The sequence below is a fragment of the Bacillus sp. OK048 genome, assembly GCF_900103525.1.
Lineage (GTDB): Bacteria > Bacillota > Bacilli > Bacillales > Cytobacillaceae > Neobacillus.
Window position 1 is genome coordinate 601,313 of sequence record NZ_FNHN01000001.1, and the last position, 57,466, is coordinate 658,778.

Here is a 57,466-nt window from a genome sequence, read left to right on the forward strand (position 1 = left end):
TTGAATCACCCCAAGGCAACAAAGGTAATTATAGCCTTCGATTAAATTTTTGTCAATGTTTTTTCTTTACACTTAAAATGTGAATTTGCAATTTACTATTTTCTCAAAAACGACGTCTTCATACTAGTCTATCCAGTTAAATCAGATTACAACCACTGCTGCGCCAATAGTGTAAACGATTATCTTATTATGGTAACTTTTGCTATAATACGATTACTGTTAAATTTACCTGATAAACTTACAAGTAAGGAGATTTTTTGATGAAAGCTGTTGGTGTAATTGTTGAATATAACCCTTTCCATAACGGACACGCCTATCATCTACAAGAAGCAAAAGAATCAGCTCAAGCAAATTTAGTTATTGCCGTTATGAGTGGAAATTTCCTTCAACGTGGAGAACCCGCCCTTGTTTCTAAATGGTATCGGACCAAGATGGCGCTCCTTAATGGTGTGGATATTGTCATTGAACTTCCCTATCAATTTGCCACTCAAAAGGCAGAGACCTTTGCAAATGGTGCAATCTCCATTTTAGAAGCCATTGGCTGTCATTCTCTTTGTTTCGGCAGTGAAAGTGGTGATATTCATTCCTTCTTGCAGACGGTCAACTTTTTAGATAGCCATAAAGAACTTTTTGATGAAAATATTAAAAGGAATATCAAAACAGGTGTTAGCTACCCTAAAGCATTATCGTTGTCTTTTCAATCATTGTCAAGTACTGAAAACCTAGTGAGGTTAGATAAACCAAATAATATTCTAGGCTTTCATTATTTAAAAGCCCTAAAACATCAAAAAAGCTCAATCGTTCCGCTCACAGTAAAAAGAAAAAATGCTGATTATCATGATGAGCACTTTGCGACTGAGACCATTGCTAGTGCGACCAGTATTAGAAAAGCACTCTTTGCTTCGAATGAAAATAATAGCCCCATAGAGCAATACGTACCAGATGCAACAAGTCGGCTTCTCAAAGAGTATCTCAGCGATTACGGACATTTCCATGAGTGGGAAAATTATTGGAGTTATTTACGTTTTCTACTTCTCCATAGCAGTCCAGATGAACTGAGAGAAATTTATGAGGTGGAAGAAGGAATAGAGCACCGATTAATAGCTGCTGCATTAGATGCTGTAACTTTTAATGAATTTATGCAAAAAATAAAAACAAAACGCTATACTTGGACGAGACTGCAAAGGATTTGTTTGCATATTTTAACAAATACAAAAAAAGCAGAAATGAAAAGGTCTGGCGATAAGGCTGCATATCTACGATTGTTAGGAATGACGGGGATCGGAAAAGAATACTTAAATAAATATAAATCCCAATTTACTCTTCCACTCATATCAAAACTATCAGCCTATAAGGAAAGAGATATTTTACTGGATATTAAGGCTTCACGGATATATGCTTTTGGTTTAGGAAATCAGACTAGGGAGAAACTGTTAAATCAAGAATATAAACAACCTCCTATTTATGTAGAGTAAAAAGATGATGCCTATTGGCACCATCTTTTTATTTCATCGGCAGTTTATCCAAATATTTAATCGCATCATCCATTACATCCACTGGAACAATTTTTATTTTTGAATCAATTTCACGGGCTGTCTTCACAGCAAGGTTGTAATTTGAATCTTTGCTACCCTTTTCATTAGGGGCAAAAAAGATTTCAGCTCCCGCCTTGTCGGCAGCGACAATTTTTTGGTCAATCCCGCCAATAGGTCCTACTGTTCCTTCAGAATCAATGGTCCCTGTTCCCGCGATTTTGTACCCTCTGGTAAAATCCTCTTCCATCAACTGGTCATAGATTTCTAATGAAAACATCAAACCTGCAGAAGGTCCACCGATTTCGTCGGTCTTAACAGTTACTTTTGGATCAACAATGATATCCTTATCATCAACCAAAGAAATCCCAATTCCAACCTTTTTTGGATCCCCCTTAAAAGGCTGTACAGATATTTGGACTATCTTAGTTTTATCATTCCTCTTAATGGTTAATTCAAGTGTATTACCAGCATGCTTCTTGGCAACATATTCAATAAAACCTTCTGAGGAGTTGAACCTTTTTCCATCTACTTTAATGATTCGGTCACCAGAAAGTAGTTTTCCCTCTGCCGGCATATCCGGCATCACCTGAACAACATAGACCCCTTTATATTTGTATTCAACCGGATATCCTGCTTTTTTATACGCTACTTCAATCGCATTCAACTTTGAGCCTGCCATCATATGGAGCTGTCTGGCATTATAGTCTTCTTGTGTTTCTGTTTCGTGCAAAATTTCCTCCAAAGGGTAGAGTTCCACATAATCAAATAGCTTAGACTCCATATATGAATAGATATTGGCTCTTCCCATTCTTACAGTTGTCAGCATAAAGCTGCCCTTTCCTTCTTCTCTATTCTCAACTTGAATGATAGGAGCTAATTTTTTTGCTTTACCTGGCTTTGAAACGTAATAAGGTAATGAAAAAAATATGGCTGCGATCATCATTAATGTTAGTACAATGGAAGTTCCTACAAATATTTTTCTTCCCATTACACCTTTACCCCTTCCATTTATTTATAACATTTTTTATTTGCACTATTTGTTTTTTTGCTTCTTCTTCTCCAAGTGCGATGATCTCTTCAATATTGGTGAATGCACGGGAGCTATATACCTCAACATGCGGACGAATCATGATATCCGAAGCGATTTCGCGATTATTGATGATTTCTGTTTGCATAATATCGATACTTTGCATAATGACGTCGTAGATGGAGGTAATTTCCGCATTTCTCTTTACCCTGGATACATCAACCGCAATTACGATATCCGCTCCCATTTCTTTCACCACTGATACTGGCACTCGATCTGATACCCCGCCATCAACTAAAATTCTCCCATTATATTTTTCAGGTACAAAAATTCCCGGAATAGCGATGCTTGCTCTAACAGCCTCTGCAACAGGACCTTGTTTAAAAACAACTTTTTCACCTGTAAGTAAGTCGGTTGCAACTATTCCTAATGGAATCGATAAATCCTCAATATTTTTCCCATGTGTAAAAACCCTAATGAAATCCTTTACCCGTTTCCCAGCAATAAAACCCATTTTTGGAACAGTAAAATCTAAAAAATACTTTCTCCTAAAAGCCGTTGATAATTTATATAAACGCTCCATTTCAATACCAGCTCCATAAAAACTGCCCACAAGCGCTCCCATACTACTGCCTGCGATAAGATCAATAGGAACTCCAGCTTCCCTCAAAACCTTAATAACCCCTAAATGGGCAAATCCCCTTGCCCCACCAGAACCTAGCGCTAATCCGATTTTAGGCTGTACCATAACGTTCCCACCTTTTCATATGCTTTTAGCATGATGATGATAAACAAAATATGTTAGGAGAAATCTCGTTCAATCTTATGGTCTAAATTAGCGTTCTATGAGTATATTTGTGTTATATAGGGACAAGTCGAGACTTTTTTCAGAATGAATAATCCTTATTTTAACATTATTTGTTTATACAGTATAACAAAATCCCCCGAGAGGAGGCTATGCTTTGTTTCGTTCTTCGAAGTTAAAAACGATGTTTTTAGCTATTTCTGCCATTATTTTAGCAGGTTCCTTGATTACGTATCCTAAGGAATCGTTTGAAGCCTCTATCCGTGGTCTAAATATGTGGTGGGAAATTGTTTTCCCTTCCTTGCTACCGTTTTTTATTGTTTCAGAAATGTTAATTGGTTTTGGTGTAGTCAAATTTATTGGAGTATTATTAGAACCCCTCATGAGACCTTTATTTAAAGTTCCTGGTGTAGGAGGGTTTGTTTGGGCAATGGGAATGGCCTCGGGATTTCCAGCTGGTGCCAAACTGACAGCAAGAATGCGGCAGGAAGGTCATTTAACACAAATCGAAGCAGAAAGGCTTGTATCCTTTACTAATTCATCCAATCCATTGTTTATTTTCGGTGCGGTAGCTGTTGGGTTTTTCCACGACCCGCATTTAGGTGTATTATTAGCTTTAGCTCATTATTTGGGGAATATTTGTGTTGGTCTTATCATGCGTTTTTATGGGAAGGAAACTCCCGTTAAGGGGAAGGACAAGCAGGGGAAATTTATTGTAGGGACTGCTTTATCTGCCTTACATCAAACTAGATTAAAAGACAAACGCCCAATTGGAAAACTTCTTGGAGATGCTGTCAATTCTTCGATTCAAACTTTGCTTATGGTGGGCGGATTTATCATTTTATTTTCAGTTATTAATAAACTACTTTTTCATCTACATATTACCGCTATACTCGCAAAAGGTTTTGATATCATCCTTTCAGCACTTTCGTTCCCCGATATGCTTAGCATTCCATTTATCTCTGGTTTATTCGAAATTACACTAGGGAGCGATTTAACAAGCAGAGTTATGGACGCTACACTACTGCAGCAAGCAATTATTACCAGCTTTATTCTAGGTTTTAGTGGTTTTAGTGTTCAGGCTCAGGTTGCTAGTATTATAGCCCAGACAGATATTCGCTTTAAACCTTTCTTTTTTGCCAGAATCGTCCAAGGGATATTCGCTAGTCTTTTTGCCTTCCTTTTATGGAAACCTATATATGTCCGATTTTATGAAACAGAGCAGCCGTCCAATGCAATCCCGGTTAGCTTCTTTGAAGAAGGTACCATTCTCCATTCTTATTTCTATAGATTGATTGACTGGGGCCCACTAATTACAATTTTTTCTCTAAGCATTTATGTACTCTTACTATTCAATCGATTACGGAATAGCAGATAGCCCTGGATGACCAGGGCTATTCGGAAAGATTAGCGATTAAATTTTTTATTTAATGCCGCTTCGACTAATGGTGGTACGAGCTCTGATATTTTACCATTGTACTTTGATACTTCCTTAACGATACTTGAGCTTAAAAATGAATATTGGCTGTTTGTCATGATAAAGAAGGTTTCAATTTCATCATTAAGCACTCTATTCATCGAGGTAATTTGCATTTCATATTCAAAGTCTGAAACGGCACGTAGCCCACGAATGATCGCATTCGCATTAACAGCCTTGGCATAATCTACTAAGAGACCAGAATGTTCATCGACCTTCACATTTGGCAGATCCTTTGTTACTTCCTTTATTAGATTCATACGCTCCTCAACACTAAAGAGCGGATTTTTTGATGAATTGTTCATAACACTTACATATATCATATCAAATACTTTTGCGCCTCTTCTGATGATATCTAAATGACCATAGGTAATTGGATCAAAACTCCCTGGACAAACAGCAATACTTGCCATGAAAAACTCCCCCCTTATTCCTCACTTAATCGAGAATAAATCGTTATCGCAATGATTCCATACTTTTCATGCTTCGTTTGTAAGTACTCTCCGACAGTACCTGGTAACTCAACATCATGACCGTGTTCGCAGATAATGTATCCACTATCTCCTATTAACTTGTTCTCTGATATTTTTTGCATCAAACTGATTAACTGCTGCTTTTTATACGGCGGGTCTAAAAATATGTAATCGAAACAAATCTCCCTTTTGATTAGTGCTTTTAACGCTCTGTCTGCATCATTTCGATATACTTCGGCCTTATCTTCCATCTTACAGGCTTGGATATTCTCATGAATCGTTTGGATTGCCTTTGTGTCTCGATCAACAAATACCACTTTATCTAAGCCTCTACTTAATGCTTCCAGACCTAATCCACCACTGCCAGCGAAAAGGTCCAATCCTACTCCACCTTCAAAATAGGGTCCTATCATATTAAATACTGCTTCTTTCACTTTATCAGTAGTTGGTCTGGTAGTACTTCCTGGAACAGCTTTTAATGCCCTTCCTTTACAAACACCTGAAACGACTCTCACGATTATCACCACAATTTTTCAAAAAATCTTATTTCTACAATATCCTATCACAATTGAATACACTAGCCAACTGCCTGATTATTTCCGAAAAATTATTTTAAAATACGTATAAGCTTTTTCGTTGTGGAGATAATGTAAGTAACAACATCAATTCGAGGATGTTGTTGCCAACCGCGGAGAAGACTTACGTTTCCCCATAAGTTCTTCCTCCGGTTTCTCCTCTCCCTTTGCCTTCTATCCTGAATAAGGATGTAGAAGGACCCTGCAGATTTATGTCTGCAGGGTTTTTTCTTTTGTTTAAAGATTTAAAGTCAAAAATATGATAAAGTATGGGATGAAATCAATGTATAAGGAGAGGTAGCTTTGATACAACGCTTTATAGAATTAGGTGAGGGCTATTCGGATATCTATGAGTTACTTGAATTAGCGAAGGCCAATCAACATAGGCTGCTTCATATGATGGCCTTTCATACGGTAATGAATGAAAAACAAGTGACATCATTAGCAGTCGTATTACAACTCACTGATCCAGGAAAATTCCAAGCACTTTATATCTGCCGTGAAGGGATTCCCAATCCAAACTTCATTCCAAATAAAAGATATGAATTATTTCAACAAATTGCAGACCAACTTGATAAGCAAATTATTCAACTATCTGTTAAACCTTCAACTATCTTTCATGAAAAAGAATTGTACTATCAGCATTTAATCGCCATTTTAAGACTAAATCATTATATTAAACCTCTCCAGTAAAAAAACTTCAGCGCAGATAGCGCTGAAGTTTTTTTATATACCCATTTTATAATCATATTCTTTTGCTTTATCTGGTGCTGCATTTTCAAATTCCATTTTTAAGAAAGGCTTATATGACGGTTCCACTTTCTTAACAAATGAAAAGGAATTTATTTTTTCCATAATTCCTTCAAGTTCATCTTGATTACAATACAGTACAACATATTTTAATTTTTTAGAAACGTAATGAACATTACCGAATCGTCTTAACATTTTTGCTTGCTTTAAGGAGTATAGCCAAATAACTAATCCTTGCCTCTTAACGAACATACTTTTTTCCCCTTCGATAAACCATCATTTTAATAAGTCTAGCATATTAAAACACTCTTTATCAATGCTCTTTTCTGATACTAATAAAAAGGTAAGAAAAAACGGCTTAATGATTTTTTAAGCCGAATCTTTTTTAAGCAGAACAGCTACAGCTTCCACCGCCGCCACAGCCTGTACCATGAGATCCATTATCAAAAAATGGGTTACCGGAAGGAACCTTAATATTTTTAGAAACGGCACCACCGACATACATGCTTATTTCATCAAGTAAATATTGCAGGTCCGTTTCTGCTAATTTAAAATCAGCAACATTTTGATCTAAGTCCATTTCCCGTTTATATTCCCGAATTTGACTCATCACCCTTTTATAATCGGGGTGATATTTACCAAAACGCTGCACCTCTTCATAAATGTCCTTAAGGTTTACAAATCGTTTTATTTTCTCTTGCGTTTCCTTACTATTTTGCATTTTATATAAACAAATTTGATATTGTTCAACAATATCAGATTCTAATACCATTTGCGCCAAGCTTTCAGCGTATTCTACTAGTTCTACTCTTTCTGATGTAGCAATCATCCACGCCCACCTCCATTCACATTTTAACATGAATAGAGGTTGAATGTGAAATAAACGCTCACTTAGGGATATTTACCAAGAACTCCTTCGTTAATCCGTAAGGTACATTTTTTAAGTCAACCACTTCAAGTTTCACCTGATGATTCCCTGGAGACAAGCCTTTAATGATAAAAGCAGCTGTGTTAACTTCTCTTGCTTTTTTCCCATCCAGCCAAATGACAAGTTTACCAACCTTCTGGTTTTGTTGTTCAGATTCCCTAAAGCTAATTCCAGATAATATACATTCTACAAACACATTATTATCCTTAATTTTGGATTGAACAAGCAAAGAAGGGGGCTGGTTTTCATTTTGATTAAAGCCAGACATAATTCCCAACATCAAGATAGATAGGAGAATAAATCCTATAAACTTTTTCAATACAATCACTCCTTTTACTTGTATTATTAACCTTGGTTATTATTTTTACTCTTAACGGCAAAAAGACCACTCAAGGTGGTCCTACGTCAACTTTGGTCTTTCATTGACTGAAGCATATAAAACATCATCGAAGCCATTTGAACATTGTTTGTAAATTTCTCCACCTTATGCGGAATCGTCTTTTTAAAATAGTGAAGCGACTCAATTTCTAACTTCTGTAAATCATGGGGGTTTCTAGACAGTTTTCGATACCAAAGCGGTTGTTCTCGGATAAATTTTTTTAATTCTTTTTGTTGATTTATATATTCTAATACATCTCTTCTCATGTGACTTTTCCCTTCAGTTAGTCTTTACGGAATGAAAACGGATGTTTATGTTCAATTTTTGATTGAACTGGTTTAGATTGGTTTCCTTGAAATTGAGAAATAACTCCCTGGATAGCTCCAAGCGCTTGACTTAAGTTATTTACATAATGCTGGATTTGGTCTGGATCCATTTTTTGCATGCTTCCAAGGATTTTTGACATCCAATCCCCTTTTGTCTCTTCTTCTGGTTCTACATGAGAACTCGTTTTCGCACCCAACTTTTCCCAACGATTATCTTCTTCACCGAGCAGGAACCAATCCTCATACATTTCCTGCCAGGTTGAGTTTCCATTCCGTACTTCCTTAATTAGCGCCGGGTTATTTTTCACAAATTCTTTAAATTTTATCACAGAAGGATGTAAATTTTTCTGCATAATACCTCACCCCTGCCCAAATCAATTGCCTACTATACGATATGTGCCAAATAAAAAATTGTGAAAATCTTACTTGCTGTAAAATTTGTTTTTTTAGTGGTAAAATGACTTCAGAATTAGATATGAGAGAGGGATTGTAATGGAGAATAAATTACGGCAAATTTTAGATCATTGTATTGATACGGGGTCAGAGAAAGATTTAGCTGCCCTTGCTCATGTTTTAGAAGGATTTCAAAATAAAATTGATAACGATTACACTCAATATATTGATGGGTTACTTCATATGGAAAGAAAAATCGATAAGGAAAAGAAAACCTGTGAAATCACAGTTCCATTAAATGCTGTTTGGAATAATTCATTAGACATTGTTCATGGTGGAGTCACTGCCACGCTTCTTGATACAACAATGGGAACAGTAGTAAACGCTATTCTCCCTGAAGGGTATGGGGCTGTGACCAACCAATTAAATATTCATTACATCGCTCCAGGTATTGGTGATACCCTCCATTGCAAGGCAGAAATCATTCATCATGGAAGTAAAACGATGATAGTAGAAGGTGAAATTTATCGTCCAGATGGTAAAAAAATAGCCCATGCAACAGGCACATTTTTCATCATTCAAAAATTAGCATGAGGAGAATGAACAAAAATGGTTACCGCAGTTGTTATACCTATTATTTGCCTTTACTTCTATTGGATAACGAGAAAAGAAATGAAACTAAATGACAGCAAATGGCTGGCGTCTGCTGATGTTCAAAATGAAGCAATTCTAACAGGTGAAATAAAAAGCATTACCCAAGAGAAACAACGTTTTTATTATCATCGCTATATCTTTATCCAGGAACTTAAACTCCAATCAGAAACAAAGTTAATTTCTGCAAAAAAAATAATCCCCATTCAAAACAACACGGAGATAGATAACTTTTCGATCGGAGAGGTAATCCGTGTTTATGGTTCTTGGGAAGGAAACCATTTCCACTTTAATGAATATGAAAAAGTAAAGAATAAAAGGTGACGAAATTCGTCACCTTTTATTCTTGGAGCTATTCTTGAGATTTATTAATAAAGTTTTGGGTGTAATATTTTTGATATACACCAACACCTAAATGAGTATATTCTTCACTTAATAAGGACTCACGATGCCCTTTACTATTTAACCATCCTTCAGCTACTGCCGGACCATCGTTATAATTTACCGCAATATTCTCACCAGCAGATTTATACGCTACATTTGCCGCTTTAAGTCTATCAGAAAGACTGCCAAATTTCTTAGATGTATGGGAAAAGTCATCACTATCGGACATATCCTTACTATGCCCATAGGCAACCACAGAGGTCTTCTCGTCCCACATTAGCATCTTAACATTATGGCGTAGACGCATAACGTTGGTTATATCAAGGATTTCCCTCTCTGTACCTTCTTCAATCATGTTCCACATTTCTTCACTCGGCTCGTCTGGTTCAATTAATTCCCCGCTAAAACTAAGTTCATAAGGTCGTTGCTTTACTAACATTTCATCAGTTAAAAAACGGACGCTTGATAGACTCCCGGTAAACTTATCAATATATAATTGAACAAAAATATCCCCCAATTTAATTAATGGTCGAATATTTAAATCTGTATCATTTAATTCAAACCGATAAGAATTTCCATTAATATCAATATCGATGTTCGTAGCGATTACCTGTGAATTAAAGATTTCCTCAATTGGCTGTCCTAGTTTAAAGGGTGTGACATCCATATTTTCACCTATAGCATATATGGTTACAACTTTGTTGTTCTCTACCCCTACCTGAACATAACGAGCGTAGTCTGTATTATAAATGTACCATTGATAACCATATAAAGATTCATCAATTCTTTGTGGTTCACCCAGCATTTCTTTTAATTGTGCAAGACTTTGACCCATTAATACACCCATACCACTGTTTGGACGTTCAGTTGTAGTTTGCTGCTGTATTTTTTTATCCTGATTTTGATATAATGATTTATTCATTTCTAACGTAGGTTCATCAGTTATTAAAATTTCATTATCGCCATTTTCATTTATACTCACATAAAAACCAATAGTCACGAAAATAGACGCTAGGATGAGAATTCTGAAGAGAGTACGCAGATGTATTCACCCTCTCAATTACTTTTTATTTCAACATATGTCATATTTAATAATAATTATATCACCATTATCATTGTTAATAATAGAGAATATTAAACTAATCAGAAAAATAAAATTCATAAAAAAACAGATACATCATTTGATGAATCTGTTTTCATTGGCTTATATTAATGTTGTACCCCATTGTAATTTTGCTCTGAAATTTCCGAGAGGGCTTCCTTTGCTTGATCATCCGTCATTTTTCTTATCGCGAAATCTCCAAGTGAGACAATACCAATCAATTTATCTCCCTCTACTACTGGAAGTCGGCGGATTTGATGCTCTGCCATTAACGCAGCTGCTTCATTCGACGTAGCATCAGCAGAAATGGTAACAAGTTTACTGCTCATGATGTCTTCCACTTTTGTCGAACCTGGATGTTTTTCTGCAACCCCTCTTACAACAATATCACGGTCAGTAATCATTCCGACCAGTATGTCCTGGTCGATAATTGGGATGGCACCTACATTTAATTCTTTCATTTTTACCGCAACTTCAAAAACATTATCCAACAACGAACAACATTCTACATTGTCTGTCATTATATCGCGAATCTTTTCCACTTCTTCGCCCCCACTTGTATAAAAATAAGTTTAACCATTTACTTATGGTTACCAAAAAGGGAAGATTTATTCGGATATGAATTCATTGCAAGTTTAAGCATTTTCCACTATTATTAAATTGAATTACTATACTTTGTTTGGTTAAGGCATTGTTTCTAGGAGGGACTATATATGAAATTCGAGAATACTGGCTTTGAAAAGATGAAAGCGGATTTAAACCGTTTAGATGATGTTTTTCTTGAACACGGTTTAGTGCGTGAAGGTCAATGGGATTATGATCGTGTTACATATGACCGAAAGTTTGAATTGAAAGAAGGGGTATTTTACTTACGAGTTCAAGGCTATGCTTCTGAAGGAAATGTTGATTCCAATAAGGCCGTTATTGAGTTATTAACGCCTTTGTTAGGGAAACACTATTATCCTCACGGAGTAGAATATGGTGACGGAGAAAACTTTCCAACTTCTTTAGTTAATCAATGTAAAAAAATTCTAGAATCTATTAAAACTGAAGTAGATAAATTTGCATTGTAAGCAAAACGACGCATGAATTCAATCATGCGTCGTTTCTATTTTGACTTGTATTGTGGATTCAATTTAAGTTACTTTAAAATCCTAGAATCGCTTTAATGACAGAGGTAGTTTCTCCACCTCTAAAAAACACATATAGTAATAAGTATACCGCTACACCTGTAATGGCAGTAAAAAACCAAATAATACTGGTAATCGGGCCAAGTTTCTTATGCCTCGTTAAGTTATTTTTATACCCCGTATATAACGTGACAATTCCAAAGACAGCCCCGGTGGTTGCCAGGAATATATGAAAAACTAAAAAAGTCGTGTAATATACTTTAAGATTATCCGGTCCACCAAAAGCAGTGTTGCCCATAAAAATCGTTCTTGACATATAAATGATAAAGAAAACAAGTGCAAATATTGCTGCGATAAACATCGTCTTTTTATGTGCTTCAATTTTCCTTTGTGTAATCAGCCACCAGCCGATTGCAACGGTTACAGCACTTAAAACGATGAAGGTCGTACTTATCGTCGGTAAAATAGGTAGGGAATTCATAATTAGCCTCACTTCTATTATATTCTACAATAATTTTAAAATAGTTCCCGAATATTTTCAATTAAAAAGAAAATCTCCCAGTGTAATGGGAGATTTATTCGATCAATGATGGCTTTAAAGTGGAGGTTATTTCCTTAGCAGCTTCCGCTTGGTCCTTGCGATACCATTCAAAGAAAACATGAGCTAAGATAACTCCATAAACAATTTCTTGGATAATCTTCATTAATACGCCACCAAGCTGCTGATCATGTACCAATGACATCGAACTAAACAATTCAGGTCCACTTAAGCCTAAACCAGCAAATGTTGCTGGACCAACACAGAGAGCCATTGCTTGGGCCCATACTTCTGGATCAGAATAGGTTGCATAGATTGAGGCAGGAGCAAAAATAATTAAAGCACAAGCGGGAGTAATTAATATCCCGTCTGCAAAAATATAGCCAACTTTCTTAAGACCACTTAACCGTTGTTGTTCCGGTACAGGGTTAATCAGCGGCCACCACATAAAAATGGCTACGAAAAACAAAAGAGTCGAATAACCCGCATGTAACCAAAAGCTTTGCATGACTTGATCAAAAATCATGGGAACATGGTAAAAAGAAAACAGTCCGTTAAATATGATTAACGCTACGATTGGTTTTGTGAAAAATCGAAATAGTGAATGAACCCAATTTATCTTGAGAAGTTTTCTCCAGATCCAAACAGGAATTCCAAAGATAAAGATTGGTGGGATCACAAGAACTAATAATGCCATTGAAATCATATGAACATAAAACATTAAGTGAGCCATCAAATCCAGCGGGGAACCTTTAATTGCATAAATTAATGCCATCGAAAGCAAAAATAATCCAGCTTGTTTTTTGGTCAATGGTTCACTATCAGAAAACTTCCTGCGAAATTTTACTGTAATTAAAAAATATCCTGCTGTAATTACTAGTAAACTTAATAGGAAGTACGGGCTCCAAAGTGCTTTAAAGCCAAAAATATCTAATGTAAGCACCGCATATCACCTCTTAATAGTAGTTAGTTCATAGATCTATTATATTCGTTAGCCAGTTCATACCGCAAAAAATATGAATGATTTCCTACAAGAAAAGCGCAAGCGCCCTGGTCAGCGGCGTATGGCCTGGAGCGCTCCAACCGAGATAAAGGAAACACGAAGAGCCGGAGGCGATTCGATGTTGACTTATCGTAGGGCGGAGAGCGAAGGACACTAGCCGTTAGGGCGCTGGAGCTGGACAGTAACCTAAGTTCAAAAAATTATATTTTCTTATCTTTTAAAAAGAAAATCGGCATAAAGCCGATTTCTTAAGATAGTTACCACCAAATAATTGTTGAAAAAGCTAAAACCGTAACTAAGCCTATAAGCAATCCGGAATAGAGAAACAATGATGGTGCTTCATGTCCTTTATGACTCATATGCATGAAATAGTAAAGCTGAAAAATCACTTGAACAACAGCTAAAAGGAGAATAAACGGCACGATAAACCAAGCCGTAAAACCTTTAATAGCCACTGCTGCAAATGCAATTAACGTTAAGAAAATCATCAAGGCAAAGGAAACAACTTGATGTCTCATTTCTTCAGCACTTTTTTTCTTACGATATTCAATGTCAACTCTTGGGTTACCTGAATTTAATTGTGAATTTGCCATCAGTTTATCCCACCATCCCCATTAAATATACTACTGTAAAGATGAATACCCAAACTACGTCAATAAAATGCCAATATAAACTTGCGACGTAGAATTTAGGCGCATTATAAAGGTCTAATCCGCGTTTTGAATTGCGAATGATTAATGTTAGAATCCACATTAAACCGAAAGCAACGTGCGCTCCATGGAACCCAGTCAAAGTATAAAATGCAGAACCAAAAGCACTACTTGTAAAAGTATGATTATACGTATGAACATAATGATTGAACTCATAAATTTCTAAGCAAAGGAACCCAGCACCCAATAATATGGTAATGAATAACCAAAGATTCATCTTTTTGGCATTAAAGTTCTTCATATGATACATCGCATAAACACTCGTTAAGGAGCTTGTTAATAACAACATGGTAGCTACAAAAGTTAGCGGCAAGTCATATAAATCCTTTGCCAAAGTATGTGTTGAATCAGGTACTTTATCCTTTAATGCTAGGTAGGTAGCAAAGAGAGAGGCGAAAAGCACAGTCTCTCCACCTAGGAAGAACCAGAAGCCTAAAAATTTATTTTTTGCTTCAAGGGTTGATTTTTCAGGCTCTGCAGGCCATGTCTCAATCGATAATTTTTCTTCTGCTTGCATTATGCCTTAACCCCCTTATCCTCTTCATCCATTAATTCTTCTTTATGAATATGGAATCCATGGTCATCCTTAACTGAACGTATAAACATAGATCCAAATGTAATCAATAAGCCTAGTATTATCACTGGCACTGACCACGGCTTGTCATCCATATTAAACAGAGCTCCAAACGCTGCAACAAATAATCCAAATGACATCATAAATGGCAAGAATGAAGAATTTGGCATATGGATATCACCAAGTGGCTCAGCAGGTGTCATCCCTTTTTTGCCTTCCATTTTTTCTAACCAATATGCATCTAAACCACGCACTAGTGGAAGCTGCTTAAAGTTATAGAAAGGCGGCGGTGATGGGAGTGACCACTCAAGAGTTCTACCGTCTCCCCATGGATCATTTCCAACTCGCACATTTTTCACTGAAGTCATAATGATGTTGTATAAAAGAACTAATACAGCTAATGACATAAATGCAGCACCAAATGAACTGATTAAGTTAGACATTTCAAATCCTTGACCTGGCAGGAATGTGAATACACGACGCGGCATACCCCAAAGACCTAAGAAATGCTGGATAAAGAACGTCATATGGAAACCGATAAAGAATAACCAGAACGTGATTTTTCCTAATGTTTCATTCAACATTGTTCCAAACATTTTCGGCCAATAAAGATGTGTACCAGCAAGAAGCGCAAATACTACACCACCAACAATTACATAATGGAAATGTGCGACAACGAAATACGTATCATGGTATTGATAGTCAGCTGCTGCAACAGCAAGCATAATTCCTGTTACCCCACCGGCAACGAATGATGGAATAAATGCTACAGCATAATGCATTGGAGTTGTAAATTTAACACTTCCACCCCACATGGTTAATAACCAGTTAAAGATTTTAATACCCGTTGGTACCGCAATCGCCATAGTAGCAACAGCAAAAATCGCATTTGCAACTGGTCCTAAACCAGTTGTGAACATATGATGCGCCCAAACCATGAATCCTAGGAAACCGATTAATACGGTTGCAAATACCATGGATGAGTATCCGAAAAGACGTTTTCTTGAAAACATAGGCATGATTTCCGAAAAAATACCAAAAGCAGGAAGTATCAAAATATATACTTCGGGGTGTCCAAAAATCCAAAATAAATGTTCCCAGATTACTGTATTCCCACCCATGGTGGTAACAAAGAAATTAGAACCAAACATACGGTCAAACATCATTAAGACTAGACCAACTGTTAATGGTGGGAATGCAAACAAAATAAGTGCAGATGTAACAAAAGTTGTCCATGTAAACAATGGCATCCTCATATAGGTCATTCCAGGTGCACGCATGTTAATAATCGTAACCAGGAAATTGATACCACCAATTAGTGTACCTAAACCTGATATCTGTAGTCCCAAGACGTAGAAATCGACACCATGGCCTTTTGACGCCATAGCAAGTGAAGCATATGATGTCCACCCAGCGTCAGGTGCACCATCAAAAAACCAAGAAAGATTTAAGAATACTCCTCCGAAAAAGAATAACCAAAATCCTAATGCATTAAGAAATGGAAACGCAACATCACGTGCCCCAATTTGTAACGGCATCACAGCATTCATAAATGCAAAAACAAGCGGCATAGCAGCAAGGAATATCATCGTCGTTCCATGCATCGTGATAATTTCATTAAATAATCCTGCACTAACAAAATCATTATTCGGTACTGCCAGCTGGATACGGATAAATACTGCTTCTAGTCCGCCAATTACGAAGAAAAATCCACCTGCAATAAGATATAGGATGGCAATTTTTTTATGGTCAACTGTTGTTAAAAAGTCCCATAAAGTTGCGCCGAATCCCTTTTTTTGTGCGTAGGTACTCACAATTTTACCTCCCTTTCAACCAATTCCCCTATTATTCCTGGACTTTTAATCCCATTAGATATGCTGTTAAAGCATTAAGCTGATCTTCAGTCAATTGCGGATATTTATCTGTCATTAAATTTCCTGGCTTGTATTTTTCAGGAGTACGAAGCCAATTCTTTAATTCTTCTTCATTATGGTCTAATACACCCGCTATACGTGAACGTTCTCCAAAGTTCGTTAAGTTTGGTGCAAACCTTGCTTCAGGAGGTGTTGTATTTCCTGGTGTAACAGCGTGACAGCTTAAACAACTCTTGTTAAAGAGGTCTTGACCTTCTTGAGCTAAGGCAGTATCAGCCTTTGCAGGTTCTTTAACATCCTTCATATCAGCCACCCAGCTATCAAAGTCATCACGGCTCAGCGTTTTCACTTTAAAGTCCATTAATGCATGGGATGGTCCACAAAGTTCAGCACACTTACCATAAAATAAATCAGCAGCTTCTTTAGCTCTAGCACTATCAAACTCTAACCAGAATTTATTAACATTTTCAGTATTGGTATCAAGCTTTCCGCCTACAGCAGGAATCCAGAAAGAGTGTTTTACATCTGAAGAGATTAAATTAAAATAAACCTTTTCGTCTGTTGGAACAACTAAATCCTGTCCTGTCACAATTCCTTCACCAGGATATTCAAATTCCCACCAATATAAATTGGAGCGAACATTAATAACCAGTGCATCTGAATCTTCTGAATCCATCGGTGAAACATCTGCTAATTTAAATGTAGCAGCAACTGTTGGGACAGCTAAAATCAAAAGTAATAATATAGGTACAACTGTCCAAATAATTTCTAGTTTGTGACTACCTTCCACTTGTTTTGGTATCCTATCATCTTTTCGTCTAAATTTCACCAAGACGATAAAAAAGATTACCATTACAATTGCGATTACCCCTACCATAATCAATGTACTTAGTTTCATCAGATCATATTGAATGTCTGCAACTTCACCAGCAGGCCTTAATGTCGATAGGAACGGTTCGCCACATCCTGAAAGGATAAGCGAAAGAAACGCAAACATCGAAATCAAACGCCATTTTGCAAGCCTTTTCATAGCTTAATCAAACCCCTCTTTCGCCAATTGATTTCTTTTAATTATCTGTGATCAAAAATGTATGTAGTATGTTTCCGTCTTAATTTTTTTAAGAAACCATGGAGGCAAAAAATATGCCTCCACTATTTTTTAAAAAAACTGGTGGAATATTATATTCCCCTTATATAAGAAAGAACATCCAGCTAAACTAATGTAACAATGACCATTGCGACAAAAATAATTGTTAAATATTGCAATGAGTACACAAACATTAATTTTGCCCACTTAATATCATCTTTGATCTTATATCCATAAATCCCTAATATTAGCCAACCGACGTTAAGTAAGGTTGCCAAAATTAGAAATGGGATTCCTAATGAAGTAAGTAATATAGGTGTCGGCAACAGTGCTGCCACCCAAATTAGGATGTGTTTCTTGGTAGTTTTAAAGCCCTTTACCACCGGAAGCATTGGGATGCCAGCAGCTCGATATTCTTCTACCCTTCTCATTGCCAAAGCATAGAAATGGGGAGGCTGCCAAATAAACATAAGTATAAACAGGGACCAAGCCATTATATCTAGGTTTCCATCAACCGCTGCCCAGCCTATTAAAGGTGGAACTGCTCCAGAAATGCTCCCTATAATCGTGTTAGAAACCAATTGCCGCTTTGACCACATAGAATAGAGCACTACATAACTAAAAACCCCAAGCAGTCCAATCACCGTTGCAGTTATTGTAGTAAACAATAGAAAAATAGTACCTAGTGCAATTAAAAGAATCCCAAGCCAAAGCACCTTTGAAGGAAGGATTTTCCCGGTAACAGTAGGTCTAGCTTTTGTTCTTTCCATTAGATGATCGATATCACGGTCAATGTAATTATTTAAGCTGCATGAACCTGCAATAATCAGAGATGACCCCAAAACTGTGAATAACACGATATCTAGGTTATTTAAAAAGCTTTGGCCGCTAAAATGTAAAGCCAACCATATTCCAGTAAAAGTAGTAATGAGGTTTGAATTGACAATTCCAATTTTGATAAGTGCCGTAAAATCTTTCCACATTGTGGCTTTTTCTATATGAGAATTTAGACCAGTAGAGCCAGTATCAATCGTAGCTTCACCGTATGCCTTTGAATTTGGCATCTTTCCCCCTCCTAAATATGTTGTAATTATTATTATAAACCCGATAGATATCTTTACCAAATTATAATAGTTATTTAAAAGCATTTATTATTTTATTATAACGTTGTTCAAGAAACACTTTCTCTGTATATTAAATCACACTTTCGCATCTTTTTGTGAATTTTTTCTGAATAATTTTTGTCTAAAATGTGTCAGTGAATATTTATTACCCATTATACTATAAATTAGATTCTTTAGAAAATAAAACACACATAAATTTAAATAAAAATCCAAATAATTTCTCGCTGTCCTACATAACAGCGACTGCTTATATGTTGTTATATAGTAGCAGTCATGCACTCGTTTACAAACCTCTATCTATTAAAGGTTAGTTTTCACTATAATAATAGTGAAAACTAAAAGTTATTCAGAAGAGCAGTTTTTTTAAAAGTTATGCGAAAATATCGGTTTTAATTCTGTTCTTTTTCTCATGTTTTCGTTATGATTAATAAGACCTTTTCTCTCTTCAGACCTTACTGACATTAATATCCATCAACAAATTAATAAACTTTAATTTAAGAAGGTGATTTTTTGCAACGTTCTTTAAAGTGGTTAGCAGTAGCTACCACGATTGGAATGATACTCGTTTTACTAGGTGGAGCTCTAGTTACTAAAACAGATTCTGGAATGGGATGTGGGAGATCCTGGCCACTTTGCAATGGCGAGTTCGTACCAACAGACATAACTCCTGAATTAATCATTGAACTTGCCCACCGACTTGTTTCTGGCAGTGTCGGGATTCTGGTATTAATCTTATCCATTTGGACTTGGAAAGCAATCGGACATATTAGGGAGACGAAGTTCCTTTCTCTTCTCTCATTTTCCTTTTTGGTATTACAAGGATTGATTGGCGCGGCAGCTGTTATATGGGCACAATCTGACTTTGTCCTAGCCCTCCATTTTGGAATCTCACTTATTTCCTTTGCGGCGGTATTCTTGTTGACTTTATTAATTTTTGAAATTGATAAAAAATTTGAAGCAGATAAGCTAAAAATTGATAAAAGAATGAGCTTTCATATTATCTCTCTTTCTATTTATAGTTACTTGGTAATTTACACAGGGGCTCTTGTACGCCATACCAAATCGAGTTTAGTTTGCCGTGATTGGCCATTATGTATTAATGACAGTCCTGCACTTCCGAGTAACCTCTTTGAGTGGGTCCAGATGGGGCACCGGGCAGCCGCTGGTGTTATTTTTATTTGGATAGGGTATGTTACCTACCTAGCAATAAAAAAGTATCGTCACCAAAAAGTTATCTACTGGGGTTGGATTAGCGCATTTACTTTAGTATCCCTTCAAGTATTATCAGGGGCACTCGTTATCTTTACCCGATTAAATCTTTATGTTGCTTTAATGCACGCTCTATTTATTACCTGTTTATTTGGGGTATTAAGTTATTTTCTTTTATTAGTCTCACGATCACGGAAAATCAAATAAAAAAAGTTGCCATATTACTTGGCAACTTTTTTTATTTGTTTATTTATCTAATTCTAGAAGTAAATCGCCTGTTTGAATAGCATCTTCATTTTTTACGTAGAGCTCTTTAATTATCCCTGAAAAAGGAGCTTGGACGGTTGTTTCCATTTTCATAGCTTCTGTAATCATGAGGTGGTCGCCTCGTTCCACGCTTTCCCCTTTTTCCACCAATACTTTAACAACAGTACCCGGCATTGTCGCAGATATATGGGTTTCATTCTTCGGGTCAGCTTTTAATCTAGATAGAACAGCTGCTTTGATACTCTCATCTTTAATGTTTACCTCACGTGGTTGACCATTTAGTTCAAAGTATACGATTCGTGTGCCATCTGTCTGTGGTTGACCAATGGATACTAGTTTAACAATGAGCGTTTTTCCTGTTTCAATCTCTACTTCAATTTCTTCACCTAGGCGAAGACCATAAAGGAAAGTTGGTGTATCTAAAAAAGATATATTTCCAAAAAGATTTACTGTATCCACATATTCTTTAAAAACCTTAGGATAAAGTGCATATGAAATAATATCAAGCTCCGAAACATCCTGCCCAATTTCTTTAACTAACTCTTCCTTTATTTCTTCAAAATTAACATCGGGGAGCAGTTCTCCTGGTCGAACCTCCAAAGGTTTTTTACCTTTTAAGATCACTCGCTGCAATTCGGCAGGAAAGCCTTGATGCGGCTGCCCCAAATACCCTTGAAACAATTCTACTACGGAATCCGGAAAATCAATTGAGCCACCATTATTTAAAACATCCGCTTCTGATAAATTGTTTTGGACCATAAACAGTGCCATATCACCTACTACCTTAGAAGAAGGAGTAACCTTCACGATATCGCCGAACAAATGATTCACACGTGTATACATTTGTTTCACTTCTTCCCACTGATCACCAAGTCCGACGCCCTTGGCCTGCTGCTGAAGATTACTGTATTGACCTCCAGGCATTTCATGCTGGTAAACCTCTGAATGTGGTGCTATCATGCCACTTTCAAAATCGTGGTAATATTTTCGGACATCCTCCCAATAGTAAGAAAGCTGTTCAAGGGCCTCACTATTAACATTTGCTCCCCTATCTTTACCTTGAAGTGCATAATAAAGAGAATTTGCGCTTGGCTGTGAGGTAAGCCCCGCCATCGTACTCAAAGCAGTATCTACAATATCCACTCCTCCATCTATAGCACGTGCATATGTGAATATACCATTTCCGCTAGTATCATGAGTATGAAGATGAATCGGAATGTCGATTGTCTCTTTTAATTCAGAAATAAGCCGATAGGCTGCTTCTGGTTTTAGTAAGCCCGCCATGTCCTTTATTCCTAATATATGTGCCCCTTGATTTTCTAGTTCTTTTGCTAGTGCCTTATAATAGTTCAGATCATATTTCACTCTCGTTTGATCAAGTATATCACCTGTATAACAAATGGCAGCTTCAGCAATCTTCCCACTGTCTCGAACCGCTTCAATTGCAATTTCCATGCCCGGAACCCAGTTTAAACTGTCAAAAACTCGGAAGACATCAATCCCTTCTTTCGCTGATTTACTTACAAATTCGCGGATGAGATTGTCTGGATAATTTTTATAACCCACTGCGTTTGAACCGCGGATTAACATTTGAAACAGAACATTCGGAATTTTTTTCCGAAGCATTTGCAGCCGTTCCCATGGATCTTCTTTTAAAAAACGATACGTTACATCAAACGTTGCTCCACCCCACATTTCAAAAGAAAATAAGTTAGGCAAAAGTTTTGCTGTTGGCTCGGCAATATGCAAAATGTCTGTTGTTCGAACCCTTGTCGCCAACAATGACTGATGTGCATCCCGAAAGGTGGTATCTGTTAATAATACCTGGTTTTGATTCTTAATCCATTGAACTAGGCCATCTGCACCGCTTTGATCCAGTATTTGTTTTGTTCCTTCTTGGTAAGGAAAATCATAGTTTAATTTAGGAATGCGCGGTTTTGTAAAAACTGGTCTTTTCTTTTTTTCAATACCTGGGAACCCATTTACGGTTACGTTTCCAATATAGGAGAGCATTTTAGTTCCACGGTCTTTACTAACTGGAAATACAAATAACTCAGGGGTTGTATCGATAAAAGATGTATCATATTCCCCTCGTCTAAACTTCTCATGTCTTACTACATTTTCTAGGAACGGAATATTGGTTTTAATCCCCCGAATTCTAAATTCTCTAAGGTTACGAACCATTTTTGATGCTGCCTGTTCAAAGGTTAATGCCCATGTGGAAAGTTTCACAAGTAAAGAATCATAATATGGTGTAATGACCGCTCCCTGAAAACCATTTCCCGCATCAAGACGAACACCAAATCCTCCGCCAGATCGATAGGCCATAATCTTTCCAGTATCAGGCATAAAATTATTTAATGGATCTTCTGTTGTTACACGAGATTGGATAGCAAAACCGTTAATCCGAATTTCATCCTGTGGAGGAATCCCAACAATTGGACTGTGTAAATCCTGCCCTTCAGCAACTAAAATCTGTGTATGTACAATATCAATACCAGTTACCATTTCTGTCACGGTGTGTTCAACCTGGATTCTTGGATTCACTTCAATAAAATAAAAATCCTGACCTGAAACTAGAAATTCAACCGTCCCAGCGTTTAAGTAAGCTACATTTTTCATCAATTTAACTGCTGCCGCACAAATTTCCTCACGCAGTGCATTAGAAATGGAAACACTTGGAGCAACTTCCACTACTTTTTGATGGCGGCGTTGTACAGAACAATCACGGTCATATAAATGGATGATGTTACCGTTCTTGTCTCCAAATATTTGGACCTCAATATGTTTGGGATTTTCAATTAATTTTTCAAGGTATACTTCATCACTGCCAAAGGCTGCCTTTGCTTCTGACCTAGCACGGTCAAACGCCTCTTGCATTTCATCATGAGTTCTTACGATCCTCATACCGCGTCCACCGCCGCCAAGTGCTGCTTTAACAATGATGGGGAAACCATGGTTTTGTGTAAATTCCTGTACTTCGCTTATCGTGTGTACTGGTCCATCACTGCCGGGGATTACTGGAATTCCCGCCAATTCGGCCTGCTTCCTTGCCTTTACCTTGTCACCAAACATATCAAGATGGCTGGATGTTGGTCCGATAAAAATAATTCCTTCTTCTTCACAGCGCCTTGCAAAATGGATGTTTTCTGAAAGAAACCCATATCCAGGATGGATGGCATTCGCTCCACTAAACTTTGCGATTTCGATAATACCATCAATATCTAAATAGGCATCAATCGGTTTCTTTCCTTCACCAACTAAGTAAGCCTCATCAGCTTTATAGCGATGGTAAGCACCTGTATCTTCCCTTGAATAAATTGCAACCGTTTGGATATTTAATTCAGTACAAGCCCGAAAAACCCGGATAGCAATTTCCCCTCTGTTTGCTACTAACACTTTATTAATTTGTCTTGTCAATTGTAAGCACCTCTATCTTTCTTAATTATATAAAAGCGCTGGGAAATCAAAAATCCCAACGCTATGTTCGAAATTGATATACATTTTCATTTTGTTGCTTTTGTTTTTTTACTGGTTCTAAATTTGTTTGTTTATAATTATTTTCATATTTAACAAACATTGAGACATTTACTAGAATACCAGAGGCAATTGCTAGTTGTATTAGTGAAGAGCCTCCATAGCTAACAAACGGTAGCGGAACACCTGTTAGGGGTATAACTCCTGAAACACCCGCTAGGTTAATAAAAGACTGTATGCCAATCATACTAGACACCCCAATTGCTAATAAGCTTCCAAATGGATCTTTACAACGAAGTCCCAGATAGATCCCCCTTAGTACAATATAACCTAGAGTAAGGATTACGAAGCTAACTCCCCATATCCCTAACTCTTCTGCAATGACTGCCATAATGAAGTCCGTGTGGACATCTGGTAAATACCCTAGCTTCTGAACACTTTTCCCTAAACCTAAGCCATTTACCCCTCCCGAGCCGATAGCAATATATGAATTTGTTAGCTGAAAACCTATATCCAATTCATACTTAAATGGATCACTTAAAACCGTAAAACGCTCTAATTGTTTCTCTGAAAAAATTTCACCCTTTAAGAAAATAAGTAAGGGAGTGGCTAAAAGAAGAGCAAGTAGAATTAACTTTGTTATATTTTTAATGTTCATTCCAGATGAAATAATTATTGCACCTGCTATTAAACAAATGATCATTGCAGTTCCAAAGTCAGGCTGCAAAGCAATTAATCCACATACAATGACAAGGTAGGCTAAAGGAGGCAAAACTCCATGATTAAATTTATTAATATATGCCTGCTTTTTTGCATACACTGCAGACAAGTAAATAATGACAAATATTTTAACAAACTCGGCTGGTTGCAGGCTAAATGGACCGATTTTAAACCAGCTCTGGGCATTACCCGCAACATGTCCAAATATAAAAAGGCCTGCTAGCCCCAAAATTGAAATACTTACCATAGGTAAAAGAAATTTTGTACTTTTCATAATTTTATACGGAAAAAATGCAGTAAAAATAAATACCACACTCGCCCCTATTAAAAATATTTTTTGTCTTTGGTAAAAATGATCACTCGAATACCCCCATCTTTGAACAGCTGACGCCATACTTGCACTATATACCATCACTAATCCAAATAAGGATAATAGGATGATTGCAATAATTAATGAATAATCATAGGATTTTAATATTTTTTTTAACATATAACAACTTCCTCGTTTTTAAAATTGTCGTTATTGCTATTATAATAGAAAATCCATCGAATTAGTTGAAGAAAAGTTATATAATTCTATTTTTCGAATGGGAAAATTCTGAAAATAACAATAGATAATAAAAAACTCAAACAACACATCATTATTGTTTGAGTTTTTTAGCTATTTTCTAATGGATGCTTCATGAAGCGCAGATAATTCTCTTTCTAATTTATCTAGAATCGCTTTGCCATCCTTGACTTCAATTAAGCCTAATCTAACCGCAAATTCTATCTCTCTCGATAATCCGAACATTTGCGTATCCAATACCTCTTCATAAAGTGGGCATTGAGGCATCGTGAGATTTTCCATTTGCACTTTAATAAGCTTTAATATTTTTTCAGCGTCTGCCTGTAATAAGGCAAATGCTTTTTCCTGATGATTTACAATCATTTCAGACGCCAACATTGATCCCCCCATTCAGAGCGATAACCCAACTTATCTATAAATTTTACCTTTTACCATAGAAAAATGCAAGAACAATCACGTATATGTTACATTGTTCCTTAATTTTATGTATATTACATTCCCTCTCTTTACGGTATACTTTATAGATATGAACGGGAGGAATGAAAGATGGAAAACATAATACTACTATCTGGCAAAGTTAAACATTCAATTACTCTGGATCCCACTGTCTGGATATTTGATGATCGTAAAGTTGATTTATCTACTTACTTTTCTTCTCCTTATAAAAATGATAACGGACTAGAAGAATATACTAAGTCTGTTTCTAAACATTGGGATCGAGAAATAATGGAGGGTGCTGTCTATCCACCAACCTTAAAAACAGAAAAGAAATATGAAAAAGAGAAGATGTTAACAGGAACTTTCGGCATCCCGTTTCAGCCCTTTTTAAAAAATGCAGAACCTGCTGAACAGGCTGTTACTTTAATCATAAAAACGGAAACTTCAGCATATGAGATTCCGCTTGAACTTGCAAATGATCTCATTCTTGGTTTTTCAGATATGGGGAAACCACTTACAGAAGACGGACCTGTCCATATTTATTTCGGAGATGGTTCGAACCGACTAACACCAATTAAGAACGTCAAAGAATTTATTGTTAAATAGGAAACAACGGGTGCCATTTTGGGACCCGTTTTGCGCGTATAATAACGATAATTTATAACAAATCTGCAGCCAGTCTTGCTAATCCCGACCGCTCACCTTTTAATAACTTTACATGCCCAGAAATTGTTTGATCTTTAAAACGTTCAACGACATAGGTTAAACCGTTATTGTAGGCATCAAGATATGGATGATCAATTTGCTCTGGGTCACCCATTAAAACAATTTTGCTGTTTTCCCCTACACGCGTTAAAATGGTTTTTACTTCATGTTTCGTTAAATTTTGTGCTTCATCAATAATGATAAATTGTTTCGGAAGGCTTCTACCGCGAATATAGGTTAATGCTTCTACCTCAATCGAACCCAATCCTGCTAAAATAGCATCTAATTCACCAGGTTTCTTCGTATTAAATAGATATTCGAGATTATCAAAAATCGGCTGCATCCAAGGTCTAAGTTTTTCTTGTTTTTCTCCAGGTAAATATCCTAAATCCTTGCCAACAGGTACAATCGGTCTAGCTACTAATAGCTTTTTAAACTCCCTGAAGTCTTCTGTCTGCATTAATCCAGCTGCCAAAGCTAGTAAGGTTTTGCCTGTCCCTGCTTTACCTATTAAGGTTATAAGCGGTATATCCTTGCGAACCAATAACTCAATTGCCATTGTTTGCTGCACATTCCTAGGGTGAATCCCCCAAACATGTTCTTGATTAATGGCAAGTTTTTTAACTTTTTTCCCAGTTATATCCACCATCCCTAAAGCTGAAGCAGATCCTCCTAAAGCGTCTTTCATTATTAAGAATTGGTTCGGATAAAATGAATATTTTCCAACTTCGGTTAATGATAGTTCGCCTTTTTCATAAAAAGTTCCCAGCAATTCTCCAGGTAAAAAGACTTCTAAAAAGCCAGTATATATATGGTCAATTTCCACCACCCTGTCACTTAAAAAATCCTCTGCTGTTAACCCAATGGCATCGGCCTTTACCCGAACCAAGGTATCCTTGCTAACGAGGATAACAGGCTTTCCATTTTCCTTTAATTGTTCTTCTGTAGATAAATTTTTGGCAACTGCAAGAATACGATTATCATTTGTTTTCTCAACAAATATTTCTTGTAATTCATGAAATGCACGATGATTAAGTTCAATTCTAATCGTCCCACCATTTTCAAGTGGTATTTTTTCATGAAGCTTACCTGTAGCACGCAATCCATCGATTAATTTTGATACATGGCGGGCATTTCTTCCTATTTCATCCATGTATCTTTTCTTTGAGTCCACTTCTTCAAGGACAACTGCAGGAATGACAACTTCATTATCTTCGAAAGAGAATATGGAATACGGGTCTTGTAATAAGACGTTTGTATCTAACACGTATATTTTACTCAAAGCGACGCCTCCACTTTTTCTAGTTGATTGGTTAGCTAATAATTTTTGAACTAACCTATTGCTAGATAGGACTTTGTTAAAATATATGTTTGTTCGAATAAAGATAGAAGGATTTCCGCACAATAAATGTATGTTGGAGATAACAAAACTCCAGTTATATATGAATTGTTTATCTAACTCTATATAGGGGTGAATTTTTAAAATGAAAAGGATTCTCATGTTTACTATGGTATTCTTGGCTTTAGCTGCTTGTAACAACACAAACAATGCTCAAAATAATGAGAAGCAATCATTAGTTAACGTAAAGAACAGTTATATTGAAGAAGTAGATCGAAAAACTGGCCAAGAAGTTTCTAAACGTCTAGTTGAACTTGCTACAAGTATTCCAAACGTTCATGATGCTACAGCTGTTGTATTTGGCAGATATGCAATTGTTGGTATCGATGTGAATTCAAAGATTGAGCGCTCGCAAGTTGGGACCATCAAGTATTCAGTTGCTGAAAGTTTAAAGAAAGACCCGTATGGTGCACGCGCCATTGTTGTAGCAGATGTAGACACCAACCAGCGATTAAAAGAAATTTCAGCGGATATTAAAAAGGGAAGACCCATACAAGGTATTATGGAGGAACTTGCAGATGTTGCAGGAAGGTTAATGCCAGAGATACCCGGAAATATGATAGAGCCAAATCCTAAGAACGCTCCAGAGGAACCAAAGAAACAACTTCCAAATGACCAAAAGAAAAGCTTAGAGGAAGACCAGGAAGACCAATCTAATCATCTCAAATAGAAAAGAGCCTGAATAAAAGCTTAGTCATCGACTAAGCTTTTTTCAATGCATCCATTACTTGCTTATCTAATTTGGCAGCTGCGTTTTTGTCATAGGTTTTGTCATACTGTGGTTCGATGACAATTTTTGAACCATAGAACATTACGTCTCTAACCTCATTAATCTTGAATTCAATCAAACCCAGCTTTAATGGAACTTCGGAAAGACGCTCCACTTTTAAGACCGCATCACCCTGGATAGAATATGTAGATTCATTCGCAATCAAATTAATAACCGCTTTACTATTATGGGTGATATTTTGAATAATTCTCGATTTATGATCTACTGCAAAATAGATGGTTTGTTCATTTTTTGCTAAAATCCAAGAAATTGCTCCTACATTGGGACCACCTGTCTCAAAATCCACTGTAGCTAATGTTACAAACCTTTCTTTTTGCAACTCATCAAATAATGGCTTAATGAGTTTTGGTTCCACTTGATTCACCATCTTTACATCCCCTTCATTCAGTTCCATACTCTTTAATTTAAGGCTGTGTTAACAAGACTGTTGATTTGCGCTCCAGGCACTTCGCTTTCCGCGGGCGGTCGGTGAGCCTCCTCGCCGCTGCGCGCCTGCGGGGTCTCACCCTGACCTGCTAGTCCCGCAGGAGTCTCGTGCCTTCCGCGCAAATCAACAGGCTATAAAATCAACAATAACCTTTAACACAGCCTAATGTAAAAAACAGATAATCTCATAGTACTATTATCTGTTTTTTTCAGCAACTTAATCACAATTGATTTTCCTGTTAGCTTACTTGCATGATATACTATATAACAAAGTAAGATAGAATGAACTTGAGGTGTATGATGAGAGTAAAATGTGTTATCTGCGACAAAATTGAATCGATAGAAGATGAATCCTTCGAGGCAAAACGGCTTCGAAATCGTCCAATCCATACATATATGTGCGATGACTGTAGTAGTAGAATTTCCGAAAAGACGAAAGCGAGAATTGAAACAGGTAACTTTAGATTTTACAGTACAAAGTCCGAGAAGGATGAATGGTAAAAAATGCCAATTCCGCAATGGAATTGGCATTTTTTTAATCTTCAATTGGAAAGTTGCAATATTTATCTGGCTCTTGGTTTATTTGGTTGAGCATTACCTCGATGAGTTCACGAGGAAACCGGGTTTTCTTCGCTTCTCCTTCATGGGTAAAGGAAACATAATACATCATTTCATCAGTTGTCACATCAATATTTGTTAGATGATGTTCATCCTTAATAATCCCATTAAAAAGGTCTAACGTTTCTCTTGCTGCCGTATCTTCTGGACGAGCATCACAGACAACCTTTATCGAGAGCCAATTATAGAGTGCATCCTGTACCGATCTCATGTTTCTAGTCCCCCATTACTTCGCTTTGAGCTTGCTGCTTTTTGGAATTATGAAGGCGAATTTTGTAGATGATTAATATTAAGGCTGCAACAACAAGACCCTCTGTTATTGGTAAAAAGATTCCTAGTGCAGTTAGAATCGTGCATCCTGCTGCCAAAAAGATATAGATCAAAATGGATTTACCAAGAGGCAGCTTTTGGGCAAAGCCAAGTTTATAAACCAAAATGGACAGGGCTACAATGGTAAGATAAAGCAGCCACATTCCCATTTTTGGATTTTCGGTTACGTTATAGAGAGCTGGAAAAAATGATAGCCGATCTGCTACATTCACACGAAAACCTCCCCCGAACAGATATTAGCTTAATTCTGCTGTTTTTTTCTTTTTAGCCATTCTTTCACGTTCATTTTTATCTAGGATTTTTTTACGCATACGAATGGATTCCGGTGTTACTTCACAGTATTCATCTTCGTTAAGATACTCCAAAGACTCCTCTAATGTCATGATTCTTGGTTTTTTAATAACAGAAGTTTGGTCCTTGTTTGCTGAACGAACGTTTGTAGCCTGCTTTACTTTTGTGATATTAACGGTTATATCATTTTCGCGCGTGTGTTCGCCAACAATCATACCTTCGTATATTTCAGTACCAGGTTCAACGAAAATTGTTCCACGGTCCTCAACATTCATAATACCATAAGTAGAAGCTTTTCCTGATTCCATTGATACTAGCACACCTTGACGTCTTCCGCCCACTTGACCTTGAAGCATTGGCTGGTAGCTGTCAAATGTGTGATTAATAATTCCATAACCACGAGTCATGGTTAAGAATTCTGTGGTGTAGCCTATTAGTCCACGTGCTGGGACATTAAAGATTAATCGTACTTGACCAGAGCCATTGTTAATCATATCAATCATTTCGCCTTTGCGTGCACCAATTGATTCCATTATAGAACCTGTATGCTCTTCAGGTACATCAATTTGAACTCTTTCAATTGGCTCACAACGAACACCATCAATTTCTTTTACAATTACTTCAGGCTTAGAAACTTGAAGTTCATAGCCTTCACGACGCATGTTTTCAATCAGAATGGATAAATGAAGCTCTCCACGGCCTGATACAATCCATGCATCTGGTGAATCTGTATTTTCAACACGTAAGCTTACATCTGTTTGAAGTTGAGCAAGTAGTCTTTCTTCAACCTTTCTAGAAGTTAGGTACTTCCCTTCTCTACCAGCAAATGGGCTGTTGTTTACAACAAAGGTCATTTGTAACGTTGGTTCATCAATTCTTAGAATTGGCAATGCATCTTGGTGTTCAACTGGACAAACTGTTTCACCGACATTAATATCTTCCATCCCAGAAACAGCAATCAAATCGCCTGCTACTGCCTCTTGAATTTCTTGACGTTTTAAACCAAAGAAACCGAATATTTTTGTTACGCGAAATTGTTTTACTGAACCATCGATTTTCATTAAGGCAACCTGCTGGCCGACATGCATGGTGCCACGGAAAACGCGCCCGATCCCAATTCTTCCAACATAATCATTATAATCAAGAAGAGCAACTTGGAATTGCAGAGGCTCATCACGATTGTCAATTGGTGATGGGATGTGCTCAACAATGGCATCATATAAACATTGCATGTTTTCATCCTGTTTTTCAGGATCCGTGCTGGCAGTTCCATTAATACCAGAAGCATAAATAACTGGGAATTCAAGCTGTTCTTCATTTGCATCAAGCTCAATAAATAAATCAATTACTTCATCTACTACTTCTAATGGACGAGCAAAGTCACGGTCAATTTTATTAACAACTACTATTGGAGTTAAATTTTGCTCTAATGCCTTTTTCAAAACAAAACGGGTTTGTGGCATTGTTCCTTCATAAGCATCTACAATCAACAAAACACCATCAACCATTTTCATGATACGTTCAACCTCGCCGCCAAAATCAGCATGACCAGGAGTATCCAAAATATTGATTCTTGTATCTTTATATTGAATTGCGGTGTTCTTAGCAAGAATTGTAATACCACGTTCTCTCTCGATGTCATTTGAGTCCATCGCACGTTCTTCTACATGCTCGTTCGAACGAAATGTTCCTGCCTGCTTTAATAATTGGTCAACCATAGTCGTTTTCCCGTGGTCAACGTGTGCGATGATTGCTATATTGCGAATATCTTCTCTTTTTTTCAAGTGTTTCACTCCTGCCTCTATTTCAAAAATTAAGCTATTTATAGTTTCCCATATATGGCTCAAGTATTATACCACATTAATGGTGGAAAACTAAACGCATTTTATGTAGAATAAAACTATAAATTATATTCGATTACAATTACTTGATCTATTTAACAAAGGGGAAAAGGAAAAATGAAGCGAATTAAATGGATTTTTGTCGTTTATGCAGTACTCGCAACAATAAGTATTATGGGCATAGGTGTTGCAATTGGAGAAGAAAGTATTTTAGGGGTGATCGTTAGTATAGTAGCGGTCATTCTTGTTATGGGATTTGGATTTAAAACAAAAGCTAAATTGCGGGTAAATGGAAAATGGTAAAAGAAGCCTATTTTAGCTTCTTTTTACCATTTCCCTTCTTTGAGATAGTCATTTATGATCGTTTGGTGCAATCCTGGTTTTGCTGCGAGTAGTGAATCCTTTGTTAGAAAGTCTAATTTTCCCCCTTTTAAATTAGTAACAACTCCACCAAGTTCTCCAATAATAACAGCACCAGCAGCAATATCCCAAGGTGACAGCCTCATTGATATATAGGCATCCACTCTTCCAGTTGCCACAAATACCATTTCAAGTGCAGCCGTACCATAGGATCTAGTCCCTCTGGCATCTTTTACTAAGGGAATAATAAGCTTATGGTCGATACGATGATTCTCCATCACCCAAGTAGCATTTAATGCGATGATCGATTCTTTCACAGTCTTTTTACTTAAAGTAGGCAGCGGAGTGCCATTCATAAAAGCACCTTTGCCATTAATAGCATGATATAGTTCACCATGAGCTACATCATAAATAAGTCCAATTTTCCCTATACCATTTTCAAAAACGGCAAGGGATATCGCAAAATTCCGCTGTTGATGAATAAAATTCATCGTTCCATCTATCGGGTCAATGATCCAAACGACCCCATCAAGATTTTTTATTTCGTCACCAAACCCTTCTTCACCAAAAACTCGATGATTCGGAAAATTCCCCTTAATTTTATTGATAAAAAATTGTTCAATTTCTTTATCCATATTTGTAACCAAATCGTTAGGATCGGATTTTGTTTGAATATTTAAGGTTTTATCAAATGAATCCCGAATTTTATCCCCAGCTTCCATAATCCATTGCTTAGCATGAAGATCAATATATTCCCAGTCCATAAATTCCCTCCAATTTCTTAAAAATTAATGTATGTAAAGCTATTTTGTATATCTTTAGCTTAAACAAATTAAGCTGCGCCTTCAACTCCTTAGCCTGCCCAATAGCTGATTTTCAATAAAATTATCGTTACTAACGCACAACAATAAACGAACTCTCTACTTCCATCACAGAGTTCGTTCTAATAATTCCATATGAAATTCTTTCTTTTCATTCTAAATAATATCCCCTTTGAAAACAATTTATCAAAGAGCTTTTAATTTTACTAACTCTTGGCGGATTTTTTCTAACTTTTGTTTACATTCCTTCATTTTTTTCTCATTTTTCTCTTCTAGAGCTTCAAATAAAGTGGAAAGTTCATAATCCATTTCTAAACGTAAATAGGCAGTTCTTTCTTTCTCGCCTACTTTTTTTAGAGAAGTATTCATTAGTTGTTTCATAATAGCTTTCTCCCTTCAAATTATTATTTAATTTTTCTGACTATTTTTAGTAATATAATATGAGTCACCATGCAAGGTTGCAACTAATTTGTGCATTAACCTATATAAGCATGATGGTTCATGAATTTTTGCTGATATGCTACAATATATGACAAATGTCAACACGTGGAGGAAGTAAAATGGATTTTACTGGATTTAAAAATGAAGACTTCGAAGTTTTTCAAATCGATGGTTTAGAGGCAAGGATGGAAGCACTAATTGAGAGAATTCGTCCGAAATTAACAGTTCTAGGGCATCACTTTGCACCAACATTAGCATCAGTAACCGGTGATGAAATGTTTGCTCATGTCGCTAAACATGCAAGAAGGACAATCAATCCTCCAAAGGATACTTGGGTAGCCTTTGCAAATAACCCCCGCGGTTATAAAATGCTTCCCCATTTTCAAATTGGACTGTGGAATACTCATGTTTTCATTTGGTTTGCAGTCATATATGAGGCACCGCAGAAACCGGAAATTGCTGCAAGATTAACAAAAAAGATAAACAAAATCTATAAAGAAATCCCGAAAGATTTTGTTTGGTCTTTAGACCATATGAAAACAGAATCGTACCAGCATGGGAAGCTTTCAAAAGAAGATTTACGAAGCATGTTTGAAAGGCTAAGAGAAGTAAAAAAGGCTGAATTATTGTGCGGCTATGAAATTAGCCGAGAAACAGCAACAAACATGGATGCAGATGAATTTCTAAAGATTGTAGATAATGTGTTTGAAAAAGTAGCACCTTTATATAAAATTGCACAAAATATAAAATAAAAAACTCCAAGGTGGAGTTTTTTATTTTATTTCATAGTGATCCTATCACCTGCGGATGCATCTTTTGCTTTTTTTATCGCCCTATAAGAAGAATAACCGCTAATGTTTTCAAATTCACTACACAATGTTTTTTCTTCCGCTTTACTCGGAACGATTTCCTTAAACCGGCGGTAAATAGCCATTAATTCATCACGATTGATTCCTTTTTCATAAGCTTTTTCAATTGCCTCATAGAATTTTATAACATCCACTATTTCATCCGTTGTCCAATGGTAATCTATCGGGTATTGATATTCCAAATCCTCACCTGCTAATTTTATTTTCATATATGTATAATACCGTTATTTTGCCCATTTTTCACGAATTTTTTCTGCGTCACTAATCATTTGACTAAATAATTGTGCAACAGTTGGGATATCTTTTATTAGTCCCATCACCTGACCGGCCCATGCAAACCCCTCATCTTCCACCCCTTCATATATATATCGTTTGTTAGCCTGTCCGCTAATATAGTTCTTCAATTGTTCGTAAGTAGCATGATTTTTCTCAATGTCTAATATACGGTTTGTCCATGTATTAGACATAGCCCGTGCTGGTGCTCCTAATGACCTTTTAATAACTACCGTGCTGGACTCTGACCCTTCTATAAGCCGTTTTTTATAAAGTTCATTTGCATGGACGCACTCCTTGGTAGCAATAAATCTTGTCCCCATTTCAATTCCCTCTGCACCCAAGCTAAGTGCGGCCATAAGTCCGCGGCCATCGCCAATCCCTCCGGAAGCTATCACAGGAATTGATACAGCATCAACTACCTGCGGGATCAATACAATCGTCCCAATATCATCCCTGCCAAGATGTCCGCCTCCTTCCTGTCCCACTACCATGACGGCATCAGCACCAAGTTCTTCCGCTTTTTCAGCCTGCCTTCTCGCGGCGACAAGAACTAATTTTTTTATGGAAGTACCTTCTAACTGTTCAAAGATAGGTGCAGGATTTCCTCCTGTCATGGATACAACTGGAACGTCCTCATCAATTGCAACTTGAAGCATTTCTTCAAAAGGCCTATTATGCTGCCCGATTGCGTAATTAACACCAAATGGTTTATTCGTCAATTGCTTAACTTTTCTTATTTCCTCGCGAAGCTGTATTGGATTTTCAAGAGACATCGCAGTAATTTGTCCAAGTCCACCAGCATTGGAAACAGCTGCGGCGAGATCTGAATAGGCTAAATACGCTAACCCTCCTTGGATAATTGGATACTGGATATTAAGAATGTTCGTTACCCTTGTTTGCCAGTTCAACCAAACCCCTCCTAATTCTTGATACCCTCATATTTCGCTCCTAAAGGTTAATTTTCCTGTTTTATTGAGAAACTAACCTGACGACTAGAAAAAGTAGTTTCCCATCGCCAAAAAATTCTATGCAAGCAGTGGTATTAGTGCTATAATTCTTTTGTTTTGTGATTTATACAATAAAAGCATTTTTATATAAAGAGGTGTGGGAATAAATTGTCTCAAAATCAAACACCGTTATTTAGCGGTTTATTAGAACATGCAAAAAAAAATCCTGTCCAATTTCATATTCCTGGTCATAAAAAAGGGGTTGGAATCGATCCTGATTTTCGAAATTTCATTGGGGATAACGCCTTATCAATTGACTTAATCAATATAGGTCCACTCGATGATCTACACCAGCCAAAGGGAATCATTAAACAAGCACAAGATCTAGCTGCAGAAGCTTTCGGGGCAGATAGAACCTTCTTTTCAGTACAAGGAACTAGCGGTGCAATTATCGCAATGATTATGGCTGTATGTGGACCAGAGGATAAAATTATTGTCCCTAGAAATGTCCATAAATCTATCATGTCAGCAATTGTATTCTCTGGGGCAATACCCGTGTTTATTCATCCAGAAATCGATGAAGATTTAGGGATATCCCATGGCATCACAACTGATTCCGTCGAAAATGCTCTTAAACAGCATCCGGATGCGAAAGCCATTCTAGTGATTAACCCAACTTATTTTGGGATATCTGCAGATTTAAAAAGGATTGTAGAAATTGCTCATTCCCATAACATACCTGTCCTAGTGGATGAAGCGCATGGGGTTCATATTCATTTCCATGATGAACTACCTTTATCAGCCATGCAGGCTGGCGCAGATATGGCGGCAACTAGCGTCCATAAACTTGGCGGCTCTATGACCCAGAGCTCCATCTTAAATGTAAAAGAGGGTCTTGTATCCGCAAAGCATGTTCAAGCCATCCTTAGTATGCTGACAACCACTTCAACATCCTATTTATTACTTGCATCCCTTGATGTTGCTAGAAAACAATTAGCTACTAAAGGAAAAGAGTTAATTGATAAAACAATCGATCTGGCACAATCGGTTCGAAATCGTATTAATGAAATTGATCATTTGCATTGTGTCGGTAAAGAAATACTTGGATCGAAAGCAACCTTTGATTATGATCCAACAAAATTAATTATCTCTGTAAAAGAATTAGGATTAACTGGGTATGAGGTTGAGAAGTGGTTAAGAGAAAGACATAATATTGAAGTAGAAATGTCTGATTTATACAACATACTTTGCATCATAACGATTGGCGATACAGATATCGAAGGAGATATTTTAGTTCATGCATTAAAGGAGCTTGCTGAAGAACGAGAACATCGGAAAGAGAAAATTGAACCTATCCAAGTTCTGCTACCCGAAATCCCTATTCTAGCCTTAACACCTAGAGATGCATTTTATGCTGAAACAGAAGTAATTCCTTTTGAGCAATCCGAAGGAAGAATTATTGCCGAGTTTATTATGGTTTATCCACCAGGGATACCGATTTTTATTCCTGGAGAAATCATCACAAAAGAAAACCTTCATTATGTTAAGGAAAATCTTGAAGCCGGGTTACCTGTTCAAGGACCTGAAGATGATGAAATTAAAAAGATTCGGGTTATTAAGGAATACAAGGCGATAAAATAAAAATACAGGATTCCTTTTGAGGAATCCTGTTTCTATTTCAATTAATTATTTTATAGTTCTTCTTCAGAATGGTGGTCATCGCAACAATTACATCTTGAATAGAGAACTGTTACTTTTTCGTCTTCGAAATGATCAATTGTTGAATCACAAGCTTGGCATACGATTGTACCCATCTTTTCAATCCCCTTTTCATTATGAAATGTACATTGCATTGAAAACGCATTAATGTCCTTAAGATAATAATAATATAACACATTACATTTTTCAAGCCCAAATTGTATGTCACATTAAAATATTTTTCAGACAAAAGGACCTACTAATAGGTCCTTTTGTCCAATTATTCATATTGGGTAACAAATGGGATTTGCGGGAGGGTTTCACTGAAGAATTCAGCCAAATCGGCAGCTTGTTGTTTATCTGAAATCCGGAATACATTTTGAAGGTATTCAATATCTTCAATTTCTTTGGGGTCGAGGAGAGTAGAACGGCCTGTTTGCATGCAGACAACTAGAGGTTTACCAAAAAACATACTCGTATAAATAATACCAAAATCATAACGGGTATGTTCGGTAGTAAATCCAATAAACCTTACTTTTACATTTTCGTGCTCATCATATAGCTTTTCAAATAATTCCATAAGAGTCCTCCTTTTTGAAAGAGTATTTAGAATATTATTATAATTTACTTTTTAAGAATTAACAAATGACATTTGTGTGACTAAATGTTGGCAACATCGTTTTTACAATGCTAGAATATAAGAGATAACAAATGGGAGTATAGGAGGGATGATGTTGGCTGAAAACGCATTCATTAAACTAGTGCCTTCATCTGCGAAGCAATCAATTACGGTAGACGAAGTAAAGGATCTCTTATATTATTATAAAGATATTACTGAAAAAACTGGGAATCAAGTAGATTGGCAATATGGAGACTCTGCGTTTCCTTACGTGATTAAAGAAAAGGATGATGGAAAAGGAAAATGGTTTTATTTACATTCTACTAATGAACGCTATTACGCAATCTTAATTGGTGTTGACCAGGAAAGCATTCGTAATGAAGATGGTACTGATCGAATTCAATCATACATACAAGTTACTCTTCCAGAACAATCCACGTTCGGGGATAAGGGCAAAGCCAATGAATTCTGCAAATTCCTTGCAAAAAAATTTCAAGGAGAGCTGCACCTTTTTAATGAGCGAATCATGTACTATTATCCGAGGAAGTAATAAAAGTCTAACTCCCATTCTGGGAGTTTTTTTAATGCGTTAAAAGCGATAGTGTATAATGTATGGAAGTATATATCGTTAGGCTTAAAGATGTAATAAAAAGTGTTTTGGCGGCTGATTGTGTAGCTTTGTTACAAAGGACAAAGGCTAAATAAAAAAACACAAAGAACATGATAACCTTGTATAGTAGTTGATCATGCTTCGACATCCACTCAATAAGAGTAAAAGCACTCCATATAATTAATTGCAGTGTAATTACCACATAAATTCGCATTTATATCACCACTCAACATCTATTCTTAAAAGTAAAGAATGTAGTGTTTTAAATATATGCTCAGAAGTTATGTTTAATAATTCGATAAAATAAGAAAGTCCTTTCCATTATGCTGCGGAAAGGACTTTTTTAATTATTACTATTTTAAAACATGAATTGGAGTGCCCATTGCTACCTCAGCAGCTTCCATTGTGATTTCTCCTAATGTTGGGTGGGCATGTATCGTTAATGCTAAATCTTCGACTGTCATTCCTGTTTCAATCGCTAATCCTAGCTCAGCAATCATATCTGATGCACTTGCACCGGCAATTTGTGCGCCGATCAAGACTCCATCTTCTTTACGTGAAACAAGTTTAACAAAGCCATCTGAACTATCAAGTGATAATGCACGTCCATTTGCTGCAAATGGGAATTTTGAACCAATAACGTCGATTCCTTCTGCTTTTGCCTGCGCTTCAGTATAACCTACACTGGCAAGTTCTGGGTCTGAGAATACAACTGCAGGAATACCTAGGTAATCAATGACAGCATTATGACCTGCAATTGCCTCTGCCGCAATTTTAGCTTCGTAAGATGCTTTATGAGCTAATTGAGGACCTGCAACAACATCACCGATTGCATAAATATTCGAGACATTTGTTCTGCATTGATTGTCAATTTCTATCAATCCACGGTCTGTAACCTTCACACCAATTTGCTCAAGGCCCATTTCGTCCGTATTTGGACGGCGTCCAACCATTACAAACACATAGTCTGCTTCGATTTTCTTTTCTTCACCTTTTGTTTCGAACGTTACAACAACACCATTTTCAGTTTCTTCTACACCTTTAGCCATTGCTTTTGTATAGAATTCTGCGCCTTTTTTCTTCATCGTCTTCTTCACAAGGGCAGCCATTTGCTTTTCAAAGACGCCAAGACCTAAAATCTCATCGGCACCTTCTAAGATAGTTACTTGAGTACCAAAGTTAGCATAGGCACCACCAAGCTCTATTCCAATAACACCGCCGCCAATGACAACCACTTTTTCTGGAACTTCTTGTAAGTTCAATGCACCTGTTGAATTAAGTACTCGTTTTGAGTATTTAAAAGTTGGCAGCTCAATTGGACGAGAACCTGTTGCGATAATTGCATTTTTAAAGTTGTATGTTTGGGCAGAATTTTCGCCAATCACACGTAATGAATTACCATCAACAAAGTATGCTTCTCCACGGACGATCTCAACTTTATTTCCTTTTAATAATCCTTCGACACCACCAGTTAACTTTTTCACGATACCAGCTTTAAATTCTTGAACCTTTGAAAAATCAACTGTTACATTTTCAGCTTTAATTCCGAATGAATCAGAGTGTTTCGCTACTTCGTAACGGTGTCCAGCAGCAATGACTGCTTTTGAGGGAATACAACCCACGTTTAAACAAACTCCGCCAATGTATTCTTTTTCAACAATCGTAACTTTTTGACCTAACTGTGCTGCACGAATAGCAGCCACGTAACCGCCAGGACCCGCACCAATGACTATAGTATCGGTATCAATTGGAAAATCTCCTACTACCATTTATTACGCCTCCATTAACAATAGTTCTGGATCGTTCAATAATCGTTTAATATGATTTAATGCATTTTGAGCTGTAGCACCATCAATCATTCGGTGGTCAAAGCTTAATGAAAGTGCTAATACTGGAGCAGCTACAATTTCACCATCGCGAACAATTGGTTTTTCTGCAATTCTTCCTACTCCAAGAATAGCTACTTCAGGGTGGTTAATAACCGGTGTAAACCATTGTCCACCTGCAGAACCAATATTTGAAATCGTACATGACGCACCCTTCATTTCGTTAGGAGCAAGCTTTCCGTCACGTGCTTTTCCGGCTAATTCATTAATTTCATTAGAAATTGTGAAAACTGATTTACGATCTGCATCTTTAACAACTGGAACTAATAAACCTTTTTCTGTATCGGCTGCGATTCCAATATTGTAGTAATGCTTATGAATAATTTCACTAGTTGCATCATCAAGTGATGTATTAAGTGCAGGGAATTCACGTAAAGCGCTTGTTAATGCTTTTACGATGTATGGTAAGAAAGTAAGTTTAATACCCTTTCCTGCAGCAACTTCCTTGAACTTTTTGCGATGTGTAACGAGTTTGGATACATCCACTTCATCCATAAGCGTTACGTGTGGTGCTGTGTGTTTAGAATTCACCATTGCTTTAGCAATTGCTTTTCTAATACCGCTCATTTTCTCACGAGTTTCAGGATATTCACCTTGTGGGATTGGAGCAGCAGCTGATTTTGGTGCCTCTACAGCTTGTACAGTTTCAGCAGCTTGAGCCGCTTCAGCCTGTGGTGCTGCAGCTACAGCCGCGCCACCGCTTAAGAATGCATCAATATCACTTTTAACGATTCGTCCATTTTTACCAGAGCCAAGAACTTTGGTAATTTCAACACCTTTATCACGCGCATATTTACGAACAGATGGCATTGCAATAATTTTGCGATTAGGGTCTATTTCCACTTGTCCCTGTGGTTGTGTTACACCGATACCATATGCAGGTGGTGCTGGCGGTGGTGTTACAGGCGCATCTTGCACTGCAGCCGGTGCTACTGGTGCTGCTTCTTGCTTAGGTGCTTCTTCAGGGTGTTCGTCACCTTTAAATTGTAGGTTTTCGTATCCTGGGGCATCAAATGTTATTAAAACTTGCCCAACTGTTGCTACTGTGCCCTCAGCTACTTTAACCTCAAGAACAGTTCCTTCTACAGGAGAAGGAATTTCAACAACTGCTTTATCATTTTGAATTTCGCAAAGGATATCATCTTCTTGGACTTTATCACCTGGCTTTATGAACCATTTAACAATCTCGCCTTCATGAATACCTTCACCAATGTCAGGCATTTTAAATTGGAATGTGGTTGCTGTTGCGCTCACTGGGATCCATCCTCCTATTTTTGCAAATATTTCTACCGATCATTTATAAAGAAATAAGTGGGAAACAGATTTACTATTCCCCAGCTTATATTTAGAATGTTAATACTTTTTTCGCTGTTTCGATTACGTCTTTATAGTTTGGTAGCCAAACAGCTTCTGCTTGTGGGAATGGGTAAATAGTATCAGGTGCTGCTACACGCAATACAGGTGCTTCTAGGCTTAAAATCGCACGATCGTTAATTTCAGCTACTACATTTGCTGCCACACCAGCTTGCTTTTGTGCTTCTTGAACCACAATTGCACGGCCTGTTTTTTCAACAGAAGCAATAATCGTTTCAATATCGATCGGGCTAACTGTACGCAAATCGATTACTTCTGCAGAGAAACCTTCCTTTTCTAGTTCTTCTGCAGCCTTTAGAGACTCATGTACCATCGCACCATAAGTAATAATAGAAAGATCTGTACCTTCACGCTTTACATCTGCTTTTCCTAGTGGAATGGTATATTCTCCTTCAGGAACTTCTTGACGGAATGAACGGTATAATTTCATATGCTCAAGGAAAATAACTGGATCATTATCACGAATAGATGAGATAAGAAGACCTTTCGCATCGTATGGTGTTGATGGAATAACCACCTTTAATCCAGGCTGTTGTGCCATTAAGCCTTCTAAGCTGTCCGCGTGCATATCTGGTGTATGTACGCCTCCGCCAAAAGGAGAACGGAACGTAATAGGGGCATTAAATTTTCCGCCAGTACGATAACGTAGACGAGCAGCTTGACCGGAAATAGAATCCATTACTTCATAAACGAACCCAAAAAATTGGATTTCTGGTACAGGACGGAAGCCTTGTAAACTCAGACCAACCGCTAAACCGCCAATTCCTGATTCAGCAAGTGGTGTATCGAATACACGATCTTCACCAAACTCATTTTGCAAACCTTCCGTTGCACGGAAAACACCGCCGTTAACGCCTACATCTTCACCGAAAACTAATACATTCGGATCATTTTTTAATTCTACACGCATTGCGTCTGTAATTGCTTGAATCATTGTCATTTGAGCCATGACTTACTTCGACTCCTTTGCTGAATAAATTTCATATTGCTCTTTTAAGTTTTGAGGTAAGTCCGTATACGTAATATTTATTAAGTCGGTTACCTTTTGCTTAGGAGCTGCATCTGCCTTTTTAAGCGCGTCTTTAATTTCCTCTTTTGCTTGTTCAATTACTTCGTTTTCTCTTTCTTCGTTCCATAGTCCTTTCTTTTCAAGGAATTTACGGAAACGAACTAGCGGGTCTTTCTTTTCCCATTCATTATCTAATTCAGCAGTACGATAACGTGTTGGATCATCACCAGCCATTGTATGTGGACCATATCGGTATGTTAACGTTTCAATAAATGTAGGTCCTTCACCATTAATCGCACGCTCACGTGCCTCGCGTGTAGCTGCATAAACAGCTAAAGGATCCATTCCGTCTACTTGAATGCCCGGGATACCTGCTGCAACCGCCTTTTGAGCAAGAGTTTTCGCAGCAGTTTGCTTATCAACAGGAGTTGAAATAGCAAAACGGTTGTTCTGAGCAATAAAGATCGCTGGAGCTTTGTATGCACCTGCAAAGTTCATTCCTTCATAGAAATCACCTTGAGATGTTCCGCCATCACCTGTATATGTAAGTGCAACAGCTTTAACTCCACGTTTTTTAAACCCTAATGCAACACCTGCTGTTTGAACGTACTGAGCCCCAATAATAATTTGAGGAATAGCTACATTAACTCCCTCTGGAATCTGTCCGCCTTCCAAATGTCCTCTTGACCATAAAAATGCTTGGGATAGTGGAAGACCATGCCATACGATTGGTGGAACATCACGATAGCCAGGTAAGATAAAGTCTTCTTTTTCAAGAGCAAATTGTGATGCTAGTTGTGATGCTTCCTGTCCTGCGGTTGGTGCATAAAAACCAAGTCTTCCTTGGCGATTTAATGATATGGAACGTTGGTCTAAAATTCGTGTATAAACCATACGGCGCATTAATTCCTGCAGCTGCTCGTCACTTAATTTAGGCATTGCTGCTTCATTAACGACTTCGCCTTCTTCATTCAAAATTTGAAGCGTAGTAAATTGATCTTCTACTACTTCGAGTACTTTCTTAGCATCGACCTGAGCGTTCTGGGTTTTAGAAGCCATTCGTTACATCTTCCTTTCTTTCATACAATAATGTAAAAATAATTCACTTATAATAGAATACCCAAAAACCTAAATTAACATTTATATATAGAATGAACATTAACTTGGTTGTACTGTACCATTATTTTTTAATAATCTAATAGTACAATTAATAATTCCATAATGAGTGTACAACATCTAAATCTACTCGTCAAATACTATGTTTGATTAATTTACATCATGAATATATTATTAATTATTTGATTCACACAAACTTCTGTACCACTAACAATTCCAATCTGTTACATTAAATATATCTAAATAATAAAAAATCGACCATGGCAGCCGATTTTTATTCTTCAGTTTGTAATTTAAGTCCTGCTTCTTTATAAAATTCCAGTTTTTTCACATTATATTGTGCAGTTAAATCATTAAATTCTTCATTTTTGTCGAATACCTGTTGATAAGCAGTATTAAGATTAGTAACTTGTTCTTCTAGCTTATCGTAAGATATACCCTCATTTTTTAACATCGTATATAATTCTTTATCACTATCTAGGGCATTTAAGTATTTTTTTGAAAGCTGACTATGTACTTTATAGCGATTTGTCATTATTTCTAATAATTCTTCTGCCTTCTTCTTTTGCTCTGGAACCTTTATTTCATTTTTTATGGCTTCTGCTTTCTTAAATTCTGTTTTGGAAGCATTTATGCTGTTAATTTCTTTTTGTAATAGTACTCGTCTTTCTTCAATCATCGAAAGCGCTTCGTTGGAAAGCTTAACAATCTCATTGTGTTGCTTCATGCCCAGAGTCATTATCTGGTTATAAATTTCCTGTTCTTGCTTTTCTAATGCTACAAGAGGCTGTTGCTGATTCTCAAACTCTTTTTCTGCTTCCACAACTTTTTCTAACACTTGATACATTTTTTCAGCAGCAGGTTCCTTGTTCATACAGCCTGCTAGGATGATACTACCTGCAAAAACAAATAAAATAATCCGAGTAAATCTAAAAGTTGACAAGTGGCACCCCCTTACTGATTACAATTCTTACTATATCTATACTTTTTATTTTTGACAATATCCTATATGATATTATCTCCAACAACTTAAAAATGGTTATACTTTCAATTAACTTTTGTGGAATAGTCTGATAGACTAATGAATATCAATATCTTTAGTTTTTGTACAGGAGTGAATGGGATCATGTTAATGATGGATGATATCATTCGAGACGGCCATCCTACATTGAGAAAAGTAGCAGCAGAAGTTTCAATGCCGCCATCGGAAGAAGAACGAGAAATCCTTAAAAGTCTTATCGAATATGTTAAAAATAGTCAAAACCCTGAATTTTCATTGCAATACGGATTACGACCTGGAATCGGCTTAGCGGCACCGCAAATTAATGTATCAAAGCGGATGATTGCTGTTCATTTACATGATGACAAAGGAAACCTATACAGCTACGCCTTATATAATCCTAAGATTGTCAGCCATTCTGTCGAAAAGGCTTACCTGCTTTCAGGTGAAGGCTGTCTTTCAGTGGATGAAGATTTTCCAGGATATGTAGAAAGGTTTGCTAGAATTACTGTAAAAGGCATTTCATTAGAGGGTGAAGAAGTGAAAATCCGTTTAAAAGGTCTCCCCGCCATTTGCTTTCAACATGAAATTGACCATTTAAACGGCATTATGTTTTATGATCATATCAATAAATCAGACCCTTTTAAACAGATTGAGGGTGCAATTGCAATAGAAAGATAGTACTAAGAGCAAGAGCCCACGGCTCTTGCTCTTTTATCTAGTCATATAAGTCCCAATTCCTTTAATCCATTCCATATCCCATCTTCTGCGACGTCGGAAGTAACTAAGTTTGCCACCGACTTTGCTTCAGGAACACCATTCCCCATTGCAACACCTGTTCCAACAGCTTTAAGCATTTCTAAATCATTCAATCCATCACCAAATGCATAAACATCTTTTAACTCAAAACCAAGTCTGTCAATCATCTTCTTAATCCCTTCAGCTTTAGATCCACCTTTAGGTAAAATATCCACTGAAAATGGGTGCCACCTAATAAAATCAAATTTAGGGTAATGATTAAAATATTGCTTTTCCTCATCAATCTCACAAAATAGCAAGGATTGATAGATCTCATTGTGAACATAGAAAGATCTATCTTGATCAGGATGTGGGAATAGCAGGCTCCCCAAACTTGTTTCAATAAAGGGGTGGTGGTTTGTAGTAGCTTTCATCGTTACTTCATTCATAAATATTAAGGGATGTCCATTAGCAGTTGTAGCCTGCAAGAAACTTTCTACCTCGTTATGGTCTAGCGGGTTCTTATAGATGACTTCATTTTCAAACACAACATACTGACCATTGAAACTTACGTATGAATCAATATCTAGTTCTTTTCTTAAACTTGTAAACATAAAAGGTGCCCTTCCTGTTGCAATCGCTACGAACACTCCATTCTCCTTTAATAAATGGAGCGCTTTTTTTGTACTGCTCGGAAGTCTTTTCTCATGGTCTAGCAATGTTCCATCTATGTCAAAAAAAACAATTTTCTTCATATAATTCTAACACCTCTTTGCTATTAGTAATAAAATTCACATAAATGTATATCCACTTTTAAAACACTAATAATAACAAGACAAATTGTCAATTTATTAAACTTTCATAATTATTCCATATTTATCCATGAAAGAATTCTTCTTGATACCATATAATATTAGTATAAAATGCTAAAATTTAAAAAATATCTTCAATAATCTATATGGCTTGCTTTACATTGGACAAGGATCGTTTAAAATAGTAAGTAAGGAGATGATCCACTATGTTAAAGAAGCTAAGAAAGAAGCTCTTGAAACAGTGGAAAGAATTACTCAGAAAAAAGTCAATTGCTTAACAACACCTTTTTCGAGCCCTTCAAACTTGCGAAGGGCTCCTTCCTTATTGTAAATTGATTATCAGTGCATTTATTTACATATTTTTTCTATAGATTGAAGTATACTTACTTTTTTAGTGAAAAGTGAATTTAAATGAAAAAAATGTAATTATTTAATATAATAGAAAAAGTCATGATCGATTAAGGAGCGAATTTAGAATGGTATTTAAAGTTTACTTTCAAGAAAACAGTAAAGAAGTCCCTGTAAGAGAGAAAACAAAGACTCTCTATGTGGAAGGAGAATCTGTAAGAAATGTCAGAAAAAAAATTGCGGCACTAGGTTACAATGTTGAATTTGTACAAATGGTAAATGGAGCATTTTTAGAATACGAAAAACAAAATGAAGATTATAAAGTATTGGAGATTTGATATATGAAATTTGTAAAAAATGACCAAACTGCTGTTTTTGCTTTAGGTGGTTTGGGTGAAATAGGAAAAAACACTTATGCTGTACAATTTCAGGATGAAATTATTCTGATCGATGCCGGAATTAAATTTCCAGAGGACGAGCTATTAGGAATTGATTATGTAATTCCAGATTATACCTATCTAGTTAAAAATGAAGATAAAATAAAAGGGCTGTTCATTACACATGGACATGAGGACCATATTGGCGGTATCCCTTATTTGCTTCGCGAAGTTAATATTCCAATCTATGGTGGCAAGCTTGCATTAGGACTAATTAAAAATAAGCTAGAAGAGCACGGTCTTCTAAGAACTGCAAAGCTTATACCGATTCAAGAAGACGATGTCATTAAATTCCGTAAAACGTCCGTTACTTTTTTCCGAACCACTCACAGCATTCCAGATTCTTACGGAATTGTTGTAAAGACGCCTCCAGGGCAAGTCGTCCATACCGGCGACTTCAAATTTGACTTCACTCCAGTTGGCGAACCTGCTAATTTAACCAAGATGGCGGAAATCGGTAAAGAAGGCGTTTTATGTTTACTTTCCGACAGCACAAATAGTGAAATTCCAGAATTTACAATGTCAGAGCGTCTAGTTGGTGAAAGTATAGATGATATTTTCCGAAAGGTTTCTGGCCGCTTGATTTTCGCAACCTTTGCATCAAATATATATAGGCTGCAGCAAGTTGTAGAAGCTGCGGTTGCCAATGGAAGAAAAGTAGCTGTTTTTGGCCGCAGTATGGAATCAGCAATAAATATCGGGCAAGAACTTGGCTATATAAAAGCACCGAAAGAAACTTTTATTGAAGCCAATCAAATTAACCGGCTCCCTGCAGATAAAGTCACGATTCTATGTACCGGAAGCCAAGGAGAATCTATGGCTGCCTTATCTAGAATTGCCAATGGTACTCATAGGCAGATTCAAATTATCCCAGGGGATACGGTCGTATTTTCGTCATCACCAATTCCAGGAAACACGATTAGTGTTAACAGAACGATTAACTTGTTGTTCAGAGCGGGTGCCGAAGTCATTCACGGAAAGCTAAGCAACATCCACACATCAGGACATGGTGGGCAAGAAGAACAAAAACTGATGTTGCGTTTAATTAAACCTAAATTCTTTATGCCTATACATGGAGAATATAGAATGCAAAGAATGCATTCTAAGCTTGCAGTGGATTGTGGTGTAGAAGAAAGTAATTGCTTCATTATGGACAATGGGGAAGTCTTGGCTCTTTCAGAAAACAGTGCGCAAGTAGCGGGCAAGATTCCTTCTGGATCCGTCTATATTGATGGCAGTGGTATTGGCGATATTGGAAATATCGTGTTACGTGACAGAAGAATCCTTTCTGAAGAAGGATTAGTCGTTGTAGTGGTAAGCATTAACATGAAAGAATTCAAAATTGCATCAGGTCCTGATCTTATTTCCAGAGGATTTGTTTATATGAGAGAATCGGGAGATTTAATTAACGACGCTCAAAAGTTGATTACGAAGCACCTCAATAAAGTTATGGAACGAAAAACAAGCCAGTGGTCAGAAATTAAAAATGAAATTACTGATACATTAGCCCCATTCCTTTACGAGAAAACAAAACGCCGACCGATGATTTTACCAATCATTATGGAAGTATAGAAAAGCGGAAGCGCCCCATTCGGAGCGCTTCCTTTTTTTATTGCAATACTTTCCGTTCAAAGCGGTCGATGTCATCGTCTGTACCAATAACGATTAATACATCGTTGATAAGAATATCTTCATTTGCTTTTGGCGAAACAATGATATCCATACCTCTTTTAATCGCTACGATATTTAGACCATATTTTTTTCGAATGTCTAAGTCAATAATGGTATGACCGCTTATTTTATTGTTTGCCACAATTTCAACAATACTATGTTCATCAGATAACTCCAGATAATCCAATACGCTGCTCGAAGACATATTATGAGCGATTCTTCTACCCATATCTCTTTCCGGGTGAACAACTTTATCGGCTCCAATTTTCACGAGCACTTTTTCATGATAATCATTTTGGGCTTTAACAGTAATATGAGTTACTCCAAGCTCCTTTAAAATTAACGTCGTTAAAATACTCGATTGTATATCATCACCAATCGCGACAATCACATGATCAAAATTACGAATACCCAGACTCTTGAGGACTGCCTCATCAGTTGTATCGCCAACAGCAGCATGTGAGGCAATCATCGCATAGGAGTTTACCCTTTCTTCGTTTTTATCAATTGCCAGTACCTCAAAACCTTCATCAGAAAGAGTTCTACATATACTGCCGCCAAAGCGGCCTAATCCAATTACTGCAAAATTTTTCTTCACTAAAAACTCCCCCAGCAAGAATCAATTAACCAATTTCATTTTAGCATATCCAATTAATTTGAATATACCAATTTATTCATTCCGATTTCTCGCTGATATTTTCTTTATATAAAAGTAAATAGCCAGCCCAGCAACTATAAGGATGATCAAAATGGGTAAATTACCGAGAAGAAAAACGACTAATCCTGAAATGCCTGCTAAGAGCATGTTGGTGCTTTTCATAAATTGTTTTTTTGTTTTGTCCCAGGTATTTAGGTCGCCATCTTCAAGATTAGGTACAATCACTTTATTTTCATAAAGAGAAATATGAACCGTTGAAAGTGATGTTTGATTTTCTAAAAACTTCATTCTCCCTAGAATCGTTTCAATTTCCTCCTGTACGGCCGCAAGGTCAGCTGAAATTTTTAAAAGATCTTCTGTCTTTACTGCTGACTCCATGAAGGTAGTTAACCGTTCTTCAACAACTCGTTTTGACTTTAGTCTCGAGCCAAGGTCAACATATTCTTCCGTAACATCTGTACCCGTTATCCTTCGCTGTAAAACCTCTGCAGCCTGCCCCTCGGCATCACGTAAAAAAGCTTGAAAACTATTTTGAGGAACCCGAACAGTAATACTGCCACTTACTTGTTCTACCCCATCCTTTGAAATAGTGGACTCTGTGATATAGCCTCCATACTTACCTACATGATCTTCTATCGATTGTAAAGTTTCTTCAAACTTCTTCACCCGCAGTTGTAAGTCAGCTTGATAGATGACCATTTGATTAGGGGCATCTAAATCCGTTGGGGTAACTTCATCTTGTTTTGCATTATTATCAAATGAAGCTTCCGGTTTTTCTACCATACCAGCCCGTCCTGAATCCATCGCTACACTACTATCACTACTTAACTTTGCCTCTTCACTTTTACTGCTTGAACTGCAGGCAGCAAGGGTAAACAATAACATGATCAAAAATGATAATCGCAGTATTTTTTTCATAAACCAACCCCCCTTTTTATCTATATAATAATACCGACGTTAAAAAACTCTCTTGGTTACAAAAAATAAAAAAGACTCCGCTTTATTAACTTAATACTAACGCTTACCTAAATAAGTGATATAACTAGTGAGAAGATTTATCGCAACTTCAATAGCCTCTTCCTTTGGGGTTAACTTTGCATGGTGTAATCCATATGGGGAATCCACTCCTAGCCAAAACATTAATCCTGGAATCTCCTTCAACATATATCCAAAATCCTCACCCGTCATCGCCTCCTTGCATTCGATGACATCAACAGTCGTTTGAGTCTTTATGTATTGAATGAAATCACTCGTAATTTCCTCATTATTGTATACCTGGTGGTACATCGCACCGTAATCAATTACAGCCTCACATTCAAAGCTTGTCTCAATCCCTTTTACCACAGCATCGATTCGATGTTTAACATGATCCATTGCCTCATCCGAAAGGGTTCGAATGGTTCCTTCGAGTCTTGCCTTTTCGGCAATAATATTTTGAACAGTCCCGCTCGTTATTTTGCCAATGGTAATGACTGCACTATCTAACGGATTAATATTACGAGCGATAATCGTTTGCAGCTGACCTACAAGCGAACAGGCAGCAATCACCATATCATTCGTTAGATGTGGATAGGCTGCATGGCCCCCTTTGCCTTTCAGATCAATAAACAGTTCTGAGGTGTTCGCAAATAATAGCCCTTCTTTTAATGCAATTGACCCTACAGGGTATTCAGGTGCGATATGTAGTGCAAAAATAATATCCGGCTTCCATTCTTGCATGGTATCGGATTTCAGCATTGGCTCGGCACCGCCTGGTCCCTCTTCAGCAGGTTGAAAAATAAACAAAATGTCATCTTCGATTGGACTTTCTACATAATGTGATAGTACGCCAAGAGCAATACTCATATGAAAGTCATGGCCACAAGCATGCATTTGATCATTATGAGTTGATGAGAAATCTAATCCAGTTTCCTCAACGATTGGAAGACCATCAATATCTGCCCGATAGCCAATTGTCTTACTAGGATTTAAACCGTGCAGCTTGACAAAAAGTCCAGTTTTCCATTTTCTAATGGATATTCTCTCTTGTGATAAAGATTCAATGTACGATAATAAATAAGCTTGGGTTTTATATTCTTGAAATCCTAATTCTGGAATCAGATGTAGATCGCGTCTTATCTTAACAAAAGGGTTCATTCCTATCACTCCTTATACTAGAAAGAAAGCGTGGAAAATTTCCACGCTCTGCAGTGTCTTAGTTCTATAGTTGGCGAAGTTCTTGCATAATTTCTGTTTTTGATTTTGTCTTTTCATCGATATCCTTAATTTTTTTCGCTGGCATTCCCGCTACAACCGTGTACGGAAGAACATCTTTCGTGACCACTGCACCAGCAGCCACCACTGATCCTTGACCAACTCTAACACCTTCTAGGACTACTGCATTTGCGCCAATTAACACATCATCTTCAATTATTACTGGCTGGGCGGATGGTGGTTCAATAACACCAGCCAATACAGTACCAGCGCCGATGTGACAGTTTTTCCCTACGGTTGCCCTGCCACCTAGAACAACTCCCATGTCAATCATCGTTTTCTCACCAATAACTGCTCCAACATTAATAACTGCACCCATCATGATAACAGCATTATCACCAATTTCGACTTGATCACGAATCGTGACCCCTGGTTCGATACGAGCATTAATATTTTTTGTATTTAACAATGGAATCGCTGAATTACGACGATCATTTTCAATTACATAATCTTCAATCTTTGCTTGGTTAGCCTCCAAGACTGAATTAATATCAGACCATTCACCAAAGACAACTCCGGTATTTCCATTGATAAAGGTTTTAGAATTGCTTCCAAAGTCAATCCCTTCTAGATCACCCTTTACATAAACCTTCACCGGCGTTGATTTTTTACTGTTTTGAATAAAAGAAATAATTTCGTTTGCATCCATCATTTTCATCTAACTACCTCCAACCTGAAGTAAAAATTACTTTACCAAACAACAGATATGTAAACAAGAAAAAAATTATTACCTATTTTGGCTGCTATATTCTTTAACAAGGTCTACAAATGCCTGGACCTGTTTTAATTGAAAGGAAGATTCATACGCTAATAACCATGTATCGCGTTTAAGAGAATCACCATTTTCATCAAGCAGCGGGACTTTATAAATTTCCTTTTCAGTGTTATTTAACGTAATCCCCGGTAAAATCGAATACCCTAGACCATTAAAGGTTAATTGCTTACACGTCTCAATTTGGTCTACAATAATCGTTCTTTTTGGTGAGGTTTTAAATTGACGCATCCACCAATCCTGGATTTCTTGATAATAATTTGAATCGCTTTTAAATTGGATAAAAGGCCGGTCCGTTTCCAATAACTGTTCAGGTCTGGTAATGTCTCTATCCACCAAATAGAGGGGATCGCTGAATAGTTTAATTTTTACACCTTTCCAATCTGGAGTTCCTCGAATAATACCGATATGTACTTGATCATCATATAAGCTTTTCAATATCTCACTGCTCCACCCAGTAATAAGCGAAATTTTTGCCTGGGGATAGGTATCACTATACTTTTTTAAAACCGGAGGCAGCCAATTTTGGCCAACAATTGAAGCTACAGCCATTTTTAACGTTCCTGATATACCAGATTGCAGGGAGTAAATCGTCTCTCGAACCTTTTCTTCTTTTACCAGTACTTCATTGACAAAATGGATAACATGCTCACCAGCAGGGGTAAGCGATAATCCTTTTTGCGAGCGAATAAATAATTTTGTTCCCCACTCTTTTTCGATTGTTTGTAACCGTTGGGAAAGTGCGGGCTGTGAGACAAAAAGTCGCTCTGATGCTTTACGCATATTCATTTCTTGAGCTAAAACAGCTAATAAGTGAAATTCAGAAATTGAAGACAAAAGCATCCACCTTTTTGCATTAATAAATTTCTGCCTTACTATTATATAGTGAAAATTAAAACTTTTCATCCGCAAGCGACTGCTTTAGAAAAATAGCTCTACACTTATCATGTAGAGCCTTGTTCTTTTTTAGGTATAAATGAAATTAGAACTAAACTAAGTAGAGCAAACATTAGGACAACATAATATACCCAATGTAGAGATTGAGTTAGCCCCTCTTGAAGCAGTTCCCGTCCTGCTTCAGATAAATGGGACCGCTCGTTTTCCTTTAATAAAAGGTTTGCTGAATCCACAGTTAGCTTTTCTGTCGAGTTACCCGCATTTTCCTTTAAAAAATGGCTGAGCCGATTATTAATAATTCCTCCTAGTAACGCTGCACCAATCGTGTTTCCGAGATTTCGCATAAACATATTGGCGGCAGTTGCAATTCCTCTTTGCTCCCAGCCTACTGTACTTTGAATCGAAACAATAAAAGCGGTAGAGGTTATTCCCATGCCAAGACCAATAATAAACGATCCTAAAGCAGCCCAGAGCGGTCCTAAGGAAGCTGTCATGGTCACAAATACTACACTGCCGATAACTAAAGCAAAACCACCGATCAGTAAGCTCTTACGATATCCCAGTGTTAAAATCATTTTTCCAGAAATCACCGATGCAATGGGCCAGCCAATGGACATGGTTGTTAAGGTAAACCCTGCAACAATCGGTGTTTGTTCCATTACTCCCTGGACAAAAGTTGGGAGGAAACTCGAGATTCCTATTAAGATAATTCCCGTTGTCAAAGAAGTAATATTTGCTACAAAAATCGACCGTTCCTTCCATATATTAAACGGCATAACAGGTTCTATTGCTCTGCGTTCCTGGTATACAAACAAGCTAATCGTTATACTAAAAAGAATTAAAAGGCTGATGATTTGCCAGGAGTCCCAAGACCAACGTCCACCACCTTCAACTAGCAGCAACATTAATGATGAAACAGAAATTGTTAATAAAAATGCCCCTATGTAATCAATCTCATGTTTTTTCTTTTCAACTTTTTCGTGTAGAAATATTCCAATCCCTATTAAGGATAGAATTCCAAGGGGGATATTTAACCAAAAGACAAATTTCCAGCTTACGTATTGTACTAATAATCCACCGACAGCTGGTCCAGTAACCGCAGAGATTCCCCAAACGCTTGCTAGGTATCCCTGAACTTTTGCCCGTTCCTCCCCAGGATATATATCGCCAACAATCGTAGTCGCAATGGGTGTAACAGCTCCTGCACCGAACCCCTGGATTAATCGAAAAATAATCAATGATTCCATTGATGTAGCAAAACCACAAAGAATCGATCCGATTAAAAATACAACGATTCCAAAAAAGAGAATGGGTTTTCTGCCAAAAAGGTCAGATAATTTACCATAAATCAGGACTGTTATCGCATTCATTAATAGATAAGCGGAAAAAACCCAGCTGTAAAGAGTGAACCCTCCTAAATCGGCAACAATAGCGGGCATGGCTGTTGAAACAATCGTGGCTTCGATCGCTCCCATAAACATAGCAAGCATTACTGCAGCTAAGACGAGCGGTCTATTTGTCTGCCCTTTTTTTGATTTGAAAAGTGCACCAACCATTTTACACCCCTAATTATAAAATAATACAGCTCCCTATTGGGAGCCTATTTATCACTTTTATTCATCTTGTTTACATATAAATTTAATTGCATCAGCACTGTGCTTCTAGGTAATATCCCTTCAAAATAACCATCTTCTGTATCAACACAAAGAAAAGGATGGTTTACTAAGAGTCTAAGGCATGTTTGGATTGAAGCTGTAATCTTTACTCGTGGAACGGATACATTCATAACTTCTTCCACTCTTTTTTTTTCAAGTTGTTCAAATTCAATTCTTTCCATACCAAGTATCGAATCCATGATAATAGGCGTACTAATCAAGCCATGTAATTTATATTGGGGATCAAGTACAGGTATTGCTGTATATCCGCTTTTGGTTAAAACCAACAGCGCATGTTCAAGATTGTTACCAACTTGCACATGAGCAACGCGCTCCGAAGGAATCAATAATTTTCTAATATCTATTTCTAAAAATTCACCACTGTGAAGACTAATCATCGCCGAAACTCCTCAATGTTTGTTTTACCACATGTATATTCTACCATAATTTTCGGAGAACTGGTTTTTTTTATGAAAATGTATTAAATAAATCAGTTGCCTCTGTGACTTAAAAAAGATAGGAACCGTTATACGGTTCCTACTGAATTAGATCAAAAATTTCAATTGTAATCATGTCTACATTATCAAATTGATAACGCTTTGGCTTTTCCTTTTCATTATATATTTCTAATTCAAATGTTTCTGTTTTTGGATGAAATGTTACTTGACACTTTCTTTCGCCATTCACTTCGAAAAAGCGTTGTGCCGGTTCTCCTCCATTAGACTGGTCCTGAAGGTTTTTTAACCGTGTTAATATACCTTGAAGCTGTGACATATGCTCCGTCTCCTTTCAAACACAAGCAAACTTTCTACTTTTATGTTTCTCTTTTGTCATATTTCTATTCTGATGGATTTTTCCAATATCTTATCCACTTGTTAATATGCCAATATTAAAAGAATAAGATAACATACGTCATTTGTCCAAATAAAAATAAAAAAAATGACAAGTTTTTTTCATTATCGTAAAAAGGTAATTGCTACAAAGAGGATGATAAAAAGAACCAAAGCAAAAAAGATACCATATGACAGAAAAATCGGATTGCTCAAATATACATGTTTTTGTACTGGTTTAGGGATTTCAGTATCTATTTCTCCTTCAACCGCTTTTTGATGTCTTCCTACAGACAACGTATAGATAAGCGAAACCGCTAGAATTCCAACAATAACGATTGAGAGTGCATTAACAAATAGATTCATGAGCAATTTCTCCTTCATCAAGTTACAATTAAAATTCCACCTGATGAACGATTCTATACTTACTATGTTATAACAATTGGTCATTTTCAAATAAATACTGATTGGCAATATCAATAAACAAATAATCATTTCCATTTATCGGAATAGAAAATGTTCGAATGGTCTCACCAGTCTCAATATCACTATATAAATCAGATAATATTCCCTTACCTTCAACCCTCATTTTGAAAATATTTTCTAAAAAATATGGACGCCAGCTCCAATTTTTTTGGATATATTCCTTTTGGGTGTACCAACCGCTTTCACCCTTAAAAATATTCGATGATTTTTGAAATCCATCTTCATCACATACATACATTCGGAATGCAATTTGATCCATTTCTTTTACAAGTGAGACAAACAACTCTTCATAGTTTGCCTTCTTATTCTTTCCTAAAATATCCTGTACCTTAGTTTGAAAATATTCCGCAGCTGTATAAATCGCCACAAGCTTCCTTTTCTCATAGGCGATAAAGTCATGAAATTTTTCCTTAAGACGATCTTTTTGTAATTCTCGATCAATAAACGCTGCTGCCGGAGGGTGTAGATAAAACCCTTGATAATATCTCCCGCCATTTTTCCATGCAAATTGAAGCTGAAAGCTCATTTCTATATTTTCAAAAAGTAATGTGGCTCCAATTTTCCTTGCTAATAAAGATAGAGAAAATAATACATCTGTATAATTGACGGAGGTTGCATTTGATTTTAAAGCACCTAGATTAATTTTTATGATTTCAGGATTTAACTGACTGATTCGTTCAAGGAAATTCGTATCACTATCCATACTTGCAATTGCCACTTTAATACCATATGTCCGGTAATATTGTAATAAGTGATCTAATTGAGAAAAATCACCCTTATATTTCCCTTCAGAAATTTCAAGGACTATTCTCTTTAAATTCAATCCTCTTTTTTCAAAAGCCAAAAGTTCTTGTAGAAAAGGCTCACCATGTCGGTACATAAGTAAATCGGCATCACGATTCAGAAAAATACTAACATCATCTTCAAGCTCAAATGAAAGTTCTAATGCCTTTTGGACT

Annotated in this window: 65 protein-coding genes (1 of these 65 only partly in view); 17 read left to right on the forward strand and 48 right to left on the reverse strand. The window is 36.9% G+C overall.

Annotated features, from left to right (window positions below):
* Window positions 1-260: 260 nt before the first annotated feature.
* Window positions 261-1,475 carry a nucleotidyltransferase gene (locus tag BLR86_RS02880; RefSeq protein ID WP_090758128.1) on the forward strand — a complete coding sequence of 405 codons (1,215 nt, stop codon included), beginning with the start codon at window positions 261-263 and terminating at the stop codon, window positions 1,473-1,475.
* 28 nt (window positions 1,476-1,503) lie between these two features.
* Here the strand turns inward: BLR86_RS02880 and BLR86_RS02885 are convergent, their stop codons facing one another.
* On the reverse strand, window positions 1,504-2,523 hold the full coding sequence (locus tag BLR86_RS02885) for a SepM family pheromone-processing serine protease (protein WP_090758129.1): 1,020 nt from the start codon (window positions 2,521-2,523) through the stop codon (window positions 1,504-1,506).
* A 7-nt stretch (window positions 2,524-2,530) separates the two neighbouring features.
* The gene (locus BLR86_RS02890; RefSeq protein ID WP_090758130.1) at window positions 2,531-3,310 is read right to left on the reverse strand and encodes a patatin-like phospholipase family protein; all 780 of its coding nucleotides are present in this window, start codon (window positions 3,308-3,310) and stop codon (window positions 2,531-2,533) included.
* Between the two features lie 214 nt (window positions 3,311-3,524).
* Between BLR86_RS02890 and ylbJ the strand changes: the two genes are divergently transcribed.
* Window positions 3,525-4,745 carry a sporulation integral membrane protein YlbJ gene (gene ylbJ, locus BLR86_RS02895; protein ID WP_090758131.1) on the forward strand — a complete coding sequence of 407 codons (1,221 nt, stop codon included), beginning with the start codon at window positions 3,525-3,527 and terminating at the stop codon, window positions 4,743-4,745.
* A 29-nt stretch (window positions 4,746-4,774) separates the two neighbouring features.
* Here the strand turns inward: ylbJ and coaD are convergent, their stop codons facing one another.
* Both coaD and rsmD read right to left on the reverse strand, forming a co-directional pair.
* Window positions 4,775-5,257 carry a pantetheine-phosphate adenylyltransferase gene (gene coaD, locus BLR86_RS02900; protein ID WP_090758132.1) on the reverse strand — a complete coding sequence of 161 codons (483 nt, stop codon included), beginning with the start codon at window positions 5,255-5,257 and terminating at the stop codon, window positions 4,775-4,777.
* 14 nt (window positions 5,258-5,271) lie between these two features.
* Entirely contained in the window at window positions 5,272-5,832 is a 561-nt protein-coding gene (gene rsmD, locus BLR86_RS02905) for a 16S rRNA (guanine(966)-N(2))-methyltransferase RsmD (RefSeq protein ID WP_090758133.1), read from the reverse strand.
* A 363-nt stretch (window positions 5,833-6,195) separates the two neighbouring features.
* On the opposite strand from rsmD, the gene BLR86_RS02910 reads away from it, so the two are divergent.
* Window positions 6,196-6,585, forward strand: coding sequence for a DUF7147 family protein (locus tag BLR86_RS02910; protein ID WP_090758134.1), 390 nt, complete (start codon window positions 6,196-6,198; stop codon window positions 6,583-6,585).
* 33 nt (window positions 6,586-6,618) lie between these two features.
* On the opposite strand, the gene BLR86_RS02915 is transcribed toward BLR86_RS02910, so the two are convergent.
* From BLR86_RS02915 to BLR86_RS02935, 5 genes are all read right to left on the reverse strand, one after another.
* Window positions 6,619-6,894: a YlbG family protein gene (locus BLR86_RS02915; protein WP_090758135.1), complete on the reverse strand. Its 276-nt coding sequence runs from the start codon at window positions 6,892-6,894 to the stop codon at window positions 6,619-6,621.
* Window positions 6,895-7,027: 133 nt separating this feature from the next.
* Entirely contained in the window at window positions 7,028-7,471 is a 444-nt protein-coding gene (locus BLR86_RS02920) for a YlbF/YmcA family competence regulator (protein WP_090758136.1), read from the reverse strand.
* A 58-nt stretch (window positions 7,472-7,529) separates the two neighbouring features.
* Entirely contained in the window at window positions 7,530-7,889 is a 360-nt protein-coding gene (locus BLR86_RS02925; RefSeq protein WP_090758137.1) for a hypothetical protein, read from the reverse strand.
* 86 nt (window positions 7,890-7,975) lie between these two features.
* Window positions 7,976-8,215 carry a YlbE-like family protein gene (locus tag BLR86_RS02930; RefSeq protein ID WP_090758138.1) on the reverse strand — a complete coding sequence of 80 codons (240 nt, stop codon included), beginning with the start codon at window positions 8,213-8,215 and terminating at the stop codon, window positions 7,976-7,978.
* A gap of 17 nt (window positions 8,216-8,232) precedes the next feature.
* Window positions 8,233-8,628, reverse strand: a complete 396-nt coding sequence (locus BLR86_RS02935) for a YlbD family protein (protein ID WP_368086743.1) — start codon at window positions 8,626-8,628, stop codon at window positions 8,233-8,235.
* 139 nt (window positions 8,629-8,767) lie between these two features.
* On the opposite strand from BLR86_RS02935, the gene BLR86_RS02940 reads away from it, so the two are divergent.
* The gene (locus BLR86_RS02940; RefSeq protein WP_090758140.1) at window positions 8,768-9,262 is read left to right on the forward strand and encodes a PaaI family thioesterase; all 495 of its coding nucleotides are present in this window, start codon (window positions 8,768-8,770) and stop codon (window positions 9,260-9,262) included.
* 15 nt (window positions 9,263-9,277) lie between these two features.
* Window positions 9,278-9,643 carry a hypothetical protein gene (locus tag BLR86_RS02945; RefSeq protein ID WP_090758141.1) on the forward strand — a complete coding sequence of 122 codons (366 nt, stop codon included), beginning with the start codon at window positions 9,278-9,280 and terminating at the stop codon, window positions 9,641-9,643.
* A 28-nt stretch (window positions 9,644-9,671) separates the two neighbouring features.
* On the opposite strand, the gene BLR86_RS02950 is transcribed toward BLR86_RS02945, so the two are convergent.
* Window positions 9,672-10,685: a CAP domain-containing protein gene (locus BLR86_RS02950; protein WP_254782206.1), complete on the reverse strand. Its 1,014-nt coding sequence runs from the start codon at window positions 10,683-10,685 to the stop codon at window positions 9,672-9,674.
* A 227-nt stretch (window positions 10,686-10,912) separates the two neighbouring features.
* Window positions 10,913-11,347 carry a CBS domain-containing protein gene (locus tag BLR86_RS02955; protein WP_090758143.1) on the reverse strand — a complete coding sequence of 145 codons (435 nt, stop codon included), beginning with the start codon at window positions 11,345-11,347 and terminating at the stop codon, window positions 10,913-10,915.
* Window positions 11,348-11,518: 171 nt separating this feature from the next.
* Between BLR86_RS02955 and BLR86_RS02960 the strand changes: the two genes are divergently transcribed.
* Window positions 11,519-11,878 (forward strand): YugN family protein, encoded by a 360-nt coding sequence (locus BLR86_RS02960; RefSeq protein WP_090758144.1) that lies wholly within the window; start codon window positions 11,519-11,521, stop codon window positions 11,876-11,878.
* Between the two features lie 73 nt (window positions 11,879-11,951).
* Here the strand turns inward: BLR86_RS02960 and BLR86_RS02965 are convergent, their stop codons facing one another.
* The 7 genes from BLR86_RS02965 to cyoE all read right to left on the reverse strand — a co-directional run bounded on the left by BLR86_RS02965 (window position 11,952) and on the right by cyoE (window position 18,785).
* Window positions 11,952-12,416, reverse strand: a complete 465-nt coding sequence (locus BLR86_RS02965; RefSeq protein ID WP_090758145.1) for a DUF420 domain-containing protein — start codon at window positions 12,414-12,416, stop codon at window positions 11,952-11,954.
* A gap of 94 nt (window positions 12,417-12,510) precedes the next feature.
* Window positions 12,511-13,416 (reverse strand): cytochrome c oxidase assembly factor CtaG, encoded by a 906-nt coding sequence (ctaG, locus tag BLR86_RS02970; RefSeq protein WP_090758146.1) that lies wholly within the window; start codon window positions 13,414-13,416, stop codon window positions 12,511-12,513.
* A gap of 317 nt (window positions 13,417-13,733) precedes the next feature.
* Window positions 13,734-14,069, reverse strand: coding sequence for a cytochrome c oxidase subunit IVB (ctaF, locus tag BLR86_RS02975; protein WP_090758147.1), 336 nt, complete (start codon window positions 14,067-14,069; stop codon window positions 13,734-13,736).
* A gap of 4 nt (window positions 14,070-14,073) precedes the next feature.
* Complete coding sequence (locus tag BLR86_RS02980) at window positions 14,074-14,703, reverse strand: cytochrome (ubi)quinol oxidase subunit III (protein WP_090758148.1); 630 nt, start codon at window positions 14,701-14,703, stop codon at window positions 14,074-14,076.
* A complete protein-coding gene (gene ctaD, locus BLR86_RS02985; protein WP_175492775.1) occupies window positions 14,703-16,577 on the reverse strand; it encodes a cytochrome c oxidase subunit I in 1,875 nt (624 codons plus the stop codon). The genes BLR86_RS02980 and ctaD overlap by 1 nt, the downstream gene beginning before the upstream one ends.
* Before the next feature lie 28 nt (window positions 16,578-16,605).
* Window positions 16,606-17,664, reverse strand: a complete 1,059-nt coding sequence (gene coxB, locus BLR86_RS02990; RefSeq protein WP_090758150.1) for a cytochrome c oxidase subunit II — start codon at window positions 17,662-17,664, stop codon at window positions 16,606-16,608.
* A gap of 182 nt (window positions 17,665-17,846) precedes the next feature.
* On the reverse strand, window positions 17,847-18,785 hold the full coding sequence (gene cyoE, locus BLR86_RS02995; protein ID WP_090758151.1) for a heme o synthase: 939 nt from the start codon (window positions 18,783-18,785) through the stop codon (window positions 17,847-17,849).
* 570 nt (window positions 18,786-19,355) lie between these two features.
* On the opposite strand from cyoE, the gene BLR86_RS03000 reads away from it, so the two are divergent.
* Window positions 19,356-20,261 carry a COX15/CtaA family protein gene (locus BLR86_RS03000; RefSeq protein ID WP_090758152.1) on the forward strand — a complete coding sequence of 302 codons (906 nt, stop codon included), beginning with the start codon at window positions 19,356-19,358 and terminating at the stop codon, window positions 20,259-20,261.
* A 39-nt stretch (window positions 20,262-20,300) separates the two neighbouring features.
* Here BLR86_RS03000 and pyc read toward each other — a convergent pair whose 3' ends face one another.
* The 3 genes from pyc to BLR86_RS03015 form a co-directional block, all read right to left on the reverse strand.
* Complete coding sequence (gene pyc / locus BLR86_RS03005) at window positions 20,301-23,741, reverse strand: pyruvate carboxylase (protein ID WP_090758153.1); 3,441 nt, start codon at window positions 23,739-23,741, stop codon at window positions 20,301-20,303.
* A 61-nt stretch (window positions 23,742-23,802) separates the two neighbouring features.
* Window positions 23,803-25,008, reverse strand: coding sequence for an FtsW/RodA/SpoVE family cell cycle protein (locus BLR86_RS03010; protein ID WP_090758154.1), 1,206 nt, complete (start codon window positions 25,006-25,008; stop codon window positions 23,803-23,805).
* A gap of 171 nt (window positions 25,009-25,179) precedes the next feature.
* Window positions 25,180-25,461, reverse strand: a complete 282-nt coding sequence (locus BLR86_RS03015; protein ID WP_090758257.1) for an Fpa/YlaN family protein — start codon at window positions 25,459-25,461, stop codon at window positions 25,180-25,182.
* Between the two features lie 171 nt (window positions 25,462-25,632).
* Between BLR86_RS03015 and BLR86_RS03020 the strand changes: the two genes are divergently transcribed.
* Window positions 25,633-26,130 (forward strand): hypothetical protein, encoded by a 498-nt coding sequence (locus BLR86_RS03020; RefSeq protein ID WP_090758155.1) that lies wholly within the window; start codon window positions 25,633-25,635, stop codon window positions 26,128-26,130.
* Window positions 26,131-26,182: 52 nt separating this feature from the next.
* Here the strand turns inward: BLR86_RS03020 and BLR86_RS03025 are convergent, their stop codons facing one another.
* Window positions 26,183-27,511, reverse strand: coding sequence for a PhoH family protein (locus BLR86_RS03025; protein ID WP_090758156.1), 1,329 nt, complete (start codon window positions 27,509-27,511; stop codon window positions 26,183-26,185).
* Between the two features lie 202 nt (window positions 27,512-27,713).
* On the opposite strand from BLR86_RS03025, the gene BLR86_RS03030 reads away from it, so the two are divergent.
* Window positions 27,714-28,298 carry a YhcN/YlaJ family sporulation lipoprotein gene (locus tag BLR86_RS03030; RefSeq protein ID WP_090758157.1) on the forward strand — a complete coding sequence of 195 codons (585 nt, stop codon included), beginning with the start codon at window positions 27,714-27,716 and terminating at the stop codon, window positions 28,296-28,298.
* A gap of 31 nt (window positions 28,299-28,329) precedes the next feature.
* On the opposite strand, the gene BLR86_RS03035 is transcribed toward BLR86_RS03030, so the two are convergent.
* Complete coding sequence (locus BLR86_RS03035; protein ID WP_090758158.1) at window positions 28,330-28,785, reverse strand: pyridoxamine 5'-phosphate oxidase family protein; 456 nt, start codon at window positions 28,783-28,785, stop codon at window positions 28,330-28,332.
* A 359-nt stretch (window positions 28,786-29,144) separates the two neighbouring features.
* On the opposite strand from BLR86_RS03035, the gene BLR86_RS03040 reads away from it, so the two are divergent.
* A complete protein-coding gene (locus BLR86_RS03040; RefSeq protein ID WP_090758159.1) occupies window positions 29,145-29,345 on the forward strand; it encodes a YlaI family protein in 201 nt (66 codons plus the stop codon).
* A 34-nt stretch (window positions 29,346-29,379) separates the two neighbouring features.
* Here the strand turns inward: BLR86_RS03040 and BLR86_RS03045 are convergent, their stop codons facing one another.
* Genes BLR86_RS03045 through typA form a run of 3 tightly spaced genes read right to left on the reverse strand, consistent with a single transcriptional unit; the run spans window position 29,380 to window position 31,867 of the window.
* Window positions 29,380-29,673, reverse strand: a complete 294-nt coding sequence (locus BLR86_RS03045) for a hypothetical protein (RefSeq protein ID WP_090758160.1) — start codon at window positions 29,671-29,673, stop codon at window positions 29,380-29,382.
* A gap of 4 nt (window positions 29,674-29,677) precedes the next feature.
* On the reverse strand, window positions 29,678-30,004 hold the full coding sequence (locus BLR86_RS03050) for a YlaH-like family protein (protein WP_090758161.1): 327 nt from the start codon (window positions 30,002-30,004) through the stop codon (window positions 29,678-29,680).
* Window positions 30,005-30,028: 24 nt separating this feature from the next.
* On the reverse strand, window positions 30,029-31,867 hold the full coding sequence (gene typA / locus BLR86_RS03055) for a translational GTPase TypA (RefSeq protein ID WP_090758162.1): 1,839 nt from the start codon (window positions 31,865-31,867) through the stop codon (window positions 30,029-30,031).
* Window positions 31,868-32,041: 174 nt separating this feature from the next.
* On the opposite strand from typA, the gene BLR86_RS03060 reads away from it, so the two are divergent.
* Window positions 32,042-32,227 carry a YlaF family protein gene (locus tag BLR86_RS03060; protein ID WP_090758163.1) on the forward strand — a complete coding sequence of 62 codons (186 nt, stop codon included), beginning with the start codon at window positions 32,042-32,044 and terminating at the stop codon, window positions 32,225-32,227.
* A 23-nt stretch (window positions 32,228-32,250) separates the two neighbouring features.
* Here the strand turns inward: BLR86_RS03060 and BLR86_RS03065 are convergent, their stop codons facing one another.
* Window positions 32,251-33,048, reverse strand: coding sequence for an inositol monophosphatase family protein (locus BLR86_RS03065; RefSeq protein ID WP_090758164.1), 798 nt, complete (start codon window positions 33,046-33,048; stop codon window positions 32,251-32,253).
* Between the two features lie 243 nt (window positions 33,049-33,291).
* Window positions 33,292-33,486: a hypothetical protein gene (locus BLR86_RS03070; RefSeq protein WP_090758165.1), complete on the reverse strand. Its 195-nt coding sequence runs from the start codon at window positions 33,484-33,486 to the stop codon at window positions 33,292-33,294.
* A 179-nt stretch (window positions 33,487-33,665) separates the two neighbouring features.
* Between BLR86_RS03070 and BLR86_RS03075 the strand changes: the two genes are divergently transcribed.
* The gene (locus BLR86_RS03075) at window positions 33,666-34,298 is read left to right on the forward strand and encodes a YktB family protein (protein ID WP_090758166.1); all 633 of its coding nucleotides are present in this window, start codon (window positions 33,666-33,668) and stop codon (window positions 34,296-34,298) included.
* A gap of 26 nt (window positions 34,299-34,324) precedes the next feature.
* On the opposite strand, the gene BLR86_RS03080 is transcribed toward BLR86_RS03075, so the two are convergent.
* Both BLR86_RS03080 and BLR86_RS03085 read right to left on the reverse strand, forming a co-directional pair.
* On the reverse strand, window positions 34,325-34,597 hold the full coding sequence (locus tag BLR86_RS03080; RefSeq protein ID WP_090758259.1) for a UPF0223 family protein: 273 nt from the start codon (window positions 34,595-34,597) through the stop codon (window positions 34,325-34,327).
* A gap of 42 nt (window positions 34,598-34,639) precedes the next feature.
* Window positions 34,640-35,599 (reverse strand): NAD(P)H-dependent flavin oxidoreductase, encoded by a 960-nt coding sequence (locus BLR86_RS03085; RefSeq protein WP_090758167.1) that lies wholly within the window; start codon window positions 35,597-35,599, stop codon window positions 34,640-34,642.
* Between the two features lie 207 nt (window positions 35,600-35,806).
* Between BLR86_RS03085 and BLR86_RS03090 the strand changes: the two genes are divergently transcribed.
* Window positions 35,807-37,279, forward strand: coding sequence for an aminotransferase class I/II-fold pyridoxal phosphate-dependent enzyme (locus BLR86_RS03090; protein ID WP_090758168.1), 1,473 nt, complete (start codon window positions 35,807-35,809; stop codon window positions 37,277-37,279).
* A gap of 50 nt (window positions 37,280-37,329) precedes the next feature.
* On the opposite strand, the gene BLR86_RS03095 is transcribed toward BLR86_RS03090, so the two are convergent.
* A complete protein-coding gene (locus BLR86_RS03095) occupies window positions 37,330-37,452 on the reverse strand; it encodes a GapA-binding peptide SR1P (RefSeq protein ID WP_090758169.1) in 123 nt (40 codons plus the stop codon).
* 164 nt (window positions 37,453-37,616) lie between these two features.
* A complete protein-coding gene (locus tag BLR86_RS03100; protein WP_090758170.1) occupies window positions 37,617-37,916 on the reverse strand; it encodes a DUF3055 domain-containing protein in 300 nt (99 codons plus the stop codon).
* 151 nt (window positions 37,917-38,067) lie between these two features.
* On the opposite strand from BLR86_RS03100, the gene BLR86_RS03105 reads away from it, so the two are divergent.
* The gene (locus BLR86_RS03105; RefSeq protein WP_090758171.1) at window positions 38,068-38,505 is read left to right on the forward strand and encodes a DUF1885 family protein; all 438 of its coding nucleotides are present in this window, start codon (window positions 38,068-38,070) and stop codon (window positions 38,503-38,505) included.
* A 413-nt stretch (window positions 38,506-38,918) separates the two neighbouring features.
* Here BLR86_RS03105 and lpdA read toward each other — a convergent pair whose 3' ends face one another.
* The 5 genes from lpdA to BLR86_RS03135 all read right to left on the reverse strand — a co-directional run bounded on the left by lpdA (window position 38,919) and on the right by BLR86_RS03135 (window position 44,893).
* Complete coding sequence (lpdA, locus tag BLR86_RS03115) at window positions 38,919-40,334, reverse strand: dihydrolipoyl dehydrogenase (RefSeq protein WP_090758173.1); 1,416 nt, start codon at window positions 40,332-40,334, stop codon at window positions 38,919-38,921.
* A 3-nt stretch (window positions 40,335-40,337) separates the two neighbouring features.
* Window positions 40,338-41,672: a dihydrolipoamide acetyltransferase family protein gene (locus BLR86_RS03120; RefSeq protein ID WP_090758261.1), complete on the reverse strand. Its 1,335-nt coding sequence runs from the start codon at window positions 41,670-41,672 to the stop codon at window positions 40,338-40,340.
* A 124-nt stretch (window positions 41,673-41,796) separates the two neighbouring features.
* Window positions 41,797-42,774, reverse strand: coding sequence for an alpha-ketoacid dehydrogenase subunit beta (locus tag BLR86_RS03125; RefSeq protein ID WP_090758174.1), 978 nt, complete (start codon window positions 42,772-42,774; stop codon window positions 41,797-41,799).
* A gap of 3 nt (window positions 42,775-42,777) precedes the next feature.
* Window positions 42,778-43,893: a pyruvate dehydrogenase (acetyl-transferring) E1 component subunit alpha gene (gene pdhA, locus BLR86_RS03130; RefSeq protein WP_090758175.1), complete on the reverse strand. Its 1,116-nt coding sequence runs from the start codon at window positions 43,891-43,893 to the stop codon at window positions 42,778-42,780.
* A 331-nt stretch (window positions 43,894-44,224) separates the two neighbouring features.
* Window positions 44,225-44,893 carry a YkyA family protein gene (locus BLR86_RS03135; protein ID WP_254782207.1) on the reverse strand — a complete coding sequence of 223 codons (669 nt, stop codon included), beginning with the start codon at window positions 44,891-44,893 and terminating at the stop codon, window positions 44,225-44,227.
* 183 nt (window positions 44,894-45,076) lie between these two features.
* On the opposite strand from BLR86_RS03135, the gene def reads away from it, so the two are divergent.
* On the forward strand, window positions 45,077-45,631 hold the full coding sequence (gene def / locus BLR86_RS03140; RefSeq protein WP_090758176.1) for a peptide deformylase: 555 nt from the start codon (window positions 45,077-45,079) through the stop codon (window positions 45,629-45,631).
* A 41-nt stretch (window positions 45,632-45,672) separates the two neighbouring features.
* Here def and BLR86_RS03145 read toward each other — a convergent pair whose 3' ends face one another.
* A complete protein-coding gene (locus BLR86_RS03145) occupies window positions 45,673-46,443 on the reverse strand; it encodes a Cof-type HAD-IIB family hydrolase (protein ID WP_090758177.1) in 771 nt (256 codons plus the stop codon).
* A 533-nt stretch (window positions 46,444-46,976) separates the two neighbouring features.
* Here BLR86_RS03145 and BLR86_RS03150 point away from each other — a divergent pair.
* Entirely contained in the window at window positions 46,977-47,186 is a 210-nt protein-coding gene (locus BLR86_RS03150) for a DNA-dependent RNA polymerase subunit epsilon (protein ID WP_090758178.1), read from the forward strand.
* Between the two features lie 3 nt (window positions 47,187-47,189).
* Window positions 47,190-48,857, forward strand: a complete 1,668-nt coding sequence (gene rnjA / locus BLR86_RS03155; protein WP_090758179.1) for a ribonuclease J1 — start codon at window positions 47,190-47,192, stop codon at window positions 48,855-48,857.
* A 37-nt stretch (window positions 48,858-48,894) separates the two neighbouring features.
* On the opposite strand, the gene BLR86_RS03160 is transcribed toward rnjA, so the two are convergent.
* From BLR86_RS03160 to BLR86_RS03205, 10 genes are all read right to left on the reverse strand, one after another.
* Complete coding sequence (locus BLR86_RS03160) at window positions 48,895-49,554, reverse strand: potassium channel family protein (protein WP_090758180.1); 660 nt, start codon at window positions 49,552-49,554, stop codon at window positions 48,895-48,897.
* A 72-nt stretch (window positions 49,555-49,626) separates the two neighbouring features.
* Window positions 49,627-50,532 (reverse strand): DUF4349 domain-containing protein, encoded by a 906-nt coding sequence (locus BLR86_RS03165; protein WP_090758181.1) that lies wholly within the window; start codon window positions 50,530-50,532, stop codon window positions 49,627-49,629.
* 96 nt (window positions 50,533-50,628) lie between these two features.
* Window positions 50,629-51,759 carry an N-acetyldiaminopimelate deacetylase gene (locus BLR86_RS03170; protein ID WP_090758182.1) on the reverse strand — a complete coding sequence of 377 codons (1,131 nt, stop codon included), beginning with the start codon at window positions 51,757-51,759 and terminating at the stop codon, window positions 50,629-50,631.
* A gap of 55 nt (window positions 51,760-51,814) precedes the next feature.
* Window positions 51,815-52,525 carry a 2,3,4,5-tetrahydropyridine-2,6-dicarboxylate N-acetyltransferase gene (gene dapD, locus BLR86_RS03175; RefSeq protein ID WP_090758183.1) on the reverse strand — a complete coding sequence of 237 codons (711 nt, stop codon included), beginning with the start codon at window positions 52,523-52,525 and terminating at the stop codon, window positions 51,815-51,817.
* 69 nt (window positions 52,526-52,594) lie between these two features.
* Window positions 52,595-53,476, reverse strand: coding sequence for a LysR family transcriptional regulator (locus tag BLR86_RS03180; RefSeq protein WP_090758184.1), 882 nt, complete (start codon window positions 53,474-53,476; stop codon window positions 52,595-52,597).
* A gap of 107 nt (window positions 53,477-53,583) precedes the next feature.
* Window positions 53,584-55,092 carry an MDR family MFS transporter gene (locus BLR86_RS03185; RefSeq protein WP_090758185.1) on the reverse strand — a complete coding sequence of 503 codons (1,509 nt, stop codon included), beginning with the start codon at window positions 55,090-55,092 and terminating at the stop codon, window positions 53,584-53,586.
* 44 nt (window positions 55,093-55,136) lie between these two features.
* Window positions 55,137-55,589: a cyclic-di-AMP-binding protein CbpB gene (gene cbpB / locus BLR86_RS03190; RefSeq protein ID WP_090758186.1), complete on the reverse strand. Its 453-nt coding sequence runs from the start codon at window positions 55,587-55,589 to the stop codon at window positions 55,137-55,139.
* Between the two features lie 139 nt (window positions 55,590-55,728).
* Window positions 55,729-55,965, reverse strand: a complete 237-nt coding sequence (locus tag BLR86_RS03195; RefSeq protein WP_090758187.1) for a YkuJ family protein — start codon at window positions 55,963-55,965, stop codon at window positions 55,729-55,731.
* A 182-nt stretch (window positions 55,966-56,147) separates the two neighbouring features.
* A complete protein-coding gene (locus BLR86_RS03200) occupies window positions 56,148-56,387 on the reverse strand; it encodes a hypothetical protein (protein WP_090758188.1) in 240 nt (79 codons plus the stop codon).
* Between the two features lie 67 nt (window positions 56,388-56,454).
* Window positions 56,455-57,466: the 3' portion of an EAL domain-containing protein gene (locus BLR86_RS03205; RefSeq protein ID WP_090758189.1), read on the reverse strand. The gene runs 200 nt beyond the window's last position; 1,012 of the gene's 1,212 nt are visible here — the last part of the coding sequence; its start codon lies beyond the right edge, outside the window — the gene reads right to left on this strand; its stop codon occupies window positions 56,455-56,457.

Excerpts from the sequence above, each read along its gene's own strand:
- BLR86_RS02945 (WP_090758141.1), top strand. The coding sequence starts at position 9,278 with ATGGTTACCGCAGTTGTTATACCTATTATTTGCCTTTACTTCTATTGG.
- BLR86_RS03040 (WP_090758159.1), top strand. The coding sequence starts at position 29,145 with ATGAGAGTAAAATGTGTTATCTGCGACAAAATTGAATCGATAGAAGAT.
- BLR86_RS02880 (WP_090758128.1), top strand. The coding sequence starts at position 261 with ATGAAAGCTGTTGGTGTAATTGTTGAATATAACCCTTTCCATAACGGA.
- BLR86_RS02935 (WP_368086743.1), bottom strand. The coding sequence starts at position 8,628 with ATGCAGAAAAATTTACATCCTTCTGTGATAAAATTTAAAGAATTTGTG.
- BLR86_RS03120 (WP_090758261.1), bottom strand. The coding sequence starts at position 41,672 with ATGCCTGACATTGGTGAAGGTATTCATGAAGGCGAGATTGTTAAATGG.
- BLR86_RS03150 (WP_090758178.1), top strand. The coding sequence starts at position 46,977 with ATGGTATTTAAAGTTTACTTTCAAGAAAACAGTAAAGAAGTCCCTGTA.
- BLR86_RS03010 (WP_090758154.1), bottom strand. The coding sequence starts at position 25,008 with ATGTTAAAAAAAATATTAAAATCCTATGATTATTCATTAATTATTGCA.
- BLR86_RS02920 (WP_090758136.1), bottom strand. The coding sequence starts at position 7,471 with ATGATTGCTACATCAGAAAGAGTAGAACTAGTAGAATACGCTGAAAGC.
- BLR86_RS03030 (WP_090758157.1), top strand. The coding sequence starts at position 27,714 with ATGAAAAGGATTCTCATGTTTACTATGGTATTCTTGGCTTTAGCTGCT.
- BLR86_RS03185 (WP_090758185.1), bottom strand. The coding sequence starts at position 55,092 with ATGGTTGGTGCACTTTTCAAATCAAAAAAAGGGCAGACAAATAGACCG.
- BLR86_RS02960 (WP_090758144.1), top strand. The coding sequence starts at position 11,519 with ATGAAATTCGAGAATACTGGCTTTGAAAAGATGAAAGCGGATTTAAAC.
- dapD (WP_090758183.1), bottom strand. The coding sequence starts at position 52,525 with ATGAAAATGATGGATGCAAACGAAATTATTTCTTTTATTCAAAACAGT.
- BLR86_RS03195 (WP_090758187.1), bottom strand. The coding sequence starts at position 55,965 with ATGTCACAGCTTCAAGGTATATTAACACGGTTAAAAAACCTTCAGGAC.
- BLR86_RS03125 (WP_090758174.1), bottom strand. The coding sequence starts at position 42,774 with ATGGCTCAAATGACAATGATTCAAGCAATTACAGACGCAATGCGTGTA.
- BLR86_RS03200 (WP_090758188.1), bottom strand. The coding sequence starts at position 56,387 with ATGAATCTATTTGTTAATGCACTCTCAATCGTTATTGTTGGAATTCTA.
- coaD (WP_090758132.1), bottom strand. The coding sequence starts at position 5,257 with ATGGCAAGTATTGCTGTTTGTCCAGGGAGTTTTGATCCAATTACCTAT.
- BLR86_RS02930 (WP_090758138.1), bottom strand. The coding sequence starts at position 8,215 with ATGAGAAGAGATGTATTAGAATATATAAATCAACAAAAAGAATTAAAA.
- BLR86_RS02980 (WP_090758148.1), bottom strand. The coding sequence starts at position 14,703 with ATGCAAGCAGAAGAAAAATTATCGATTGAGACATGGCCTGCAGAGCCT.
- cbpB (WP_090758186.1), bottom strand. The coding sequence starts at position 55,589 with ATGATTAGTCTTCACAGTGGTGAATTTTTAGAAATAGATATTAGAAAA.
- lpdA (WP_090758173.1), bottom strand. The coding sequence starts at position 40,334 with ATGGTAGTAGGAGATTTTCCAATTGATACCGATACTATAGTCATTGGT.
- BLR86_RS03060 (WP_090758163.1), top strand. The coding sequence starts at position 32,042 with ATGAAGCGAATTAAATGGATTTTTGTCGTTTATGCAGTACTCGCAACA.
- coxB (WP_090758150.1), bottom strand. The coding sequence starts at position 17,664 with ATGAAAAGGCTTGCAAAATGGCGTTTGATTTCGATGTTTGCGTTTCTT.
- def (WP_090758176.1), top strand. The coding sequence starts at position 45,077 with ATGTTAATGATGGATGATATCATTCGAGACGGCCATCCTACATTGAGA.
- BLR86_RS03065 (WP_090758164.1), bottom strand. The coding sequence starts at position 33,048 with ATGGACTGGGAATATATTGATCTTCATGCTAAGCAATGGATTATGGAA.
- BLR86_RS02890 (WP_090758130.1), bottom strand. The coding sequence starts at position 3,310 with ATGGTACAGCCTAAAATCGGATTAGCGCTAGGTTCTGGTGGGGCAAGG.
- BLR86_RS03105 (WP_090758171.1), top strand. The coding sequence starts at position 38,068 with ATGTTGGCTGAAAACGCATTCATTAAACTAGTGCCTTCATCTGCGAAG.
- BLR86_RS03075 (WP_090758166.1), top strand. The coding sequence starts at position 33,666 with ATGGATTTTACTGGATTTAAAAATGAAGACTTCGAAGTTTTTCAAATC.
- BLR86_RS02940 (WP_090758140.1), top strand. The coding sequence starts at position 8,768 with ATGGAGAATAAATTACGGCAAATTTTAGATCATTGTATTGATACGGGG.
- cyoE (WP_090758151.1), bottom strand. The coding sequence starts at position 18,785 with ATGCCAAATTCAAAGGCATACGGTGAAGCTACGATTGATACTGGCTCT.
- BLR86_RS02965 (WP_090758145.1), bottom strand. The coding sequence starts at position 12,416 with ATGAATTCCCTACCTATTTTACCGACGATAAGTACGACCTTCATCGTT.
- BLR86_RS03035 (WP_090758158.1), bottom strand. The coding sequence starts at position 28,785 with ATGGTGAATCAAGTGGAACCAAAACTCATTAAGCCATTATTTGATGAG.
- BLR86_RS03045 (WP_090758160.1), bottom strand. The coding sequence starts at position 29,673 with ATGAGATCGGTACAGGATGCACTCTATAATTGGCTCTCGATAAAGGTT.
- rnjA (WP_090758179.1), top strand. The coding sequence starts at position 47,190 with ATGAAATTTGTAAAAAATGACCAAACTGCTGTTTTTGCTTTAGGTGGT.
- BLR86_RS03145 (WP_090758177.1), bottom strand. The coding sequence starts at position 46,443 with ATGAAGAAAATTGTTTTTTTTGACATAGATGGAACATTGCTAGACCAT.
- BLR86_RS03020 (WP_090758155.1), top strand. The coding sequence starts at position 25,633 with ATGGAAAACATAATACTACTATCTGGCAAAGTTAAACATTCAATTACT.
- BLR86_RS02915 (WP_090758135.1), bottom strand. The coding sequence starts at position 6,894 with ATGTTCGTTAAGAGGCAAGGATTAGTTATTTGGCTATACTCCTTAAAG.
- pdhA (WP_090758175.1), bottom strand. The coding sequence starts at position 43,893 with ATGGCTTCTAAAACCCAGAACGCTCAGGTCGATGCTAAGAAAGTACTC.
- ctaF (WP_090758147.1), bottom strand. The coding sequence starts at position 14,069 with ATGGCAAATTCACAATTAAATTCAGGTAACCCAAGAGTTGACATTGAA.
- BLR86_RS03095 (WP_090758169.1), bottom strand. The coding sequence starts at position 37,452 with ATGGGTACAATCGTATGCCAAGCTTGTGATTCAACAATTGATCATTTC.
- BLR86_RS03070 (WP_090758165.1), bottom strand. The coding sequence starts at position 33,486 with ATGAAACAACTAATGAATACTTCTCTAAAAAAAGTAGGCGAGAAAGAA.
- BLR86_RS03100 (WP_090758170.1), bottom strand. The coding sequence starts at position 37,916 with ATGGAATTATTTGAAAAGCTATATGATGAGCACGAAAATGTAAAAGTA.
- BLR86_RS02885 (WP_090758129.1), bottom strand. The coding sequence starts at position 2,523 with ATGGGAAGAAAAATATTTGTAGGAACTTCCATTGTACTAACATTAATG.
- BLR86_RS03165 (WP_090758181.1), bottom strand. The coding sequence starts at position 50,532 with ATGAAAAAAATACTGCGATTATCATTTTTGATCATGTTATTGTTTACC.